Genomic DNA, 57,671 nt, shown 5'->3' on the forward strand with positions numbered 1-57,671 from the left:
GAGACCACCACAGACACCGACATCCCGGCGCTCAGCGCCTAACCAACCAGAGGATCACGCGACACAACCGCTACACCACACGGATGGACTTGACCTGTCGTGGCCGCGTGAGCTGCCGGTGTTGATGACCGAATTCGCTGGCCTGTTCGCAGGGCTGGATGAGCGGCTGGACGGGTTGGGGGTTCCGGAGGGTCAGCCGTTCTTGGTCGGCCCGCGCGGCGAGTACGACCTGAGGCTGAATCGCTACTTCGCGGTGTGGTTGGCGCATTCGCCGGCGAACACGCAGGCCGCGCACGCGCGGGATCTCCGGACTTTTCTGGACTTCTTGTGGTCGGCGCGAGGCGGCAAGGGCTGGCGGGACGCGTCGACGGAGGATCGGGTGGCCTACGAGTGGTGGCGGCGACGCGACGAAACCGGGCCGAGGATCCAGGACTCGACGTGGGATCGAGAGGTTGCCACGGTCAACCAGTTCTACGTCTGGGCGGTCTCGCAAGGTCTGGTGGCGGGCAATCCGATCCGGCAGCGGATCGAGACACGGCAGGGAATTTCGGGCCGGGGCGAGCCGCGGCAGGTGCCGGCTGAGTCGTCGCATGTGGGACCGCGTCGGGATGTGATGTGGCTGCCGCCGCGGTCGTATCGTTTGTGGCGCAACGTCGGGGTGTGTGGCTTCGCATCCGATGACCGGCCGCGGGAGGAGTTCCGGGGTCGGTGGGCGGCCCGCAACGCGGCGTTCGCCGACTTGATGGTGCGCACGGGCCTGCGGCTGTGCGAGCAGGCGTCGTTGACGATGTTCGAGCTTCCGGATGTCCCGTTAGCTGGCTCTGCGGTGGTGAATGCCCGCACGGTGTTGCCGAACTCGATCGCGAAGGGCAGCTCGGGCCGCGCGGTCTACATCCCGGTGACGGTGCTGAAGGACGTGTGGGAGTACGTGCGGTGGGATCGGTCAGAGGCGTTGGCTTATGGCAGGTCGCGGGGTTTCTACGAGCCGACTCGACGCTCGCTGTTGATCGAGGACACCGCTCGGGCGGCGGTGCGGTCGGGCGGGCGGTGGATTCCGGTTGATCGCCTGGACGCTGATGAGCGTCGCCGGTTGCTGGTGTTGGGGCCCGATGGTTGGGAGCCGGCCTGGTTGTGGTTGAACCAGTGGGGGCTGCCGATGTCGATGGCAGGCTGGCGTGAGGTGTTCAACAGCGCGAATGCTCGTTGCCGCAAGCAAGGGCTGAGCCTGCGGGCACGTCCGCATATGCTGCGGCACATTGTCCCCGCTTAGTTCCCGTGTTGCGATTGGCCCGGAAGGGGCGGCTGGCCTGGGGGTTTGGGCGTTGCGTAGCGCGGTGTGGTGTTTCTACTGTGGCCGCTCGTGATCTTGAGCTTCTTCTCGTCGCAGAGCTGGCAGTCCTGGGATGTCGAGCACCGGCCGGTTATCCCCGAGGGGATGCCGTTCCTCGTCGATGACGATCTGCTGTTCGAAGACGGTCCGGCCGCACCGCGGCCAGCGTCGGTGGTGAACCGGTGGTTGCGGGAGCTTCCGGCCAGCGGGGCGCCGGCGCCGAGTTCGTGGGAGAACTACGCGCGGGCGGTCAGGGAGTGGGTGGAGTTCCTCGCCGAGCACGGGGTGGGGTTGTTCGACTCGCGGGAGCGGTTGAAGGCCGGGCTGAGCCGGTACGCCGAGCACCGGGCGGCCGGGCCGGTGCGGGCGCGGTTCGCGGCGACCACGTGGGGCCAGCACATGAGCATCCTGTCGCTATTCTACCGATGGTCGATCGAGGAAGGGTTCGCCGCCGCCGAGCCGTTCACCTACCGGTCGGCGCGGGCGATCTTCGCCGGGACCGGGCGGGACGTGCGGGTGAACCTGGCGGTGCGCCGGACTCCAAAGCCGCACGTGACCATCAAGTATTTGGAGCCGGACTTCGTCGACCTGTTCCGCAACGGGTTGCGGGGCCTGGCACCCGACGGCAGCCCCGACACCGGGTTCTCCGGACGGGAGATGACCCGCAACGCCGCGATCGGCGACCTGGCGCTGGCGACCGGCCTGCGGCTGGGCGAGTTCACCCACCTGCTGCGGTGGGAAATCCCTGCATTGCCGCCCTCGCCGACGGCGATCCCGATCCCTTCCCGGTGCCGGGCGGGATCACCAAGGGCCGCAAGTTCCGCACCACCTGGATCTCCTACGACGCGCTGGCCGGGTTGCACGGCTACCTGCAGTTGGACCGCGCGGCCGTCACCGATGGATCGAGCTGGCGGCCACCACGACGCTGGGGCGAGCCGCTGCAGGTGAGCGAACCGGATGCGCGCGGCGGCCGGATCAATGGCATCCGGCGGTCCTGGGGCTCGCTGACTCCGGCGGAGCGACGGCGGCTGGTGGCGCCCGAGGGCGGGTCGTGCTTGCTGGCAGTCAAGGGTGATGGTGGTCCGTTCACGGCGTGGGCGACGGTGTTCGAGCGCACTGCCGATCGGATCCGCACGCGGTTCGAACCGCGATTCCCGCATGTCCATCCCCACCGGCTTCGCCACTGCTTCTCGATGCGAACCCTGGAATACCTGGTGACCGGCTACTACCGGCAGGCGGCGAAGCTGGTACGCGACACCGACGCCGACGCGGCGCTGGTGTTCTATCTGACCAAGGCCGATCCGCTGCTGGTGCTGCGAGACCTGTTAGGACACTCGACCGTCTTGACCACGGAAAAGTATTTGAAACGTCTGGATATGACCCGGATCTACCGGCATGCCTACGAAACCGCAGGCGTGGCGGCCGGACTCATCGAGGAGGACGCCGCGCAACTCGAAGCCGATGGCGAGTTCGACGACGAGGCAGAGCTCTGATGGCGACGATGGTGGTCGACGATCCGCTGAGCCTCAGGTGTGTGTTCAGCGACGGCAGCCGCGCGGAGTTCGGTCTGGCGGGGTTGCCGAACCCTCGGTTGGCGCGTGATCTGGCCGTCGGGCTGGTGGAGCTGATTCATCCGCATGGCAGTGCCGACTCGGCAGGAACGGTCGATGCCTACGCGGGTGCTCTCCGGGCGATGGTGCGTGCGCTGGCTGAGCAGGGTTTCGCCGGCGGCGCCAGCGAGCTGCGCCGCGGACAGCTGGCGCAGTTCTGGATGGCAGGACCCATACGGTTGGAGGCGTTGACCCGCGCGTTGGTGGAGGGATTCGCCCGATCCGGCGGGAACCTCGGCGATGGGGTGCTGGAGCTGGCGGCGGGCCGGCACTTCAATCTCCAGCCGAACCGTCGGGCGCTGCCGCCTTATCCCGAGGTCGAATGGGAGCGTCTCATCACCGCCTGCCGGGAGGTGGTCAACGAGTCGTATGCGGCGCACCGCCGCGCAATGGCCGCGCTCCCACAGGGCCGCCATCCGGCGGAGTTCGGCTGGACGTGGGAGAACTTCTGCTGGCTGCTGGCACGGCTCGGCCCGGTCGCCACTCCGGTGTTTGCCCGCGCGATCGGCGTGACGCACGGCGTGTTTCACAATCGTCGACCACCGGCGTTCTATGACGCCTTGCGGGCGGTCTTCCCGCACCTGGACGTCGTCATCGCCTACCGGCTGCTGTTCGGCATCTACTCCGGCATCGTCCCGGACGGCATCGCCGATCTGGGGGTCGACGACATCGACTGGGCCGGTGACTCGACGGTCCTGCTGTCCTACGTCAAGCGCCGCACCGCGGCCGAAAGCCTCAACCTGCCGCGTCCGGCGGTCCGGTTGCTCGAGCAGTGGCTCACGCACTCGTCGCTGTTGCGCGGGCTGGTCGCACCTGTCGACCGCGACCGGCTGTGGTTGGGGTTGAGTTACGTCGGCAAACCCTTTCTGATTCGCGAGATCGACCGCGTCGGCATTCAACGATGGGTCCACCGCCACGGCCTGCTCGGCACCGACGGTCAGCCGTTGAAGATCCATCGAGCCCGGATCCGCACCACTCACCATGCGATGCGCGACAAGAAGACGTGGACCGGCAACGCGCGCGCCACGATCGACCCGAACCACACGCCCGCGGTCGAGGGTGACCACTACCTGTCGGCGACGACTGCGACCCAGCGGCACGCCGTTGAGACGGTGATTGAGGATGCCCAGCACGATCTGTTGCGCCGCGCGCACCCGCCCACCGTGATCGCCGAGGAGGACGCTGCCGCGCTGGTCGACGGCTACCCGCAGCTGATCGCGGCGATGAACATCGACGACGACACCATCCGGGACCTGGTCGGCGGCGCGCGGGACGTGTTCACCGCAGCCTGCGCCGATCAACTGTCCGGGATGCACGGCCCGGTGGGCAAGCCGTGTCCGGCCCGGCCTTGGGTCTGCCTGCTCTGCCCGCTGGCGGTGTTCGCGCCACGGCACGCGGTGAATCTGTTGCGGCTCAAGGCGTTCTTCTCACGCCAATGGCAGCAGATGCCTGCGGCGCATTTCATGGCGGTCTTCGGACCCTACGCCGCACGAATCGATCAGATCCTCGGCCGGTTCGCCCCGGCCGAACTTGCCGCCGCCGCTTCCAAGGTCGGCGACACCGACGCCGAAATCCCGCTTCGCCCAGAGGAACTCACCGCATGACTATCTTCGCCGCCGTCAGCGTCCACGAAGACCGGCCGTCACCGTTCACAGGCGACGATGTCTGCCTGCGGGCGGGGCTCTCACTGCCCGAGGGGACTCGCCGCCCCTTGTTCGACGACGACTTGTGGGACTTCACCGAGGTCATCGGGCTGGCGGTCCACATCCCCTTGGCGAACCGCCGCTTCAACTTCGCCGCGATCGGCGACCCGCGATGGCGTCTGGTCGCCAAGGAGCTGATCATGGCCGTGCTCGCCCCGCGGCACCTCGCCGTCGCCGAATTGCCGAGGGCATACCGCACACCGCTTCATCTGCGCAGCTGCATCGGACGGCTCAACGAGCTGACCCGATTCTTCCGCTGGCTCGAACAGCGACACGTCGCGGCGCTGGCCGACGTCGACACCCACACCTGCGAGGCATACCTGGCATTCCGACGCTACATCCTCGACGAGGACGGCAGCGTTGTCGGCTCCCGTCATGAAAGGAATCTTTCCTCTCCGCACCCTAGGAGAATGTATACGCCTTCGAAGCGAACTTATACCAGGACGCTCACTCGTGGTCATTGGAGGAGGGTTTGTCGGTCTTGAAGTTGCTTCAACCGCGGCGCAGTTGGGTCTCTCTGTTACTGTCGTCGAGCCTCAGGCAGTACCGCTTGAGCGACTTTTGGGCCGCGATATCGGAGGTCGGGTTGCGGCGCTGCACGAAAGGAACGGCGTAAGAATCCTCGCGCCCGTATCCGCTCGGCGAGTTCTGGGACGAGGCAAGGTCGAAGCGGTTGAGTTGGCGGACGGTGAGGTCGTCACGGCACACATCGTTGTTGTAGCGATTGGCTCTGTGCCCAACTCGGATTGGCTGGCGATGTCCGCAATTGACGTAACAGACGGAGTTCTCTGCGACGAATACTGTCGAGTGGTTGGCGTCCGGGACGTGTTCGCTGTTGGTGATGTGGCTCGACGCCGCAGGCCTCAGTCTGACGATTTGCAGAGAATTGAGCATTGGACCAATGCGGTGGCACACGCGGACGTTGCTGCAAAGGCAATATTGGGTCTGGGACAGGGCCCGAATTACGCCGCTCTGCCTTATTTCTGGTCAGATCAGTTCGATGTCAAGCTTCAATTTGTCGGCACATTCAACCCGCGCCAGGTCATGACCATCGATGGTTCATCTGCTCAGGGCAGGAATCGTTCCATCACCGTGTTTGGGGATGGGCGGCGTGTGGTCGGCGCCCTTGCCTGGAACTGGCCCGCCGCTATAGGCCGAACGAGGCGGCTCCTTGAGCGCTCAACAGTAACAATGGAGGTGGTTGAAGAAGCCTTTGCGTCTCCCTGGAAATAGTGCCAGCAGCAACGGCGCCTATTCTGATGCCTTGATTTGGCATTCCCGTCGACGAACCGCGACGGTCACCTCTGCTTCCATTCCGACGCCTGCGGACGTCTCTGACAATCAACGGTCGCCGTGATCCGGCAGCGCCACATCGGTGCGGTGCCGAGGAACCAATGCTGCCGCGTCCGCAGCCCGCCAGTGGTCTATGCCCGGGCTACCCCAACAGCCCGTGGCGCAGAGCGACGCTCACCACAGTGTCTGGCCACCGTCGATGATGAGGTTGTGTCCGGTCATGTAGTCGGAGGCCGGGCTCGCCAGGTAGATCACGCCTCCGCGAAGGTCCTCGACATCGCCGAGGCGACCGGCGGGGATCATCGAAAGCCATTCGTCGACGAGCGGCGCGAGATCGGGCGACTGCTCGATCAGCGGCGTGCGGATGATTCCTGGTGACATGCAGTTGACGCGGATGCCGCGGTCAGCCCACTCAGCTGCCAGCGTGCGCGTCAGCGTGACGACGGCGCCTTTCGACGCGTTGTAGGCGACCTGCTTCTGGGGATGCGGAACGATGAGCGATGCCATTGAGGCCGTGTTGATGATCTTGCCGTACCCCTGAGGAAACATGTGTTTGGCCTCGGCCTGGCAGGCAAGGAACACCGCCCGGACGTTCAATCCGAAGACGGTGTCCCAGTCCGCGAGCGTTGTCTCCTCGGCCGACGAGTTGAGGTTGATGCCGGCGTTGTTGATCGCGATGTCCAGACGCCCGAAGCGGCTGACTGTCTCGTCCACGAACTCAGTGATCGCATCCGGATCGGCGACGTCCGCGGCAATGGCAATGGCCTCCTTGCCAGTGCCGACCAGTTCGTCCCTCACTGCCTCGGCCCGCTCCTGCGCGATGTCGATGATCGCGACCCTGGCCCCAGCGTCGGTGAGAGCTTGGGCGAAGGTGCGGCCGATGCCCGATCCGGCGCCCGTGATGAGCGCAGCCTTCCCCGTGAGGTCAAACAGTTTCACGACGTTCATTGTCCCTTCTCAACCAGTCGAACTGCTTGGAGTACAGACCGCGCGCCACTTGTGTAGCTTCTCAACGAGGCCGACACCAGGTCCGGCGACGGTACGAGGAACATGCTTGCTCCGCGCTCTTGCCATCCGCGCACGGCTTCGGTGTGCGCGGCGACTACCGCGAGAGCACAGCCAGGGTGGGTGCCTGCGGCGTCACTCACGATGCTCTCGGCTGCAACGAAGTTTGGGTGATTTGTCGCACCGGGATGTCCGAGGGACATGGACAGGTCACTCGGGCCAAGCCAGACTCCGGTGAGGTTTGGTGTCCTCATGATCGCGTCGATGTTGGCGATCGCGTCGGCATGCTCGATCTGGGCAATGACGACCGTTTCCTCGCTCGATCGGCGCAGGTGCTCTGCCAGCGGGACGGATCCGTAGTGCCCTGCTCGAGTACTGAGTGCCAGACCCCGGGTTCCGCGTGGCGGATAATGCGCTAGCCGCACGGCAGCCTCGGCATCGACCGCGGTGTTCACGTGGGGCACGATAATGCCGTCTGCCCCTGCGTCGAGAGCACGGAGCACCTCGATTGAGGAGGCTGTGCCAACACGTACCAATACCCAGAGACCGACCCCCTGGGCCGCGCGCAGGTGATGTTCGAGTTGGTCGCCGTCACCAAGTCCGTGCTCTGTGTCGATCACGACCAGGTCGAAGTCGCTGTATCCCGCGAGTTCGACCAGGGCCTGGTTCGGCATCTTGACCACAAGCCCGATGAGCGGAGTACCGCGCCGCATGGCCTCGGCCAGCGGCACCCGAGAGATTGTTGTCACGAGGCTTCCTTGCCTTCCAGGATCGACACAACGCTCGCAAGGGCGGTGGGCGACCCGACATTTCCTGGGAACACGACGTACGGGGTTCCCGCGGCAGGGCCGTCCTCAAGCCGCCACACCGGAACTTGCCCGGGGAAGGCTTGCCCGAGGACGGTCGCGCGGCGGCAGCGCAGCGACTTCGCCGCGAGGTCGCTTGAGGTGATGCCCCCCTTGGCGATCACATAGCCCGGAGCTTCCTGCTCGCAGACGTTCCGAACCGCGACGGCAAGCGCGTCGGCGATCCATCGGGTGGTCTCGAGAGCGTTGGCGCTGTGCGGGACATCGTCGCGGCTCGTCTGCAACAGTGTGAGTCCCTGCCGAAGGGCAGTCACGGCCGCGTCGACACTGCGGCGACTTTCGGCCGTCGAGGAGACGGGATCGTCGTCAAGCACCAGGCTGAGGTTCAGTTCGACGACCTGCGGAGCGTGTTGCAGAACGAGTTCCTCGAGTTGTCGATTTGTCAGTGCGGTGTGGCTGCCGGCAACGACAAGCCCATGGCCGGCGATGCCCCTGGACAGGCAAGCATCGCCTGTCGCCGGCTGAGCCTGTCCACTCATTGCCCGTACGGCTGACGGGCCTGTCCGGAAGAGATAGCGAGCCCCCGATTTCTCCCTTTCGTATGCCTCTATCACCTGCTCGATAAGCTCGTGGTAGGTCGTAGCCTCGACAATCGCGACGTCTCGCGACTCTCTCAGCGAGCGCAGGGCGTGAGGCGGCACCGTGAGAACCTGCCCCTGCCGGGTCGCCCAGCGGTGCCGGACCCAGTCACGCAGACTCCGCTCCGAGAAGCCGAACGTGGCGTCGTTGGCGAACTCTGTCTCGGCAGCTGGGCGGGTCCCGCTCTCGTCGGCAACCCACTGCACGTCTCCCTGGGTATACCGCCCCGCCTCGAAGAAGGCCGGCGCGAAGATGATGCCGTCCAGGCTGATGCCAGCCTGAACGAATGCATCCAGCGCGGCGTTGAGCTCGGGTTCGAAGTGTCCGCGCAGGGTGGAGTCGCTTCGGCTGACAACCGTCAGGTGGAGTCCGCTCTGGTCGGCGACCCGCAGCGCGGCCAGCGTCGCCGACTTGACGGCACGCGCCGCGTCTTGGGCGTCCAGGCTGCGGCTGTTCGTCTCGATGAAGCAGAGACCCGACGGATGGCGACCCGCTTCGAGCAGATCGGTGTCCGTCCATTCGCCCAGCAGCACCGGGGCCCCGGCTGTTGTCTGCGTGCCTGTCGGGTCATCGTCGAGTACGACGATCCAGCGCCGCTGGTCCGAGTTGAGGTTTCGGACCACATCGAGCCTCGCCAACTCAGATGCCGCCATCGCGTAGTCCATGCGATCACCCGCGAATCACGTTGTAGCCGCGTCCGCTGTCTCCCGGAGCCTCGTACCCGTCGTGGGTGACGATGAGAGTGTCCTCGAGCTTCACGAAGCCGACGGTCGGGTCTTCGATCCAGGTCTCGATGGAGAGGACGTTCCCGGCCTCGAGGGGAAGGGTCGCGTGGTCCGCAGGGTATGGCACCGGGCCAGTCGCCGTAAGCCGCGGAACCTCGTGGGTGATGAGACCCATGCCGTGGGCGAGGAAGCGCATGTTGGACCGGTGAGCGCACTCTGCGACCGCCGCGCCGGCGACCTCGTAGATGGCGTCGCCCTGTGCACCGGCCTTGACAACAGTTCGTGCTGACTGCTGGACCGACTCGATCTCATCCATCAGTTCTTGCATGTAGTCAGTGGGGTCGCCGTGCACGCCCATGCGCGCGAGATCGCCGATGTAGCCGTGGTACATCCCACCACTGTCGAGGGACAAGACCGCGCCTTCCGCCCAGATCTCGTCCGATGGTGCTCGGTTGAGGCTCGGTCCTGTGGCGATTAGGCAGTAATCGAATACGAGGCCCCGGTTGGTCTGCTCGCGCCGGAACATCTCGACGATCTGCGACCGCGTCATGCCTGGCGAGACCTGTTCGAAGGTGCTCAGCATCGACTCGATGATTCCGGTGGACGCGTCGCGTACCAGCTTCAACTCTTCTTCGCACTTGGCGCCCCGGAGCGACTCAAGGATCGGGTGCGCGTCGACGAAGGTTGCCTCCGGAAGCGCGGCGCGCAGGGCGTCCAGCGCGTCGGCGGGGATGAACGCATACTCGACGGCGATTGTGGAGCGGTCGAGTCCCCGTCTGCGGATGCATTCGGCCGCGACCTCTGCGGCCTGGACACTCGACCAGGAAACGTTGTGCACATCGTCGACCCAGATCGGATGTGCGTCGATACCCCAGTCTTCGTTGCCGGCTCCGACATAGAAGGTGGAGGCGCCGCGATCGCCGGCGTACCCAAGCATGGGCAGGTACCGGCTGACGCCGATGGCGTCCATGTTGGCGAAGAAGAAGTAGCGGTAACCGCCGAGCAGGTATTGGACGTTGTGACGCGTCGTCGCAAGTACGAGCGAGACCCCGCTGTCGTCCATGAGCTGGTCGAGCTTCTGGGTGTTGAACGGTGGCATCACGCACTTCCTTCGTCGGTTGACTGAGCTGTGGTCCCGCCATGCGAATCGTGGAGCAGGGCGAGGTAGGGCTGGACCGCCCTTCGGGTGGCCGCAATGAGTTGGTCGCCGGCGCGCAGCAGGTTCCACCTCGTCGACGCCGAGAAGATGTCGCTCGCCGCGATGAAGTAGGCCCGGCGGAGCTCGGTGTTGACGTTGAACTTCACGGCGCCCAAGCACAACGCGTCCGCTACCTGGTCATCCGGCAACCCGGAGGTCCCGTGGAGCGACAGGGCGACATCCAACGCGCTCAATTCGCGAAGGCGGCCGAAATCAAGTTTGGGAGGGTGTTCATAGACACCATGTACGTTGCCTACCGCAACCGCGAGAACATCCGGTCTGACCTCTTGGAGGAACCGCCTTGTGGTTGCGACGCTCGTCTTCTGCGCAGCCGCCGTGACTGCTGCCGCATCCTCGTCCCCCGGAATCTGCCCGAGCTCGGCTTCAACGGAGGCTTCGTACGACGCGGCTCGAGCCAGCGCCGCCGCAGTCAGGGCAACGTTGTCCTCAAAGCTCATCCGCGACCCGTCCGCCATCACCGCGGTCGCACCGAGGTCCAGCGCCGCCCTGATGGACTCCAGGTTCGTTGAGTGGTCGAGCTGAACGGCAACCGGCACCGCGGCTGTGACCGCCGAATCAACGAGGTAGCGGAGCAACAGCGGCCCGCGCCGGGCGGCGAGGGCGGCTTCTGCCAGGAGCAGGCACACGGGCGAGCCCTGGGCCTCGGCCTCCTCGATGACCGCGTTCGCCTGCTCCTGTGTGTAGCAGGTGAACGCCACGAATCGATGCGGTGCCGGCTCAAGGAGCTCGGTGAAGTTGGCTCTCATGGCGTCGCCTCCGCGCGCATCGATCGTGGATGTGTTGGTCGGTCTGAAGAATCGGGTGCGTGGCGGCCCGGGTAGTCGACGGGTGTCACGCCCAGTCCAGTAGGCGTCGCGGCGTGTTCCTGACGATCTCTTCGATTGCGGACGCATCGACGTCGAACCACTCCAGAAGGGTCGGGGCGATCCGCTTGTGCAGATGGTCGTAGCCAAGGCCACCGAACGAGGTCAGTTGCGTCTTGGTGTACACATCGCAGCCGATCGTCAACTGACGGCCGTAGCCCTCGGCAACCAGCTCGGCGATATGCTGCATACGCTCGTAGTCACTGTTGTTGCGGAGGAATCGTCCAGACTGGACCGAGTAGTTCTCACACCCGAAGTTGTCGAACTCGATCACGATGCCAAGCTCCAACAGCTCACGGTGGTACTCGCGGTCCAGCGCGGTGTTGGAGTCCATGTGGCTGAGGACGACGCGCTCCGGGGGAACCCCTAGCGACGTCAGCCGCCGCGCGATGCCGACTCCCTCACGACCGTACGGCGACACGTGGACATTGACCGGCGCGCCTGTACGGACAGCGGCCTGGCCTGCCGCCTCGAGCACGACCAGCTCGCGCGGTAAGAGCGGGTATCCCGTTCCTATCTCGCCGATGACAGCTGGCCGGATGCCGGTCTCCCGATGCCGGAGTCGAGCTCGTCCACGATGTAGTCGGCGATTTGCTCGGCGGTCATCGCCTGCAGCCACTCAGGGTGGGTTGCGGCGACGTAGAAGCCACACCCGGTCGCGATCATCACCCCAGTGGCGCTGGAGACTGCGGCGAGTCGCCGAGCGGTGTCCGGTCCGCGACCTATGCCGGTTGGGGTGACGTCAACGATCGCGGCGCCCGGCACAGCGCCAAGGGGCACGAGTTCCTTCGTGGTCAGCTGATCATCATCCAGCACGAAGTTGTCCGGGCATGCCTCGTAGTTCCAGCGGATGAAGCCGAGGGTCTCGATGGAGACCCTGTTCGGCGTTGGGGTCTCCTCCCGGGCGGGGAGCACATAGACATCCGAATCCAGGAAGCAGTGCTCGTGCATGCTGACGAACTGGAAGAGGTCGGCGTCCACCTGCCCGAGAACCGTGTTGATCACTGCGTGGCAACCTCTCTTGAGGAGCCCGGCGTGCTGCCGCGCCACCGCTCGGCGAAGGCGATCTCGTCGTCGATGCGCACCTCACCGCTGAGCCACAGAGAGTCGCTGGTCATGAGCGCAGTTACCTTGACGTCGATGGTCTCCCCTGACTGCAGCCGGACGCGTTGGGTGTCGATCGAGGACATGCGAGTTCCTTCGGGGTGTCCGTTCCGCACGGTCGCGGTCTGCTGCCGGGACCGGAATACTTCGTGTCCGCCGTCTGCGGTCAGGTACGTCGACTCTGATCCGACGACAACCTCGATGCCGTCCTGGATGGCATCGCGCGTTATGCGCCACGTCGGTGTAGTGCCGATTGCCAGCGCCAGGGCGATCTCGTCGATTTCATCAAGCATCGGCAAGGCGGCTGGCTCAGACAGCGCGGGACTCGCGGTCGGTATCTCGATCGAGATGCCTTGGATCTCGAGTGGGTCGGTCTCCAGTGCTGGCCACAGCCGCGGAAAGTCGGAGTCGCTCACTGCGACGCGCAGGCGCCGTCCGGACGGGACGCGATGCAGGATCGGGTAGAGGGTGACGTTGTTGGAACCGACGGACGTGCCCATCGCAATCAAGGTCGAGCGGTTGAGTTCGTCGATCTCGGTAAGGCGGACGACGAGGCGCGGAGGCGGGGTGTTGTTTCCCAAAGCGACTTCGACCCGACCGCTGATGGTCAGAGCTTCCTCGAGCGGATCGGTCTCCAGGGTGATCGACCGCACATCGTCGGCCGACTGCTCGATCGGTAGCCCGAACGTTGCGCTCCCGATGCCCCACAGCCCAGAGTGGCTGCCCACGGTGCAATCGCGTCGCGTCGCCCCACGGTAGGGCTGGTCGACGACCCCGGGTACGAGGGTGCCGGCCCTGGTTCCGCTGAGGTGGACCTTCGCGTCAGCTGCCGGCCAGTTGTGGAACCGCTGCCAGCCTTGCTCGTCGCCGGTCTGGTAGAGCACGCAGTCGCCTTGCTCTACGGCCTGTCCGTCCTCGAGGATCGGCCGCAGCCAGTGCTCGGCGATCAGGAGGAAGTCGGTGCGCTCGAACGGGGACCCGTTGGGGACCACGTGCATCCATGGCCCAACGATGAGGGTCTTCGGTCCACTGAGCTGCTCGAAGGCTACCACCTGGGGGTTCCATTGGATGTCTCGCCATCCAGCGATGCTGAGTGTCGGAACACTCACTTTCGAGAGGTCGATCTTCAGCGTTTCGAGCGCGGAGTCGTCTGCTGCCGCCCGGAAGAGCTCGAGCGGTACGAGCGCGGCGGTGTCCAGCCTGCTGCGCCAGCGTTCCTGCTGTCGGGCCGACTGGAAGTCCTGGAGCGGGGGCATCAGCTGGTCAGCGAGTCGTCCGGTCCCCCACCAGACGACTGGCGCGAGGCCGGCGGCGGCGCCGTCTGGCCGGATGAAGTCGCGCCCAGGGTCGGCCATCGCCATCAGCGGCACGATCGCCTTCAAAGCCGGTGGTCGGAGTGCGGCGGTTCGCAGCGCGAGGATCCCTCCGTAGGAGATGCCCCAGAGCGCGACGTTGCCGTTCGACCAGGGCTGCCGGGCCGCCCACTCGACTGCCGAGACACCGTCGTACGCCTCGTCCGGGACGAACGCCGGTCGCGTCGGCCCGTCCGAGACACCCGTGCCGGCGAACTCGACGATCAAGCTGGCGTACCCCTGGGCCGCGAACCACGAGCAGTAAGGCTCGCTCTCGGTCCCCATGCTGAGTTCCTTCCGGTACGGCGTCAGAAGGATCACGGTGGGCAGTGGCCTAGGCGTCTCGCTCGGCAGGTAGAGATCAGCCGAGAGGGTCCAGTCTCCTTCGACCGACGGGATCCGCAGGTCGCGCAGGACGCGCACACCGCGTCGTTGGAGCAAGGCAGTGCTCGGTGAGACCATTGTTGTTCCTCGAGTTCAGGAGGTCGGTGCCGACGGGGTCCTGACAGCCGGTAGGCGGACGTCACGGGACGCCGGTTGCCACCGCTCTGGCTGCTATTGGCTCAGGAATCGCACTTCGTGGTGTAGAAGTACTGAGCGGTCTTCGGATCGTCGACGTTGCTCTTGGTGATGAGGAGCGTGTCCAGGGGCTGGCTTTGCGGAACCGTGGTGCCGTCGAAGAGCTTGTAGGCACTCTGAACGCCGTTGTAGCCCATCAGTTCGGGTGATTGGCCGACGAGCGCGTGGATCTCGCCGTCGCGGACCATCTTGACCTGGTCCTCAGTCGTGTCCCAGGCGATGACGGTGACTTGGCTCAGCTTGTTCGCCCGCTTGAGTGCGTTCACCGCGCCGATCATGTCGTTGTAGCTCGTGGCCCAGATTCCTTTCAGGTCAGGGGTCTTCGCCAGGGCTGCGGCGGTTACGGACGCCGCTGTGGTCGCGTCCTGCTTGGAGTACTGCACTCCGAGGTAGTCGATACCAGGAGAACCCGAAACCGCCTTCTTGAAGCCCTCTTCGCGAGCGGTCAGGGTCTCCTGGCCGGGGAACCCGTTGAGGGTAAGCACCTTGCCCTGACCGCCGAGCGCCTTGACCATCTCCTGGCCTGCTTGCTCGCCCCCGACCTCGTTGTTGGCGCCGATCGCAGTGTCATAGGACTTGGCGTCGGTGAGCGTGTTGTCGACGAGCACCACCTTGATGCCCTTGTCCTTGGCGGCTCGCAGAGCCGGCGAGAACGCCGCTGTGTCGATGGGATCGATCACGATGGCGTCGGGTTTCTTCGCCATGGCCGCGTTGATGATCTGCACCATCCCTGGCACGTCGCCGGGCGTGCTGGGGGCGCTGACCTCGAGCTTGCCGCCCCCGAGTTCACCGAGTGCCTTCTTCGCCCCACACTCCATCGGGCTGAAGAACGGGTTGTTCCGGGCCGCGGTGATCAGCGCGATCTTGTGTTCCGCGGAGCCGGCGGAGGATCCTTCGGCGTTCGAACCACACGCCGATACGTACCCCAACGTGAGTGCACCCAAGGCCATGATGATCGTCACACTTGGGCGCAGACGCCTGCTTGCCATGTTTGTACCTTTCTGAGGATCGCAGCTAGCTCAGCTCTGCATCTCGGCGCGCACGGTCGAGATAGACTGCGAAAATGAGTACGGCGCCCACCGCGACCTGTTGCCAGTACGGCGGCAAACCGGCGATGACGAATCCGTTCTGAAGAACTGCGGGGATCAGAGTCCCGATAACGGTTCCAAAGACTTTGCCAACGCCTCCGTACAGGCTGGTTCCGCCGATGATCACGCCGGTGAGGGCGTTCATGTTGTCCAGGTTGTGGCCGGCGATGCTGGTGGTGCCGAAGCGAGCCAAGGACAAGAAGCCGGCCAGGCCGGCCAGGAGTCCGCCCAGCATGTACACCTTGATCAGGTGACGGTCGACCGCGATGCCGGCCCGCTTCGAGGACTCACTGTTGGAGCCGATCGCGTAGGTGTAACGGCCGAACTTCGTCCACGCCAGTACGACGCCGGCGACAAGGGCGACGAAGGCGGCGACAGTGGCGACCGCCGGGATTCCCGGCAGAATGTTCCCAAGGCCAAACCTGTAGACGAGATTGGGCGGAACACCCTGCAAGTCGTTGCCGCCGGCCCACATCAGCGCGAACCCGAGCGCCATGCCGAGAGTCCCCAACGTCACCACGAGCGGAGCTACGCGCATCCTGGTGATGACGAAACCGTTGATGAACCCCCATCCGGCGCCGGCAACCAATGCGGCGGCCAGGCCCCCGATCACGGCGTCGCCGCCCGCTCCACCGAAGTGCTGCATGACCTTGGCCCCGGCGACAGAAGAGAACACGAGAACCGATCCGATGGACAGGTCGACGCCGCCGGTGATGAGGACGTAAGTCCCCCCAACGGCCAGAACCAGCAGGATAGAGGCGTCGAGGGCAATGTTGGACAAATTGGACGCCGTGCCGAACTCGGCGGGGTTCATGATGATGAAGAGGGCGAGAATCAGGAATAGCGCTGCTGTCACCCAGGTGGCGGAGGAAAGCTCGCCGGCATGGATCTTCGAGACCCGTTTACGTGTGACCTCGGCAAGGTTCGTCATTTCACTCCTTCAGTCACGGGCGCGCCGGTCATGGCGGCTACCAGTCCGTTAAGGGTCGCTTCGGCTGACGTGAAGACCCGGACCCGTTGACCAAGGCGGAGGACCTCGATGCGGTCCGCCACCGCCAGGATGTCGTCCATGTTGTGGCTGACCAGGACCACCGACTTGCCCGAGTCCCGGACCCGCCGGATCGTGTCCAGCACCTGTCTGGTCTGGACGACGCCGAGAGCCGCTGTCGGCTCGTCCATGAACACGACTTTGCTCGACCAGTTGACCGCTCGAGCCACCGCCACACCCTGGCGCTGGCCACCGGAGAGCGCGGAGATGGGCTTACGGATGTCCTTGATCTTCACACCGAGATCGGTGAGAACTGCTTCCGCGTTGGTGCGCATCGCCTTGTGGTCCAGCCATCCGAAGGCGCGGAAGATCCGGTTCCGGGTCTGGAGTTCACGTCCTAGATACAGATTTGCGACCGCGTCGAGTTGCGGAGCCAGGGCGAGGTCCTGGAACACGGTCTCGATTCCGGCCGCGCGGGCATCTGTTGCGCTGCGCAGCTTCGTCTCCACGCCTTCGACAAGAATCTGACCCGACGTCGGCGGCTGCGCTCCCGACAGGATCTTGACCAGCGTGCTCTTGCCGGCGCCGTTGTCCCCGATGAGGGCGACGACCTCGTTCTCGAAGACGGTGAAGTCTGCGCCGCGCAGTGCTTCGACTCCCCCAAAGTGCTTGGTGATGCCACGGGCCTCGAGCAACGGCACGCGGGGCGATGATGCAGTCATTGGTCTGGCTTGCCCTTCTCTGGATGCTTCGCGCTGCCTCCGGTGGGCTAACACTAAGAGAACAAAGGCCAACCGGTCAACCAATTTGGCGAAGAGTGATGCTGCCGACATACCAGGCTGCCGACGTCAGTCGGTGCTCTGGTCCGCGATCGACGCCAGGAGCCGGCGTACCGCACGCTCCATGTGGGCGCGCATCGCATCTTCGGCCTTCGTGACGTCTCCCTCGACGATGGCGTTGACGATCGGGGTGTGCATCGCGAGCGAGGTTTCCGTCTCACCTGCCGTCAGGATCACGCGCGTTGCCCAAACCCGGAGTAACGACTGGACGTTCGACAAGATGTTGGCCATCGCGCTGTTGCCCGATGCACGCGCGATCGCCAGGTGCAGGAGGACGTCGGTCTCGATATAGACCGCGGGGTCCTTCGTGAGCTCCATCTGCGTGACCAGGGTTCGAAGTTCAATGGCCTGCTGCTCGGTCCGGCGCGCCGCCGCGAGGCCTGCGAGTGAGACCTCGAGGGTCGTGCGCAGCTCCAGCAGATCGGTGATCTTGCGTTCTCCCAGCAGGAGGCCCCACTCGATGACGCGAGGGAGAAAGTCGGACTCGCGGCTGGCAAGGTAGGTGCCATCTCCTTGCCGCTGCTCGATCAGTCCCAGCAGGGCGAGGGATTTGATCGAGTTCCGGACCGCCGCCCGACCGACACCGAGAGTCTCAGCCATCGCCCGCTCAGGTGGGATCTTCTGGCCGGGTGCCAGGTCACCCGACAACAGGTACCCCAGCAGCTTCCGTGTGAGTTCGACCTCGGGCGACTCGCGCTCGTCGAGCCTGAAGTCGGGAAGCGGTGCGCTACTCACCGGAACTCCTTTGGTTCACCGGAATACCAATTGTCGCATCAGCAGCATAGTCCCCCGATTGCCCTGCGGCCCCGAGCGGCCAGTCGGACAGTGGTGACGACATGCGACTGAGGGCTGGCGTCGATCGCAAGCAGCACATGTTGTCCGCCCCGCGAGTGATCAGAGCTTCGCAACCGCGGCGATCTCCACTACAGCTCCCGATACAGCGAGGCTGGCAACACCGATCGCCGCGCAGGCCGGAAACGGCGGCTCAGGAAGGAACGAGTCCTTGATCGGGTTGAACCAGTCTTCGTTCTCTGCAACGTCGTCGGTGTGGTACGAGATCAGCGAGACGACGTTCGAGAAGGCGGCGCCGGCCAATGCGAGCACCTCCCCAATGGCCCGGAAAGCATTCTCCGCCTGCTCTGCGCGACTGCTCGGAACACTTCCGTCCGGGGCGAATCCGATGTGTCCCGAGATGTGCAGCCACCCGTCGACCACGAGGCCCGGGGAGTAGCAGAACTCCGCCGCATTGGCGGCCGCGGTGGCTGGAATCAGAGGGGTGAAGGTCGGCATAGGTGTCCTCTCAGGATGATTCGATCGGGAATTGCCGCGAGATCTGCTCGGCTGCGGCGTAGCCGGAGCGCACCGCGCCCTCCATGAACCCGTTGTACACAGTCGAGGTCTCTGTGCCGGCGAAGTACACGCGTCCGGCAGGCGCACGAAGCGCGTCTCCCGTAGTGCTGAGCACGCCCGGCGGCATGTAGGTCACTGGTCCGCCGAGCTGCCACTGCTGCTCGGGCCATGCGGTCTCGTGGTAGAAGACCGGTGTCTTCGCTCGGTCCCCGTAGGCGAGCGTGAGTACGTCGACGAATCGGGCGCGCCGATCCTCGGGCGGCATCGACATGTAGCTGTCGTAGTCGCTTCCTCCGGTGAAGCCGACCACCGTCGCGAGGTCGTCCCCTGGCCGCGTGACGTCGATGACCACACCGACTCCGGTGGTGTCGCAGATTTCGCCGCTGAGGCCGTCCTCGCGCCAGAACGGCTCGTCGAATCGAGCCTGTATCTTCACCATCCGGCCGAGCGGCGAGCGTGCCTGGATCTGGCGCCGGTTGACGGGCAGCAACGGATGGAACCGGATCATCTGGGCAGCACTGGGCGGCATCGCCAGGATCACAGCCCGCGCGGTCAAGACCTGGTCCCCGGAGTAGACCGCCACCCTGTCGCCACTGTCATCGATGCGCGTGACTGGCCAATCCAGCACCACTGGCGCATCGAGGCGCGCGGCGACCCCCTCGCTGATCTGCTGGGAACCGCCGATCCACAGTGAGTCGTTGACATCGAACCGGATCGAGTTCACGCCCTCGCACGTCTTGATGTACCACGCCCAATAGAGCATTGAGACTTCGGCTGCAGAGGCACCCATGAGGCCGTTGACCTCAGTCTCGAAGATCCGGCGGACGTCCGGATCTGTCACGTTACGGTCGAGCCAGGTTGAGATCGTGATGCTGTCCAGCTGCGACGCCTCTGGTGTATCCCACGGTGCTTCTGTGCCGACGCGGTCACAGATGGCATCGACAAGGGAGAACGACGTGTAGAGGTCGGTTGCCTTTGGCCAGACAGAGCTCAGATCACCCTCGGGGGCGCGAATAGTTCGGCCGGGAAACACATAGACCATGTCCCCGTGCCGGCGAGCCGACGAGATCTCAAGCCCAAGTTCCCGGCCGAGCTTCGTCGACTCGTCATGTCGAAGACCGATGAACATGCCGCCATAGTCGAGCGCTCCGCCGGGCTCCACCCCGGTCCACGTCCGGCCGCCGACACGGCCATTGGCCTCGACAACTGCGACACGATGACCGGCAGCCGCGAGCCGCTTCGCTGCTGACAGTCCTGCGAGGCCGGCGCCAACGACTATCGCGTCGAAGTGGCCACCACTCGACACCTCGGAAATCATCAAACCTCCTGCAGAGTTCCTGAAGCGGCCGACACTGTGGCAGTTCGCCACCGTCGCCAACCGATTGATCGGCGGATCTTGGCTCAGCCGAGGCGAAGCAACCGGGCTGACTGTTCGCGCATCTCAACCTTCCTGACCTTGCCAGTAACCGTCATCGGGAAATCGTCAACGACGAGGACGTAGCGAGGAATCTTGTAATGGGCGAGCTTTCCTGACGCGAACTGACGGACAGCGGTCGCGTCCAGCGCCGGTGCGCCGGCCCGTAGTTTGAGCCAAGCGCACAACTCCTCGCCGAACTTCTCATCGGGCACTCCCACGACCTGCACATCCTCGACGTCGGGATGAGCGTGAAGGAACTCCTCGATCTCACGCGGGTAGATGTTCTCGCCGCCGCGGATGACCATGTCCTTGATCCGACCAACGATGGCGCAGTAGCCGTCCTCCCCCATCACAGCCAGGTCGCCGGTATGCATCCAGCCGTCGGCATCGATCGCCTCCGCGGTCTTCTCGGGGTCGTTCCAGTAGCCAAGCATCACTGAGTACCCTCGGGTGCAAAACTCACCTGGCACACACCGCTCAACGGTGACGCCGGTCGCCGGGTCACAGACTCTGATCTCCACCTGCGGATGCGCCCGGCCGATGGTCGCCGTACGTCGGGCAAGGTCATCGTCGACCCGGGTCTGGGTCGACACGGGGGATGTCTCGGTCATGCCATAGCAGATCGCCACCTCTACCATCCCCATCTCGTCGATACAGCGCCTCATCACCTCGACCGGACATGGTGATCCGGCCATGATCCCGGTGCGCAGCGAGGAGACGTCGAACGACTCGAAGTCAGGCGCGTTCAGCATCGCGATGAACATCGTCGGCACGCCATAGACAGCGGTGCACCGCTCGTCGGCGATGGAGCGCAACGTCAGGCTTGGGTCGAACCCAGGCGCGGGGATGACCATGGCGGCTCCGTGGGAGGTGCACCCGAGATTGCCCAGCACCATGCCGAAGCAGTGGTAAAACGGCACCGGAATCGCGAGTCGATCCTCGGCTGTGAGCTTGATCAGCTCAGTGGTGAAGTAGCCGTTGTTGAGGATGTTCCGATGTGACAGCGTCGCGCCCTTCGGGAACCCTGTCGTACCGGAGGTGTACTGGATGTTGATCGGGTCGTTCGGGCCCAGCGCCTGGCTGTGCTCAGCCAGGGCCTGCGCGTCGATCCCCGTACCGCCCTCGATGAGGAGATCCCAGTCCGCCGTGCCCACGTAGACAACCCGTTCGAGCGCCACCAATTGGGGTCGCACTTCGTTCACCATCGCTCTGTAGTCGCTGGTTTTGAACGATGTCGCCGCAACGAGCAGCTTCACCCCAGCCTGCTTGAGCACATACGCCAGCTCGTGGGTCTGGTAAGCGGGGTTGATGTTGACCAGGATCGCGCCAATCCTCGCGGTTGCGTACTGCGTGATCGTCCACTCAGCACAGTTGGGGGCCCACATGCCGACCCGCTCGCCCTTTTCGATGCCGGCAGCGATCAACCCACGCGCCAACGCATCGACGTCCCGGCCGAGCTCGCCGTAGGTCCAGCGCCGGCCGGTGGCCATCTCGACAAGTGCCTCCCTGCTGCCATACCGCCGCACCGCCATCTCGAGGTTCGCCCCGATCGTCTGCTCCAACAGCGGTGTACTGACCTCACCCCTGGCATATGACTCCACGCCGCCTCCACAGATCTGGGTTGAGAGTCACGTTAGCCACAATCGGTCGACCGGTCAACCAATTCACTGGTGGACGATCCGCGGGAGATGTTCGCCGATGTCCTCGGCCCGGACGAGAGCTCCATGAGTCGATGGCCTCCGCACTCGGCATCGGACCCGGAATTCGTGGTTGGCCCGCCGCCCTGCCGGATGTGGTCTACCTCGTCGATGACGAGTGCTTGATCCTCACCGCCCACGGCAGCCAGCACACGGGCAGGCCATGACACGGTGTAGCAGGCAAGGTCAGGGGCACACGTCGTTGTCGACGTCGACCAAGCAACTTCAGTCGCGACCGGAGATCGTACCCGTCGCTGTCGTTACGCGTCCTTACGCACATCATTCAACGAGCGCCATTGCGCGACCGTGAGAAGCAGTGCGCGTCTTGGTGTGGCAGACCTGCAGGTCACGAGCTATTTCGCGCGTCATCGGCAACCGATCCGAGCTGGAAATCAGCGGGTTCGGAGTTCGAGATAGCCCCTCCCCCGCGCTCAGACGTGCAGCAGAGGTTCAGGTCAGACTGAGACAGGCTCGGTGGCGGCTGCGGCGTGCTCGGCGTCCTCCACGGCGGCCAGGTAGCGCTCGGCGTCCAGGGCGGCGGCACAGCCGGTGCCGGCCGCGGTGATCGCCTGCCGGTAGGTGTGGTCCACCAGGTCGCCGGCCGCGAACACGCCGCGCAGGTTGGTCTCGGTGCTGTCCTGCTTGACCAGCACGTAGCCCTCGTCGTCCAGGTCGACCTGGCCCTTGACCAGCTCCGATCGCGGGTCGTGGCCGATCGCGATGAACAGGCCGGTGGCCGGCAGCTCGCGGGTCTCGCCGGTGACGGTGTCCTTCAGGGTCAGGTGGGTGAGTTTGTCCTCACCGTGGATCTTGTCGACCGCGGAGTTCCACTGGAACTCGATCTTGTCGTTGGCGTACGCCCGGTCGGCCATGATCTTCGAGGCCCGCAGCTCGTCGCGGCGGTGCACCAGGTGCACCTTCTTCGCGAACTTGGTCAGGAAGGTGGCCTCCTCGACGGCGGAGTCGCCACCGCCGACGACCGCGATCTCGTGGTCGCGGAAGAAGAAGCCATCGCAGGTCGCACACCAGGACACACCGTGCCCGGACATCCGGTCCTCGTCGGACAGGCCCAGCTTGCTGTAGCCCGAACCCATCGCCAGGATGACGGCCTTGGCGCGGTGCTCGGTGCCGGCCGAGTCGGTGACCACCTTGATATCGCCGGTCAGGTCGAACTTGGTGACGTCGTCCGCCACCAGCTCAGCGCCGAAGCGCTCGGCCTGGGTGCGCATCTCGTCCATCAGCGCCGGGCCCATGATGCCCTGCGAGAAGCCGGGGAAGTTCTCCACCTCGGTGGTGTTCATCAGCGCGCCACCGGCGGTGACGGAGCCCTCGAACACCAACGGCTGCAGCGCCGCGCGTGCGGCGTACACCGCGGCGGTGTAACCGGCCGGGCCGGAGCCGACGATGATGAGGTTGCGGACTGCGGTGGAGTCGCTCACCGAGGAAACCCGTTCGCCGAACGTGCAGAACGCAACGCCCGCGCCCACCAGCCGAGCTCGGTCAGGAGTGTCGCGGCCGCGGTCTCGAGAGGCTCTCGCTCGAGTGGGACACCATTCGCGTCGAAGGCGAGGCGTGCCATCGGTATGCACACCGTGTTCCTGACAGTCACGGTGTGCAGTTCGGCGAAGACCAGTCGCAGCTGCTCGATCGCCCGCATGCCACCGCCTACACCGCCGTACGACACGAACGAGACGGGTTTTCCCTTCCACTCGTGGTAGACCGAGTCGATCGCATGCTTCAGCGACGCGGGATAGCCGTGGTTGTACTCGGGCGTGATGACGACGTAGGCGTCCGCCGCCTCGATGCGCTCCGCGAACGCTTCCACCAGGGGCGAGTCGTATGCGCCGAGGAAGGCCGGCTTCTGCGCCTGTGTCTCCGGCAGCTTCACCTCTGCGAGATCCAGCAGGTCCAAGACGTAGCTCGGGTGCGCCTCGACCAGGCCGAGGAACCAGTTGGCAACCACGGGTGCCAAGCGGCCTTCGCGGTTGCTCCCGATGATCACCGCCAGACGCAGTGGATTGTCGCTCACGAGCCATCTCCGTACGGTTGACAGAATGCTATTCTGTAGAACAGATTACCCCGGTTCTTGCCCACCCGCCAAGAGAGCAGCCACACACCATGAACCGTGACGAACGGGACTACCTGGCCGATCTTCGGCGTCGACAGCTGTCGAGCTGGCCGCCGGACGTGCCGACAGCGCCCACCTACCCACTGGGCGAGCAGACCTTGAGCGAGTCCCTCCGTGGCTGGGCGCGCACTCAGCCGGAGCGCGTGGCAGTCGTCTATTACGGCACCGAGCTCACGTACGCCGCGTTCGACGCCGCGGTGGACAGTATCGGCGGCCATCTCGTCGGCGCCGGCGTCCGGCCTGGCGACCGGATCGCCGTGATGCTGCCGAACTGTCCGCAGTTCCTGATCGCCTTCCACGCGATCCTGAGGATCGGTGCGGTGCACGTTCCGGTGAGCCCGATGTCCAAGGAGGCCGAGATCATTCACGAGCTGGACGAGAGCGGCGCCGACGTCCTGATCGCCTGGGACGCGCTGCTGCCCGCAGTCGAAGAAGTGCGCGCCAAGTCGCCGCTGCGGCATGTGATCGTCACCAGCCTGAGCAGCTACCTTCCCGACTCGCCGACCCTGCCGGTGCCGGACCTGGTCCGTACGCCGGTCACGGCACCTCCGCCCGGCATGGTCGGCTGGGACGACGCCCTCACCGCGTCCGCACCGGATCAGCTGCCGACCGTCGGCCTCGACGATCTCGCAGCCCTCAACTTCACTGGCGGGACTACCGGACTACCGAAGGGCTGCGAGCACACCCACCGGCACATGGTCTACACCGCCGCCTGCCTGACCAGCGCCTGGAAGCTCGGTCACGGCGAACGCTCCGGGACCGCGTTGGTGTTCCTTCCTGCGTTCTGGATCGCCGGTGAGGTGCTCGCCGCGATCCTGCCGGTCTTCGTCGGCGGCACGTGCGTGTTGCTGGCCCGCTGGTCCCCGGACGCGGTCCTCACCGGCGTCGAGCGGTACCGCGTCACCGAACTCGCTGGGACCGTGGACAGCTACCTGGACCTGATGGACCACCCGGACGTCGGCGAACACGATCTCTCCAGCCTGGCGACGACCGTCGCGGCGTCGTTCGTGCACAGACTGACGATCGAGGTCCGCCAGCGCTGGCGTGAGGTGTCCGGCAGCACCGCCGTCCTGCGCGAGGCGGCGTACGGGATGACCGAGACGCACACCTTCGACACCTTCGTCACCGGGCTGAACGACGGCGACCAAGATCTGCACAGCCGGCCGGTCTTCTGCGGGCTTCCCATGCCCGGCACGGAGTTCAAGATCGTCGACTTCGAGACCCGGACGCTGTGCGCCCTCGGTGCGGAAGGCGAGATCTGTGTCCGCAGCCCTGCTGTCATGCGCGGCTACTGGAACGCCGACGACGACGATCACGACGGATGGCTCGCCACTGGAGACATCGGCATGATCGACGAACACGGGTTCCTGCATTTCCTCGGCCGCCGCAAGGAGATGCTCAAGGTCAACGGGATGAGCGTCTTCCCGGCCGAGATCGAGGCAGTGCTCGGCGGCCATCCGGATGTCGTCGGTTGCGGGGTGGTCGGGACCTCGAACCCGCGCAGCGGCGAACGTCCGGTCGCGTTCGTCGAGATCACACCGATCGCCGCCGGCACGATCGACGCCGAGGCGCTCCGGCAGTGGTGCGCGGAGCGGCTGGCCGACTACAAGGTGCCCGAGGTGCGGATCAGCGCCGAGCTGCCACGCACCGCCTCGGGCAAGATCCGCAAGAACCTGCTCGTCCTATGACGATCGCGGCTGTGGACCTGACCGGGCGCACCGCGCTGGTCACCGGTGCCACGGGCGGCCTCGGACGCGCGATCGCCCACGCACTGGCCAAGGCAGGTGCACGCTTGCTGATCAGCGGGCGGACCGCGGAGGCGTGCCAGACCGCAGCGGCCGAGCTTGGAGCTATCGGCCGATGCAGCCCGCTGGCTGCGGACATCGCGAGCCCGGATGGCGTACGTGCGCTGGCCGACCAGGTGAGCGAGGAGGCAGAGCAGCTCGACATCCTGGTGAACAACGCCGGTACCGCCTGGGCCGCACCATTCGAAGCGTTCCCGGTCCGGGGCTGGGACAAGGTCATGGACCTCAACCTGCGCGCGCCGTTCCTGCTGACCCAGGCACTGGTCCCGCTGCTCGAGTCCACCGGCTCGGCCGACGCCCCGGCCCGGGTCGTCAACATCGGCTCGATGGAAGGCCTTCGGGTCGCGGACCGGGATAACTACTCCTACGCGGCCAGCAAAGCTGGTCTGCACCATCTGACCAGGGTCTTGGCTCGTGAGCTCGGGCCGCGCCACGTGACCGTGAACGCGGTGGCGCCAGGCATCGTCGAGACCCGCATGACCAGCGGGCTCCTGGCCGCCGATGCCGCCGACTTCCGTGCGCGCACCCCGCTCGGCCGGCTTGGCCGCCCGGAGGAGATCGCCGCCGCTGTCTGCTACCTCGCCGGACCTGGTGGCGCCTTCGTCACCGGGGCCGTGCTGCCGGTGGACGGCGGCCTCAGCATGACTCTGTAGCCCCGGCGCGGGTCTGCGCCATCCGCAGCCCGGCCACCAGCCTCGACCGGGTCTCTGCGGGGTCGATCACATCGTCGATCTCGAAGTAGGTGGCCGCATTTATCGCGCTACCGTGCCGATGCGCCTCCTGGACCAATTGATCGAACAACGCTCGCCGTTCGTTGTCGTCGGCGATCGCCTCCAGCTCACGCCGATAACCGAGACGCACCGACCCCTCGACCCCCATACCGCCGAGCTCACCGGTCGGCCACGCCGCGGTGAGAACCGGCGTCCGCCATCCGCCGCCGGCCATCGCGATCGCGCCCAGGCCGTAAGCCTTGCGCAGGATGATCGTGAACGTCGGCACGGTGAGGTTCGCCCCGCAGAGAAAAAGCTGCGCGAAGCGGCGTACCTGCGCCTGCTTCTCGGCCTCCAGCCCGACCATGAAGCCGGGGGTATCGCACAATGTGACCAGAGGCAGCCCGTGGTCCTGACAAAGCCTCACGAACCTGGCCGCCTTATCGGCGCCGTCCGCATCGATCGCACCACCACGTTGCGCGGGGTTGTTGGCCAGGATGCCGACCGGGCGACCCTCGATGCGAGCCAGGCAAGCCACCATCGCTGGGGCGAACGCGGACCGCAACTCCAGCACCGACCCGATGTCAGCCAGACCGTCGATCACCGCATGCACGTCGTAGCTGCGTCGGCGGTTCTCCGGGACGGCGTGCCGCAGCAGCCGCTGGTCGGGCGCCTCCCACACGGCGACAGATCCTTGGAAATAAGACAGGTACTGCCGCGCCACCGCCACCGCCGCCGCATCGTCGTCGACGAGGACGTCGACGACGCCGCTGGCAGTGTGGACATCGACAGGGCCGACGTCCGCGGCAGCGAACCGGCCAAGGCCTCCACCCTCGATCATGGCCGGACCGCCCATCCCGATCGACGCGTCCCGGGTCGCGATGATGACATCGCAGCAGCCGAGCAGTGCGGCATTCCCAGCAAAACAGTGCCCCGACGCGACCCCCACCAGCGGCACCCGGCCGCTCAGTCGCGCGAACAGCGAGAACGTCGGCATGTCGCCGTACCCGACGCCTGGATAGTCGGTCTCGCCTGGTCGGCCGCCACCACCTTCGGTGAAGAAGACCAGCGGAAGCGACAGCCGGTCGATCAGCTCGAAGAGCCGGTCCTTCTTGCGGTGGCCCTGATGCCCCTGGGTGCCGGCGAGCACCGTGTAGTCGTACGACATCACCGCGCACTGCGCTCGCTCCGGTCCGACCAGAACCCCGTTGACGCTGCCGATCCCAGCGACCAGCCCGTCCGCCGGCGTTCGGACGATCAGCTCGTCCACATCCCGCCGGGCCCGTAGCGATCCGATCGCCAAGGCGCCGTACTCGATGAACCCGGTCGGGTCGCAGAGGTCGGCGACGTTCTCTCTGGCCGTACGGCGTCCCTGGCTGTGCCGCGCCTGGACCGCCTCCGGGCGCGCCTCGTCCAGGGTGAGTCGCCGCCGCAACAACAGCTCGGCAAGGTCCGGGCGGATCTCGTCGAGGTCGATCTCGACGAGATCCGCGTCGTCGCCCGCGGCGGCTCCCTCGTCCAGCAGAAGAAGCGGCCGGCCCTCCTGAACCTGCTCCCCCGGCTCCACCAGGACACCGGCAAGAGTCGCGGCGTACGGCGCTCGGACCACGGTCTCCATCTTCATCGCCTCGAGCACCAGCAGCGGCGCGCCAGCAGTGACCGTGTCACCTTCGCCGACCGCAAGCGACAGCACCACGCCGCTCATCGGCGCCCGCAGAGCGCGGTCGTCCGCGAGGTCGGGTACGTCGGCCGCGACCCGCTCGTCCGTGACGGCGGGAGGCGTTGGGTCCGGCGGCGCGGCGGCGACCAGCTCGGCGAGCCGAGTCTCCACGAAGGTCGTGCCCGCCGTTCCCTTGACCAGCTCCGGCCGGGCAAGGATCGCGCGCAGCAGGCCGGTGTTGGTGCGGACGCCGAGCGTGCGCAGGTCGGCCAGCGCACGATCGGCCTTCCGGGCGAGCACATCCATGTCGGCGGAGGCAGCGTGCACGATCACCTTGGCGAGTAGTGAGTCGTAGGCCGGGTTGATTCCGTAGCCCGAGTAGCAATGCGTGTCCACCCGGATTCCAGGACCGGTCGGCGGTTGGAAGACCGCGACCGTACCCGACGAGGCCCGGGCGACCCCGTCCGCTGCGATCGACTCCGCCGCCACCCGCACTTGGATCGCGCGCCCGTGCGGCGCCGGCACCCGTTCCTGGTTGAGCCCCAACTCGGCGAGCGTAGTGCCACCCGCGACGGCCAGTTGGGCTCCGACGAGGTCGACACCGGTGACCTCCTCAGTGACGGTGTGCTCGACCTGGAGCCGCGGGTTGGCCTCGATGAAGACGCAGGAACCGGTCGACCCGACCAGGAACTCGAACGTGCCCAGCCCGCGGTACGAGACCGCCTGGGCAAGCGTGACCGCATGATCGATCAGCGCCTGGCGAACCTCGTCAGCCAAGCCGACCGCCGGCGCGATCTCGATCAGCTTCTGGTGCCGACGCTGGATGCTGCACTCGCGCTCGCCGAAATGAGTGACCGCGCCGGTACCGTCGCCGAGCACTTGGATCTCCACGTGCCGGGCATTCTCGACGATCTGCTCGAGGTACACCTCCGACCGGCCGAACGCGGACCGGCTTTCCGAGCGAGCCCGCTCCAGCGCTTCCTCCAGCTCGGCCAGCGAGCGGACCTCGCGCATCCCGCGGCCGCCGCCACCCGAGACCGCTTTCACCAGCACAGCGGCGTCTTCACCAAGACCTTGGAAGAACGTCCGCGCCAGCTCGACGTCGATGGCCCCGTCCGTCGCGGCGGCGACCGGAACCCCGTGCTCGACGGCGAGGCGGCGCGCCGCGACCTTGTCCCCGAACAGGGCCAGCGTCTGCGCCGGCGGCCCCACGAACACCAGTCCGGCTTGTTCGCACCGGCTCGCGAAATCCGCATCCTCGCTCAGAAAGCCGTACCCCGGATGAACCGCGGCACAGCCGCTGCCCCGCGCCGCACCCAGCACCGCTTCCATGTCCAGGTAGGCGGCCGCTCCACGACCCGGAATCAGCACAGCCTCGTCCGCGTACCCGACGTGCAGGCTGTCGGCGTCGTCCGCCGGGTGGATCGCGACCGTCCGGATGCCGGCGTCCGTGGCTGCCCGGATGATCCGGATCGCGATCTCGCCGCGGTTCGCGACGAGCAGTCCGGCGGCGAGAGGATGTGTCGATGGCATGGGTGGCGTCGATTCTTCCTACGCTGAGGGGATCAGTTGAGGGCCCAGCCGCCGTCGACGTTCAGCACCTGTCCGGTGACGAAGTCGGCAGCATCGGAGACGAGGAACTCAACGACACCGGCCAGGTCCCCGGGTTCCTCGACACGCGGGATCGCCTGCTGACCGACGACGGTGTCGATCATCCGGGCGATGCCCGCGGCACGGTCCGGGTCCACCGCGGCCTTGTCCATCGGCACCAGCCCGGGCGCGACCGCGTTCACCGTGATCCCGAACGGGCCGAGCTCGCGAGCGAGCGTGCGGGTGAGACCGACGATGCCCGCCTTCGCCGCGACGTACGGCGCCGCGCCGGTCGGGTGCCCGAGGGAAACCATCGTCGTGGAGACATTGACGATCTTCCCCTTCCCGGCTCGTTTCATCGACGGCACCACCGCCTGGGTGCACAGCCACGTGCTGGTTAGGTTGACCGCGATCGCCGCCGACCAGGCGTCGAAGGCGATGTCCTCCATCGGTCCCCAGACCGACCGCCCGACGTTGTTGATCAGGCAGTCGATCTGGCCGGACGTCGCGAGCAGGCCGTCGAACACTTCCTTCACTTCATCCGGCACTGTCAGGTCGACGCCGTATGCGTCCGCGGCGCCATCAGCAGCACGGATACGTTCGGCGGCAGCAGTCGCGCCTTCGGAATCGACATCCAGCAAGGCGACCCGGAACCCTGCCCGGGCCAATCTCTCGGCATAGCTCAGGCCGAGGCCGCGAGCGGCGCCGGTAACAACGACGGTCCGTGCCCCGGTCTCAGTCGTCAGGGGCATCTCAACTGGCCGTGATCGTCTCGGTCTCGGGAATGTCGCAACTGGCGGTGCCGTCGTCGCTGAGGACGCAGACCGCACAGTCCTCGATGTCGACCAGTTCGATGCTTGCCGCCTTGACCAGCGCCGAGAACACGCTCGCTCGTTCCGAGACCGGAGGCAGGGCCGGGTCCTTGGCGTGCTTGAGTCCTAGCCCGACAAGCATCTCCAGGAAGCGGTAGCCGGTAGCGCTCGGGTCGACCACGGGCACGCTGGCGCGCTCCGCGAGGATCGGTGCGACCGGGGTCATGCAGTTGCAGCCGAGGATGACGGCCTGTGCGCCGTCCTCGGCAACGGCCGCCTCGATCCCCTGCAGGATGCGCTCGATCATGTGCTGCTTACCTGCCCGCATCTCGGTGTAGAAGTTGTTCTCTTCCGCCAGAGTCGCCTGCTCCGCCGCCGAGGTGACATACCGCACCGACACGCACTGGTCCCCGGCGTGGTTCTCGCTCAGGAGCCGGTCGTAGAGGAACGACTGCGTCTCCGGCCAGATCGTTACGATGCTGTACCGCTCAGAGAGCCCTGCCGCGGTCAGCAGGCTGGCCTGGCCGCAACCGACCACCGGGATGTCCACGGCGGCCCGCGCCGCAGCCAGTCCGTAGTCCGCAAGGGCACCGATCAGCACGCCGTCGTACCCCTCCTGCTGAGCCCGCATCGCCGCCTCGACCGTGGAGATCTCGGTGAGCAGCAGATTGACCGGATCCCCCGGGAAAGGTGCCGCGACCGACTGCACGAAGCCGGTTTCGAAGCCCGGCGAGATCGCCGTCGCGGGGATGCCGCGGCCCTCGGTGGGGCCTTCGGAGATGATGTGCGCAATGCGCTTGCTCATGGTGTAGCTCCGTCCTCTGTGCGGTAAGGAGATTGCCGTTCAGCGCGACGAGCCGAGGCCGCGTTCATTGATCCAGGTGTCGATGACATCGAGAACCGCTTCCTGGTGCCCGGGCTGCCCGGCGAAGAAGTGGAGTCCGCCATCTGACCAGTGCAACTGCTTGTCCGTGGTGCCGGCCGCCTCGTAGAGCGCTATCGCGGCCGAGCGGAAGACACCCTGATCCGCGGTGCCCTGGACGACGAGCACCGGCACCTGGGCGCGGGCCAGGTTCGGTTCGGCGAGGGCATTGGTCGAGCTCAGACCGAACTGCGATAGCCACGATCGCAAGGTCGCAAACCGGCCGAGTCCGATCGCCGCACGGTTGAACCACTGCACGTTGGGGCCGCCGTACCAGCCGAGCGGACGGTCGGAAGGGTCGACGGACGGGTCGAGGAACTCGAGAGCGGCGGTAGTCCGGTGGATCACGAAGCTCTCGTCGTCGTACCCGAGCTCGGCGAGTTCGGCGAGCCGTCGCCGTGCCCAGGCCGTGATCCGCTCGTTCCGCGCGACCTGGGCTGCTTTGTAGCGACGTACGAACTCCTCCGAATACGGCGGACCGTTGCGGGGATCGAACATGTCCAGCTCCGGATCGGTTTCCACCAGGTCCTTCTCGTCGACGACCGACGGATCGAGGTAGCTGGTCAGCACCTGGGCCCGACCGAGGTGCGCGTTGAGCAGCACCAGCGCGTCGGCCGGCGGCAGGTCTGCCTGACGCAGGTCGGGAGGATCCCCCGCTGGGGTGGACGCGACCGATGGGTCCTCTGCTTCGGCCTGGTAGAAGCAGGCGAGCCCACCGCCTCCGCTGTTGCCCAGCAACACCACGCGCTCGCAGCCCTGCTCGCGCAGGTAGCGGACACCAGAGGCGAGGTCGAGCACAGCCTGCTCGACCACCGCGTTGCTGTCGTCGGAGAAGCGCGACCGGACACCCAGCGCGAGGTAACCGCGCTCGGCCAGCGGCGCGAGGGCGTAGTGCTGAGTGAAATCCGCGACCGGGTGCATCAAGATCACGCCGGTCCGCGGCGCCTGAGTGGCACGGTAGGCCAGAGCGGAATGAACAGCCCCGTCCTCGGAGGTCAGCGACAACAGCTCGCGCTCAACACCGGGCGGGAGCGGCGCCTTGAGCTGCGATCCACCGAAGTGACGTCCGCCCGTGGCGGCGGTGTCGGACGGCGAGGCCAGATCCGCCCTCGAGATCAGCTCGCCCTCCGCGTCTGCATGGTTGGATGCAGTCACTGCCCGTCCCTTCGGTTGTGCCGCGTCCACGCGCGGGAGTACAGTCACGATAACAGAATCATGCTCTCCAGAACAGAATAATCTTGAGAAGGGCGCCGACCATGTTCGCGAAGTACTCCCAAGGCACGATCCCCCGCCAGGGCCAGACCCGCTGGCCGGAGCAGTTGATCGAGGAGCACCACGGCCGTGACGGCTTCGCGGGAGACTGCACGGTGCTGCACCGCGAGCACCCGACCACGAAGTGGACCCGAGTCACCGGCCCGCTCCGGCCCCGTGGCCTGCAGACGACCGGACTCACCGTCGCCGACGCCGACGACCCGCGGGCACTGCCGACCGTGCTGCTGTTCAACGACGACGTCAGCGTGGCCGTCTCCCGCCGCCGGACGCCGGCGCCGTACTACCTGCGCAACCTGGACGGCGACACGATCATCCTCGTGCTGCTCGGCTCCGGGCGAATGGTCAGCGACTTCGGCAGCCTGCCGTACGGCCCACGCGAGTACCTGGTGATCCCGAAGGGCACGAACTATCGCCTGATCCCCGACGACGTCGAGCATCTCGCGTACTTCATCGAGACCACCGAGCCGGTCGAGGTCGCCGACCGGACGATGCTGGGCCACTTCCTGCCGTTCGACACCGCGGTGCTCGAGGTGCCCGTCCTGGACGGCCCGTCCGGCACCCCGGCCGAGCAGGACGGCGAGTGGGAGGTTGTGCTCAAGCGCGACGGCGAGCTCACCTCGATCTTCTACGACTTCGACCCGCTCGACGTCGTCGGATGGCAGGGCAACGTCGTCCCGTTCCGGCTCAAGCTGTCCGACATCCGGCCGCTCACCGCTGAGCGTCTCGATGTCCCGCCGGTGACCCACGCGACCTTCCAGACCCCGGGCGCCTGGGTCTGCACCTTCGCCCCGCGCCCGTGGCAGAGCGCCGACGACGCGGCTCGGGTGCAGCCGTTCCATCGCAACGTCGACTACGACGAGGTGATCATCCATCTGGGCGGCGACGAGGGAGTTCCGGGTCCGCCGCCCGGACTGCTGACCGTCACGCCCGGCGGCATGAACCATGGCCCCTCGGCCGCACTGGTCGCCACCCCGCTGGCGCGGCTGCCCTTCTACATACTCAACCTCGACACCCGCCGGGCGCTGCGGGTCACCTCGGACTTCGAGAGCGCCGAGATCCCGGACTTCGCCGGCAAGGTGGCGTACGGCGCCGCGCCGCCTCCGGGCCCGAAAGGCCACTGAGCCACGGAAACAGTGAAGCGGCTCGGCGCCGGACGAGGTCCGGTGCCGAGCCGCTTTCATACGCACGCACCCAGCCAGGCTGCGCAGTCAGGCCAGGAACTCGTCCAGGGCGGTCTGTTGGTCGACCAATCCCCAGTGCTCGGCTACTGCGCCGTCGCGGAACCGCCAGAGCCCGAAGGCGTGCACTCGCAACTGCCGACCATCCCGCTCCACCTCGAGTTCGGACGGAACCAGGCCCCAGTGATCGTCAGCGAGGAAGGTCGTGGTCAGCGTCTTGCGCATCGTGTCGCCGGTCCACCGACCCATCGCGCGCACATGCTCGGCGTGGCCTTCGGCGCCGTGATAGCTGCCTGCGGCCCGCCCGGCCCCGGGCACGTGAACCACGTAGCCGGGCGCGAGACGGTCGTACAGCGCCTGGCGGTCCCCGGCGTACAGGCGGCGTAGCAGTTCGGCATTGGGGTGATCGGTCATCGGCTCGGCCCATCTCCTCGGTAGCGGTGGAACTTCAGCGGACAGTTGTGCCGGACAGCTCCTCACCCAAGGACTTGGCTGCGGCCCCGATCGCCTCGACCATCTCGACGATGCGATCGTCGCTGATCCTGGTCATCGGCGCCCCGACCGCCAGGGACGCCAGCGGCCGGCCGCCCTTGCTACGGACGGCGACAGCGACGGACCCGATACCGTCCTCCAGTTCACCGAAATTCGCGGCGTACCCGCGCCGGCGTGTATCGCCGAGATCGATGAGGAGCTGACTCCGGCTCCGGATCGACCGGTCGGTCACCTGCAGCAAGTGCTCGTCTGGGTAGATCTCGAGCACCTCCTCGCGGGTGAGCTCAGCGAGCAGCGCCTTCCCTGCCGACGTGCAGTGCGCGGGACGCAGCGTGCCCGCGCGGGACGCCACCCGCAGCGCCTGCGTCGGCTCCCTACCGTCGAGGTAGAAGACCTGCGCGCCCTGGAGCGTCGCCAGATGAATCGTCTCGCTGAGTGTTGCGCCGAGCTCGTCCAGGTACTTCGCGGCCGCTTGGCGCAGTCCGGAGTGCTGCACGGTGCGCAAACCAATCGAGAGCAGAACAACGCCGGGGACGTAGAGCTTCGAGACGGTGTCCTGGGCGACGTATCCACGGTAGACGAGCATCGCCAGTAGTCGATGCGCCGTCCCGGTGGACACCCCCAGCAATTCGGCCACGTCCTTGACTCGGATCCGTTCCTCGTGACTGAAGATCGCCAGCAGTCTGAGTGCGTTGTCGACCGACTCCAAGGGGTACTTGGGTCCGTCTCCAAAGGTCTGGGCCTCGGGAATGTTTCTCACGGTGCCAGTATCAGATTCCACGATGCAGAATCTATCACTCAGCGCTTTCCGGGCTCCATTCACAGTGACCGGATCCCGGCGACGCCTCCGTCGAGCACGAAGTCGGTCGCGGTCACCCAGGCCGACTCGTCGGACGCCAGGTAGAGTGCCAGGCTGGCGACATCCTCCGGCCGCCCGAACCGGCCGAGCGGGACCGGGATCGCGGTGCTGCCACCCTGAGCGGCGAATGCCCGTAGCGCGGCGGCGGTCGCTGGGGTCTCGATGGCGCCGGGAGAGATCGTGTTGCACCGAATCTGGTGCTTCGCACCCTCGGCCGCGAGTTGCCTGGACATAGCCAGGACGCCACCCTTCGCGGCAGCGTGCGCGAGCATGCCGCCGCTGGCCCGGTGAGCGACAACCGACGCTGTGTTGATGATGCTGCCGCCGCCGCGCTCAACCAGGAGCGGCCAGGCCGCCCGGGTGACTGTGAAGATCAGGTCCAGTTCGTTGCGCAGGGTGAATGACCAGTCGTCGGGCGTGGTCGATTCGATCGATCCGGGCCGCATCGCGCCGGCGTTGTTGTACAGCACGTCAGGTGGGCCGGCCTGCTCGGCGGCAGCAGCGACCCACTGTGCGGCTTCGTCTGCGTCGGCCAGGTCGACCCCGGCGAACGAGTGCATGTCAGCGCCGACCTCGCGAACCAGCGACGCGGTCTGCTCGTTGGCCTCCGCAATGCCGTCGACGCCGACGACGACCGCACCCTCGCGGGCGAACAGGACCGCTGAGGCGCGGCCGTGGGCGCCGCCGGTCCCGGTGATGTACACGGTCTTTCCGGCCAGACGGCCCATCGCACGCCTCCTCGGACACAAGTCCATTTAACGGAATCTTCCTCTGGATAGCCGAATTCTAGGACAGATCTCCTTGCGACGCCACCGCACACCCCGCAGAATGGACAAGCTTGATCTGTTGTGCAGATTTCGATTCTGCTCGCCATTGCACCGCTCCGGGAGGAACCGAATGTCACTGAACGAACGCGAGCTTGTCGCCACGTCCTCGCAGGTACTGGCCCACCAGGGCCACGGCGACCTCATCTGGGGCCACGCGTCGACGCGCGACGCGCAGGGCAGGGGCGTCTGGATCAAGCAGGCCGGCTGCGGCATGGAGGAGGTCGTCGCGGACCGCGTCCACCTGGTCGGCTGGGACGGCGATGTGGCCGACGGCACCGGCACACCGCACAGCGAATACCCGATCCACACCGAGATCATGCGCGCACGTCCGGAGATCCACGGCGTCGTGCACACGCACAGCAGCCACGCCGTGGCGTTGGCCGCGAGCGGCACGCAGCTACTCCCGGTCAGCCACGCGGCCAACTACTTCGTACCGCCCGAACTGCCGCGCTTCACCCACACGGCCGACCTCATCCTGACACCCGAACTCGGCAAGCAGGTGGCGCTCGAGCTCGGTGACGCCGCCGCGATGTTCCTGGTCAACCACGGCATCGTCACCGTCGGCCGGACGCTGCAGCAGGCAACCGTGGCCGCGGTCCTCCTCGAGCAGGCCTGTCTACAGCAGCTACGCACCCATCAGTTCGGCGGCTGGCCGCAATGGTCGAACGAGAGCGAAGGACTCTCCAAGCGCGAGCACATCTACTCCGACGGCGCCTTGACGGACGTTTGGAGCTACCTGGTGCGGCAGCTCGCCTCCGATTGAGCATCGTACGACGAAGGCGAGCATCCGATCCGGATGCTCGCCTTCGTCGCTCTCAGCGCCCGTAGAGCCAGTCGATCCTGCTGAAATCGTCGACCGATCGCTCCCGCAGCAACGCGTTCCGCTGCTCCCGCTCTTCGCCGTGGCAGTGCCAGAACTCCCCCCACGCGCGCGCCGTACGCTGAACCTCCGCGGTCCGTCCGGCCCGCGCTGCGGCGTAGTTCGTGAGCACGTGATCCCAGTCCACTGCCGCTTGGCCGGTCGCACGGTCCTCCACCAGATCCGCCAGCGCAACCGCATCCTCAAGCGCCTGGCAGGCACCTTGGGCGAGGTACTGCAACATCGGATGCGCAGCGTCGCCGACCAGTGCGAGACGGCCGTCCACCCAGGTGCCGATCGGCTCGCGGTCGAACATAGGCCACCGCCGGTCGCGCCACAGGTGTCGCAGCGCAGCCTGGACCTGCGGTGCGGTGTCCGCGAAGGCGCCGTCCAGCTCCTCTGGCGTGCCCCACGTGTCGGCGCCGGCCAAGGCCGCTGCCGACTGAAAAACTGCGACCTGGTTGAACATCGTGCCGCCGCGCAAGGGGTACTGCACGAGATGGCAGCGCGGCCCGACGTACACAACCACGTCGGTGAGATCGAGGTCGTCGCGGTCGTCGAACTCCTCGAGTGGCCTGGCACCGCGATAGGCGACGTACGTCGAGTTCACCGGGCGATCGGCGCTGAGCCGCTGCCGTAGGCGTGAGTCGAGCCCGTCGGCGGCCAGCACAGCCGCTGTCCGTACGGGGTTGTCGACGGAGCGAACCGTGGCTTCGCCATCCGCGAGGTCGACCGCCTCCACATCGGCGCCGGTGACCAGCTCCACACCCAGCCGGACGCATTCGGCGAGCAGGATCCGATGCAGGTCGCTGCGATGGATCACCACGTACGGCGCCCCGTAGCGTCGGCCCACCTCGGCCAGGTCCAGGTGCGTCAGCTCGGCGCCATCCAGCGCATCCTTCATCACCAGCCGGCGAGGCAGGACGCCCTGGTCGATCACCTCGTCGAGGAGCCCCCAACGATCCAGGATCCGGGTCGCGTTCGGCGCCATCTGCAGGCCGGCGCCGACCTCGCCGAACGCCTGCGCTCGCTCCAGCACCCGGACGCGTACGCCCACGCGGGCCAGGCCGAGCGCGCTGCCCAGCCCGGCGATCCCACCACCCACCACGACCACCTCAGGGTCGCGGACCAAGGCACGTGCGGCTGCCATCTCCTTCTCCTTCGCTGTACGAGCTGTCACGCCGGACGAGCCACGCTAACGAGAGCAATCTCCAATGTGCAATCTTGTTCTGCTCATCAGAACTCAGAGCGCTCACGCGCGTGGCTACCCGGCTCCGCTGCCGATCTATTGACAGTCTCAAGCTTCGTATCTAGCGTGCAGAATTACTTTCTGGACAGCCGAAGGAGCCTGGTGACTTCTACTCGAACGTCTCCCTCACCGACGCAGCCTGTGTTGGCTGTCGCGGGAGTGTCCAAATGCTTCGGTGCCCACCGGGCCCTGGACTCGCTGACCTTCGACGTCAAGCCAGGCGAGGTACATGCGCTCGTCGGCCACAACGGCTCCGGCAAGTCCACGTTCGTGAAGGTCCTGTCCGGATTCCACACGCCCGAGCCGGGCTACCGGGCGGCGGTCGCCGGCGTACCGATGACCCTCGGCAGTGCACGGGCGGCACACGACACCGGCCTGCGGTTCGTTCACCAGGAGCTCGGCCTGGTGGACAACCTCAGCGTGGCCGACAACGTACTGCTCGGCTCGGCCTTCCCGACCCGCCGCCTAGGCCGGATCGACTGGACGCGGGCCCGGCGACAGGCGGCCGACCTCCTCGACCGACTCGGCTACTCCCTGGACGTATGCCAACCGGTAGCCGGCCTCAGCCCCATCCATCGCACGGCCGTCGGGATCGCCAGAGCAATGCACGGCGATACCCCGCCACACGTCCTGGTGCTGGACGAACCCACCGCGGCCCTCCCCACCTCCGGGGTTGCCGGGCTGTTCGACGTCGTACGCCGGCTCCAGGCCGACGGGATCGGCGTCATCTACATCTCGCACCACCTGGACGAGGTCTTCGAGATTGCCGACCGCGTGACAGTGCTCCGTGACGGACAGCACGTAGCGACAGTGCCGATCGACGAGCTCGACACCGATCGACTGATTGAGCTCATCGTCGGTAAGACCGTCGACCTCGGGCGGACCGCGGCCAAGGTCGGCGTCGATCAGGCCCCTGTGCTCGAGGTGCGCGACCTGTACGCAGCGGGACTGGCCGGCGTCGACTTCGGGGTATCGGCCGGCGAAGTCGTCGGCATCGCGGGCATCGCCGGATCCGGGAGGGAAACGGTCGCCGGGGCCGTCTTCGGATCGCTGCCGCGCACCGGGACGGTGTCCGTCGACGGTGCCGAGATCCGGCCGGAGCGACCCGAGCGCGCGATCGAGGCCGGTCTGGGCTACATCGGCGCGGACCGGGCCGTCACCGGGCTCATCCCGTTCCTCTCGATCCGGGAGAACCTCACCCTGCCACGCCTCGACGCAGTCCTCCGCGGCTTCTTCCTCAGCCCGCAGCGCGAGGCGCGAGACGTCCGGCAGTGGCTGCAGCGTGTCGACATCCGGCCCGCCGACCCCGAGAAGCGCGCCGACCAACTCAGCGGCGGCAACCAGCAGAAGGTGCTGCTCGCGCGCTGGCTGCGTTCACTGCCGCGTGTCCTGCTGATCGACGAGCCGACCCAAGGGGTCGACGTCGGTGCGGTGGAGCGCATCTACCAGGTGATCCGCCAAGCCGCCGCGCGCGAGGTGTCGTTCGTGGTGTCCTCGTCGAACTCGGACGAGCTCGTTGCTCTCTGCAACCGTGTGCTGGTTCTCAGCCGCGGATGCGTCGTCGGCGAGCTGTCCGGGACCGCGCTCACCCGTGAGGCAATCGATCGCGCCTGTCTCACCGGCGCCCTCACCGACCCGATGGAGAACCTCCGATGACCATATCCCGGATCAGCCCGACCGACCTTGCCGATGCTCGGCCACCCGAACCCGACGCCCGCTCCCGAAATTGGCGCCAGCTGTTCGCTCGGCGGTTCGGCGGCTTCTGGGTGCTGGCGGCGATGGTGGTTGTGTTCAGCATCGTCATCCCGGACATCTTCCTGACCCCGCTGACGCTGCAGACGACCCTCGGAGACAGCGCTATCACCGGGCTGCTGGCTCTCGGCGTGATGCTGCCGCTCGTTGCGGGCATCTTCGACCTGTCCATCGCACAGGTGGCCGGATTCGCGATGGTGTTCGCCTCCTGGCTCCAGGAGCGTCACGCGATGGGGACCGTCGAGATCTTCGTGATCACCTTGTCGGCGTCGGCACTGTTCGGCGTGGTCTCGGCCCTGCTCGTAACCAAGCTCTCCGTGAACAGCCTGGTCGCCACCCTCGGAGTGAGCACAGTCGCTCTGGGCGTCACCGAGATCATCGCCAACGGCAACGCGATCCAGCCGGACTTCGATCCCTCGTTCGTCGAGTTCGGCCGCGGCGTGATCGGCAACATCCCGCTGCCGTTCATCTATGTGCTGCTGATCGCGTCCGTGACGTACTACGTCCTCGAGTACACGACCCTAGGGCGGCGGTTGCAGGCAACGGGCTGTAACCCGGTGGCCGCACGACTCGCCGGCATCAACACTCAACGCCTCCAGGTGCTCGTGCTGCTGATCTCGTCGATCATGGCGGCCTTCGCCGGGCTCGTCCTCGCCACCAAGGTCGGCGTCGCCACCGACTCGACCGCCGGCGCGTTTCTGTTCCCGGCGGTGGCGGCACTGTTCCTCGGCGCCACCCAGATCAAGGACGGCCCCAACCCCTGGGGCACCGTCCTCGGCGTGATCATCCTCGCCGTCGGCATGAAGGGCCTGCAACTGATGGGCGTCAGTCCCGGCGTCGGGAACTTCTTCAGCGGGGCAGTCCTGCTGATCGCGGTCGCCATCTCCGGACGCGGCCTCGAGCGACTCCACTGATCCGCCCCGCACCCGTCTCGCATCGAACCGAAGGAGTAGTCATGCCCAGAACATCCCGTTGCGCAGCAGGGCTGGTCGCTGTACTCGCTACGGCTCTGCTCGTCGCCTGCGGCGCCCCGGCCTCCGGCGACGCCGGCGGAGGCGCGACCGGACAGAACGCGGCTGCCGCCGCGGCGCTCGCGCCGTACCTGAAGAAGCCGAGCGTGCTACCCAACCTGAAGCCGCTCCCTCAGCGGCCTCCGACCGGGAAGACGGTCTACTACGTCAACACCGGTAGCGGCAGCGCCGCCGAGATCGCCCACGGCGTCGAGGCGGCTGCGAAGGCGCTCGGCTGGTCGTACAAGCAGCTGACCTACAACGTCGCGAACCCGGCCACCGGCAACTCGGCGTACCTCGCCGCCATGAACGCGGGCGCGGACGGCATCATCTCGACGGGTCTCCCGCAGGCCGCGATCCGAGACGCCCTGGACAAGGCGAAGGCAAAGGGCGTCAAGGTCGTCCTGATCAACCCGACCGAGTCCCCGGAGGGCACCGACATCGGGCACGTGGGCAACGTGCAGGTGCTCGCCACGGCGTACGGCAAGGTGAACGCACTCGCTATCGCCGCGGACTCCGAGAAATCCGGCAAGAAGGCCAAGGTCGCCGTGGTGTCGAGCTCCGGTATCCCGATCCTCACCACGCTGACCGACGCGATGATCGACGGCCTCAAGGAGAACTGCCAGGGCTGCGAGGTCGACAACGTCGACGTCTCCGCCGCGGCCATCACCAGCGGCCAGGCCTCGACGGAAGTCATCTCGTACATCCAGCGGCACCCCGGCACCAACTACGTCAACCTGGCCGTCGGCGCTTTCGAAGGCGGCATGCGGTCGGCCCTCGATGCCGCCGGGCTCAAGGACGTCAAGATCGCGGGTACGCAGCCGACGGTGGCACAGAACAAGGAGATCCAGTCCGGTGACTCGCTCTTCTGGCTGCAGGTCCCGTACGGATACGAGGCGTGGGAAGCAGTCGATGCGCTGGCTCGGTCCTTCACCGGCGGCGAACTGACCACCCACAACACCGAGGAGATCCCGATCTGGGTGGTCGACAAGACGAACCTCGACTTCGACCCGAAGAAGCTCCCCGAGTTCCCCACCGACTACCAGTCGCAGTTCGCCAAGCTGTGGAAAGTCTCGCCGACGTCATGATCGGAACCATCAACCTCCAGGGAGCAAGTTGTGCGTGATGCAGTCATCGTCGAAGCAGTCCGAACCCCTGTCGGCAAGAGGAACGGGGAACTGTCAGAAGTCCATCCCGCGGACCTGTCGGCGGTCGTGCTCGATGGTCTCGTTGCCCGCGCGGGTCTCGATCCCGCGATGGTTGACGACGTCGTCTGGGGATGCGTATCGCAGGTCAGCGAGCAAACCTTCGACATCGCTCGCACCGCCGTACTGTCGGCCGGCTGGCCCGAGTCGGTCCCCGGCACCACCGTCGACCGGCAGTGCGGCTCGTCCCAACAGGCCATCCACTTTGCGGCGGCAGGCCTGATCGCCGGCCAGTACGACGTTGTCGTGGCCGGCGGTGTCGAGTCGATGAGCCGCGTTCCCATGGGCTCGGCCAACCAGCCCGGCACCCCCTGGGGACCGCGCTACCGGGCGCGTTTCGGGCCCGAGGACCCCAATCAAGGCATCGGCGCAGAGCAGATCGCTGCGCAGTGGGGGCTGAGCCGCACCGAGCTCGACCAGTTCGCCCTCGAGTCGCATGTCCGGGCCCAGCGCGCGGTCGATACAGGCCTCTTCGCCTCCGAATACCTCCCCGTGACCACCGACGGCGGCACGCTGAAGGAGGACGAGGGCATCCGGCGCGACAGCTCCCTCGAGACGCTGGCGACCCTGCGGACCCCGTTCCTCGAGGACGGCGTCGTCACCGCCGGCAACGCGTCACAGATCTCCGACGGCGCCGCCGCGCTGCTGATGACCACCAGCGAGCGGGCCACGGAGCTCGGCCTCACACCGCTCGCACGCGTGCACACCGCGACCGTCATCGGCTCCGCCCCGATGCCCATGCTGACCGGGCCGATCCCCGCCACCAAGAAGGTGCTGGCCAAGGCAGGACTGGCACTTGCCGACATCGGCGTATTCGAGGTCAACGAAGCCTTCGCAAGCGTCGTCCTGGCCTGGGCCGACGAACTGGGCGCCGATCTCGCCAAGGTCAATCCCCGAGGTGGCGCGATCGCACTCGGCCACCCACTCGGCGGTTCCGGCGCCCGCCTGATGACCACGATGGTCCACCACATGCGCGACGAGGGCATCCGCTACGGCCTGCAAACCATGTGCGAGGGCGGCGGCCAGGCCAACGCGACCATCATCGAGCTCCTTTGAGAGGAGGAACCATGGGAACCTGACGTTCGACTTCACCGGCCGGACGGTCATCGTGACCGGCGCCGGCCAGCGCATCGGACGCGAACTCGGCCGACGATTCTCCGCCGACGGCGCCACCACCTACCTCATCGACCTCGACAGAGATCTCCTCGAGGAGGCGGCCGGCCATACCGCCGGCCACCCCCTCCTGTGCGATGTCAGCAGCACTGCCGACGTCGAGCGCGTCGTCGAGACCGTCGTGAACGAGACCGGCCGCCTGGACGTCGTGTCAACAACGCGGGCATCCTGCGCGACCGAGTGGTCTGGAAGCTCACCGACGACGATTGGGACGCCGTCATGACAGTCCACGCCGGCGGCACCTTCCGCTTCATTCGTGCAGCGGTCCGTCAGTTCCGCGCCCAGTCCTACGGCCGCATCATCAATGTGACCTCCTACAGCGGACTTCACGGCAACACCGGCCAGGCCAACTACGCCACCCGCCAAAGCCGGCATCGTGGGCCTCACCAAGACGACGGCCAAGGAACTCGCCGGCTTCGGCGTCACCGTCAACGCCATCTCCCCGAACGCCGAACCCCGGACGGTCGCCGCGATCCCCGAGGACTCGGCTTCCTTGCCTCCGAGGACGCCGGCTACGTCACCGGAGCGATCCTTCCGGTCGACGGCGGCCTGGCCATGTGATCGGCGCCGGCCCGCCACGCCACCATCGACGGCGAACCAGCGGTGCTGGCCTGGTCACCTCAGGCCGGCCGGCGGCCTCGACCAGCCGCGAGGTCAGAAGCGGCCGGGGGCGCGGCCCAGGACCGCGGTGGGGTCGCCGGGGTCGGCGCCGGTGACCGGGCCTACGTACAGTTCAAGCTGGGAGCGGAAGCGGTCGACCGCGGCTTGGTCGCTCATGAATCGGGGGAAGGCGAAATCCTCGCCCGACTCAGCGGCGCCCCACGGCGCGAGCTACGTATGACAGAGCTCGCCGAGTCCGTCTACAGCTCCCAAAGCGGCATCACCTACCAGATCACCCAGCTGGAAAAGCACGACCTGGTCCAACGCCGCCATGGCGACACCGGACCCCGCGCCGTGTACGCCGTCCTCACCGACGCCGGCTCGAAGACACTGAAGCGAGCGGCCCGGGCCACCTAGCCGAAGTTCGCCACCTTCTCATCGACGTACTGAGCGCCGACGAACTCACAGCCCTCGCCAACGGCCTCGGCCGCGTCCGCGATCACATCCTCGACCGAAACGACTGACGCACCCCCGCAGCCCTGCTCTGACCCGGAGGCGCGCAAGATGTAGGCGATCATGTCGTCGATTTCATCCAGCCGCGGCGGGGCTGGGAGATAGCCGCTCCCCCCGGCTCAGCCGTTGAGCACCACGCGTGTGGTTAAGGTGCGTGTTCCTCCTCGGACACGCATGTTGGCCACATGTGCCGTGATCGGCGGAGACGACCACCGCAAAGCGCCAGCCGCATCAGCGAGAAGTACGAGCAGCTCACCACTCATCGGATGCTCCCTCTCCGCTGGCCGGACCGTGCTCACAGTCCTCGATGGATTGGCTTCGGAGCTTGACCCGTAGAGCAGTTGAAACGCCCTTCGTTTCCAACGAGAGTTGACCCTGTGACCGAAGCTGCGCACCTCTTTACGCACCTTTATCAACGAGCATCGTCGAACAAGGATGACAAGCATTGCGAGACTCGCACCGGCAAACGTGCAGGTCACGGTGCAAATCGCCAACTGACGCCAAGTGTCGACCAACGTGGGCCGATAATCCGCGGGTTGTGGGTTCGAGTCCCACGGGCCCTACCAGCACAGGCTGTTTGAGTCCGGGTCATCCTTGAGGGGTTGGCTCGGGCTCTTGCTTTACGCAGCCGCCTACAACCACGGGGATCGTGCCGCTGTGTAGGCGATCGGAAGCGCTGTGGAATCAGCCGTCCGAAAAGCGGAGATTATTCGTCGGATCACGTTGAGACGGACTGTCACGGAAGGGTGGGCGCAGCGTTCGGTTATCGGCGCCGCGCGACGGACAGTGATGAGTTCAGCGGCGGTGGGCCGTCGTGGTTGTCACGCTGTGCCGACCGCCCGCTCCGGTTGTCGCGTTACGTAGTCATCCTGTGTCGTCGTTACCGATTTGAGACCTCGTGGCGGGTATGCGTATGCTCACCGGCGCCTGCCCTCGGTACTGGGGACCGGATGCAGGCAGCAACGAACACCCGCCGACCCGAAACGCCGAGTTCCGCCCTCCGAGTCGGTGGCCCCTCCCACCTAGCACCCGAGGGCGGAAGTGGGGAACCCAAGGTTCCCGGACTCGCTGTCGCGCCTGCGCGCGCTTCGGCGCGGTCCTTGGGGCGAAGTCGCGCCAGCGACCGGGCAAACTTCCCGCCCGAGCCCGACAGCTAACCTCACAGGCGTGCAGGAAGGACTGTCCCCATGCGGGATGAATTCTCCCGTAGGCATGCACAACACCGTGCTGCCGTTCCCTCCGACAAATTGAAAGAACCGGCCGCCAAGGCCGGCCGCCGGGCGCTGATCCCGATCATCGCCGGCACCTCCCTGCTCCTCACCAGCGCCGGGCTCGGCGTGGCGGCGCTGACCTCTGACAGCGTCCCGGCCCCGGTCAGCCTCACGGCCACAGCCGACGCCTACGTGCACACCAAATCGCCCTATCAGAAGCATGGCTGGTCCACCCGGCTGGTGGCGAAGCTGAACGAGTCGACCAGCCTCATCCGCTACTCCGTGCCCCCGGTGGCGGACGGCTACGACCGCAAGGCCACGCTGGTACTGAACCGGCTGACCACCAGCAACCCGGCCAAGATCGCGGTGTCGAAGGCACCGGGCAGCTGGACCGAGGCCGTCACCTACTCGACCGCTCCGAAGCCGGGCACTCCGTACGTGACCGTGGCCGACGACGGCAAGTCGGCGCAGCTGCGGATCGACGTCTCCCAGGGCATCACCCAGGCAGGCGAACTGAACCTGGCGGTGACGCAGCCGGTCGGTGCCGGTGGCACCGTCTTCGGTTCGCGCGAGTCCGGGCTGAAGCAGTCGAAGCTCGAGATCAGCTATGTCCGCGAGGGCACAACCGGCCCGGTGCCGTCGATACCCACGTCGGCCCCCACCTCGGCGCCGACGACGGCAACGCCCAAGCCGACCGTGACGCCGACGACCACCACACCGACGGCGACCCCCACCACGACCAAGCCGACGGCGACGCCGACGACCGCGTCACCCACGCCCACCGCCACTGCCTCGTCGAGTACGACGCCGACGGCCTCGCCCACCACGGCGAGTCCGACGTCTACTCCTTCGACGACTGGCCGTGCGCCGTCATGGAGCCCGACGGGTTCGTACCGAATGACGTTCCAAGACGAGTTCAATGACACCGCGGTCGACACGACCAAGTGGGAGCGCGGCTGGTTCAAGGAAGGCATCTCGGACGGTGTCAACAGCGACAACCTCCAGTGCTACGACACTCGACAGGTCACCGAGTCAGGCGGATTCCTCAATCTGTCTCTCGCTCAGCGCCAGGCGTCCTGCCGAGGTGGCACCAAGCAGTACGTGTCCGGCTTGGTGAACACTCGTAACTCGTTCAACCAGCGGTACGGCTCGTTCGAGGCCAGAGTCTGCCTGCCTGACGGTAACGGCGACGGCAGGGTCGACGGCTTCCCGGCCTGGTGGACCAATGGACCTTCGTCGGTGCCGTGGCCGGAACACGGTGAGATCGACATCGTCGAAGGCATCGGCGGCGGCACCAAGGCTTCGCTGCACTATGCCAACCCGGAATATCACGGCGGTGTCTACTCGTCCGCGCCGCTGGCCGGCTGCCACAACTTCGGCTCGCAGTGGACAAGCAGCGGAGTCACGTTCTACTACGACGGCAAGCCGATGTGGACTCGCGCCTTCAACGGTCCGGATCCGCAGTTCCTCATCTTCAACTACGCGGTTCGTCCGCACTCGGGCGAGGCGATCACTCCCGGCACTGCTGTTCGAGTCGACTGGGTCCGTGTGTGGGCGTGATGCGCACACTGATTGCATTCCTTGCGGCCTCGCTCCATCGGCTGCACGGAGTGAGCTCCTGAGGTAGCAACACCGCGCGGGTGCACTCCCACGGCTCAACCTGGGGAGTGCACCCGCCGGCCGCAGACGCTGCCGGCGACGCTCCAAGTCAACACAGTGCGGTGTCGGCGCAGTACTCCGCCCGTCCGCCGACAATCGTTGCGAGCACCTGGATGTCCAGCAACGAGTCCACCGCGACGGTCGTCGGATCGTCGGAGAGGATCACGACGTCGGCGTACCTGCCACGGGCCAGGCTGCCCTTCACGTCCTCCTCGAAGGTGCCGTACGCAGCGTCGACGGTGAACAATCGCAACGCCTGATCGACCGTCAGGCGCTGCGCCAGCTGCCAGTCCTCCGGAGGACGGCCGCGGTAGCTCTGCCGGGTCACCGCCTGGTGGATCGCCTCAAGGGGTGATCCGTGGGGCAGCTGGGGGCCCACGGCAAGCACCAGCCACGGCATGTCGGTGCTGCCGATGGTGCGAACATCGCTTTCCACCAGATCACGCCATCGGGCGATCCAACGGGTCTGACCGCGAGCCACCAGTTCCGGGAATCCCGCCTCCGCCGCCAGATCCCCCGGGATCCCGGGCTGGATGGATGCGATCATCCTCAGCTCGCCCATCCTGGTGAGTTGATCGTCGCGGAGCTGGATGACGTGCTCGGCGCGGTGGCGTTCGTCCGGGCTGGGGTGCGCGGCCTGTGCCCGCGCCACCGCCGTCAGATACTGGTCGTGCGCCTCGGCACTGATCGTGTGCGCCGACACCTGCCAGCCGAGGCGATGCGCTGAGAGCACATACTCGTCCAGCTCGGCCTGGTCCCAGTGGAACTTGGTGCCCCAGTCGTGGTCAAGGAACAGCTTGATACCACCCAGCCGAAGGTGCGGGCTGTACGCGTGGCGCGGCTCGAACCCGCGGAACCAGTGGCCGAACTTCTCGTCCTCGAAGTTGACCGCAAGGTAGGCATTGACCCGCAAGCGGAGCCGACCGGCCGCGTCAAGCGCACGCAGCTCCTCTAATCGCTCCCCGTTGACGAACTGCTCGTTGATGCTGGTCCAGCCCCGGCTCAAGGCCGCATCGACTGCCAGATCGGCGTTGTAGCCGACCATGCTCCCGTCGCCGATCCAATGCGCGTGCGAGTCGATGAAGCCCGGCAACAACGTCCGCCCACCGAGATCCACCACGCGCGTACGACGTTCCCGCAACGCCAACACATCTTCGTCGTCGCCGACCGCCAGAATCCGTCCATTCCGGACCGCAACCGCCTCGGCCCGCGGCAGCCCGTCCTCCATGGTGACCACAACGCCGTTGTGGTAGATCACCTCAGGCGGAGTGGGAAGCGTTGCGGGAAGCGGCAGCAGCAGAATCGCCACACCCTCGACCAAAACCACCCCAAGGCGCCAAGACATCCGCACGCCCCATCGTCCCACCCCGGCCCTCGTTCTCAGGGGATTCCTAGCGAGTTCTTACCGTTGTGCGGCCTGATTTCGGAACATCGTCTGGCGGCGGTGCGTTGGTGGACGAAAGCTGGATTTCGTTGACTAGAGGATGGGGACGCTGCCGTGGCTGGCCTGGGGATTGCCGAAGCGCCGGACATCCGCTGGGGCCGGCGCGGGTTTTACAGCGATGAGTTGCGGTATCCGGCAGACTCGGTGGTTGTGTTGGGTGGGATCCCGGGGGCTGGGAAGAGCACCTTGCTTCGGCGTTTGTTTCCTGGAGGCACCGAGGACGGCGGGGTGCGGGTGTTTGACTCCGGGTGGGTTCGGGATCGGTGGAGGCCGGTGCTTGGGGGTGTGCCGTATTCGTGGTGGCGGCCGGTGTTGCATCTGACGTACTACGGGTTGGTGCTGCGGGCGATGAGGGCGGGTGGGCCGTTGGTGGTTCACGACTGCGCCACGAGGCCTTGGGTTAGGCGGCTGATTGGATGGCGGGCTCGGCGGTCGGGGTTGGCGGTGCATCTCGTTCTGCTGGACGTACCGGAGGACGTCGCGCGGTCCGGGCAGCATGCGCGCGGGCGGGTGGTGCGTTCGGGGAGCATGGACAAGCACAGTCGGCGGTGGCCGCGGTTGCTTGAGCGGGCGGCTGAGGAGCCTGGACGGGTCGTGCCTGGTGCGGCGTCCGCGGTGGTTCTGGATCGGCGCGGAGCTGACCAGCTGGAGAAGATCTCCTTCGAACCGAACTGAGGGCCGCGGAGGCGTTGATGTCGGCGGTGTCGGTTGTAATGGGGTTATGGAGATCGATCTGTTTGCTGGGGTGCCGGTTCGGGAGTATGCGGCGGCGGTGGCGTGGTACGAGCGGTTCTTCGGTGGGCCGCCGGCGTTCTTGCCTAATGAGGTCGAGGCGGTTTGGGAGATCGCTGAGCATCGGTACATCTACATTGAGGAGTTGCCGGAGCAGGCCGGCCACGCGCGGCACACGATCTTCGTCGGCGACCTGGACGCGGTGGTCGAGGGGATCGCGGCGCGCGGCATCGAGCCGGTGGAGCGGGAGACGTACGAGAACGGCGTCCGGAAGATCATCTATCGCGACCCCGACGGCAACGAAATCGGCTACGGCGGCGGTCCGGTCGGATCGGAGGCCTGACCACCGGATCCCGGCCGGCTTGCTGTCAGCCTGGGGAGAGCAGGCTCCGTAGGTGCGGAAGGCCATGGAGGTAGCCCTCGGCTTCGGCCAGCTGAATGGCTTCCGCCACGAGAGCTGTGGCGTTGCCGTCACCACGGGCCGCGGCCAGCTCGCAGCGCGCCAGGCGGGCGTCGAAGTGGTCTATCGGCGGCCCCGTCTCCAGCGCCTCCTGAACATGGGCGGCCGCCGGTACCAGCGTCCCCTGGGCGATCTCGGCCATGGCGAGACCGGACAGGGCCCACGAATGGAACAGGGGCAGGTGCGCCGACCTGTCGAGGGCCGCGACGAACGCCTGGTGGGCGCCGTCGAGATCGCCGCGGGCCTGACAGACGATGCCGAGACCCCGTTCAACCTGGTCCTCGAAGCCAGACCGTGACGAGCCGGTGGAGTCGCCGCTGTGAGGGGGGTACTGCGATTACATGTATTGCCAGTGACTCCCACCGCTCGCCGGGTCTGGCTAGCGTCGGCGCTATGGACAAGCGAACCCTTGGTACCAATGGCCTGGAGGTCTCCGCGATCGGGCTCGGTTGTATGAGCATGACCGGCGGTTACAGCGACAAGCCCGATCGGCAGGAGATGATCGCGCTGATCCGGAACGCTGTGGATCGCGGCGTCACCTTCTTCGACACTGCTGAGATCTACGGTCCGTACGCGAACGAGGAGCTCGTCGGCGAGGCACTCGCGCCGTACAAGGACCAGGTTGTGATCGCCACCAAGTTCGGGTGGGACATCGATCCGGTCGAACGGAAGCCGCGGGGGCCGGTCACCAGTCGTCCCGAGGTGATCAAGCACGTCGTCGAAGGTTCGCTCCAGCGGCTTGGCGTCGACACGATCGACCTCTATTACCAGCACAGGGTCGACCCGCAGGTCCCGATCGAGGACGTCGCGGGTGCGGTCAAGGAGCTGACCGAGGCCGGCAAGGTGAAGTACTTCGGCATGTCCGAGGCGGCCGCCGGGACGATCCGCCGGGCGCATGCGGTCCAGCCCGTGACGGCGGTGCAGAGCGAGTACTCGCTGTGGTGGCGGCGTCCCGAGGAAGAGGTACTGGCCGCGTGCGAGGAACTGGGGATCGGGTTCGTCCCGTACAGCCCGCTCGGCAAGGGGTTCCTGACGGGCACCATCACCGCGTCGACGAGTTTCGATGCGGGCAACGACATCCGCAGTACGATCCCTCGCTTCGAGCCGGAGGCGCTCAAGCACAATCAGGCCGTCGTCGATCTGCTCGCGAGCATCGCCGAGCGCAAGGGCGCCACTCCGGCCCAGATCGCGCTCGCCTGGCTGCTGGCCCAGAAGCCCTGGATCGTCCCGATCCCCGGTACGCGCAAGCCGCACCGTCTGGAGGAGAACCTCGGCGCCGCCGATGTCGAGCTGACGGAGGCCGAGCTCACCGAAATCGAGGACGCCGCCGCCAAGATCCAGGTACAGGGCGGCCGGTACGCCGAGGCCGCGGAGCAGATGACCAACCTCTAGCCCGCAACCGACTTCAAGCAGGGCTGAAACGGTTGCCAGTACGGGTGATGCGTGCCAGCGTGAGCGGCTGATGGGTGCTCACAAGCGCTGGGAGGGTTGGCATGAGTCTGTCGGATGGAGTTTCGGTCGAGGACCTGGTGATCAACCGGGCCGACGGACGGGACGACGGCGAGGACTGGACCGAGAACTACGAGGAGCTGCCCGGTGCCGCCGGGATCTCCATCATTCTCGAGTCGACGTCGAAGGAGGGTGTCGGGCCGCGGTTGCACAAGCATCCGTACGCCGAGACGTTCATCATCCGTCGTGGGTCGGCGACCTTCACGATCGGCTCGAACCAAGTGGTCGGCCGCGCGGGGCAGGTCCTCGTCGTACCGGCTGATACGCCGCACAAGTTCGCGACCGGTCCGGGTGGATACGAGGCCGTGCACATCCACGCGAACTCGCGCTTCGAGACCGAGTGGCTGGAGTAGGCCGTAGTCAGCCCAGTTCCTCGAACAGGGTCAACTGGATGCCGCCGGGGGTTTCCAGTCGGGCGTTGAGGGAGTTCCATGGCGTACGGGTTGGCTCGGCGATCACCGTCGCGCCGGCGCCCTCGAGCGTCCGGGTGAGGCCGGTCGCGTCGGTGACCTGCAGGGCGACGCGGAACTGGCCGGCCACCCGGCGGCCGACCTCCGTCTGATCGATGTAGGCGGCGTGGTTCGGATCGGTGATCTCCAGCGTGGCGCGACCCGCCTCCAGGATGGTGACGTTCCCGTCCTCGGAGGAGAAGGCGGCTTGCTCGGGCAGACCGAGGACGTCGCGGTAGAAGGTGACGGCCTCGGCGTAGTCGGGTGCGGTGACGACCAGGCGCAGTTCGGTGACTTCGTGACTCATCTCCGGATTCTCTCAAGGCCGTGTGTCGAGATCGGGATCGCCCGCTCGACGCATGGGCAAGAGAGAGGAGCTGGACATGTCGTTTCAGGCGTATCTGGACAAGATCGAGGAGAAGACCGGGCTGACGCCGCGGGAGTTGGTCGCGCGGGCGGCCGATCGCGGGTTCGCGGGGCCGGGGGTGAAGGCCGGTGAGGTCGCGGACTGGCTGAAGGACGAGTACGGGCTCGGCCGCGGGCATGCGATGGCGCTCGTCCACGTGATCAAGAACGGGCCGAAGATCAGCTCGAAACACGTCGGCTCGACCGGCGTACACCGGGACGAGTCCGACACTCTCTGGCTGGACGGCAAGGCCACCAAGCCAAGCTGACCCGGCTGCGCAGTACTGATCCGGCATCATGGGTGCTGTGAGCAATGACCTGACGCCGGAGCTGGCCGCGACGATCGAGGCTGCGTTCGCCCGGAGGGACCGGGCGAACATGCAGCCGACCATCGACTTCTTCGTGGATCTGCTGCGGCAACACCCGGGCAACCCGTACGTGCTGTACGAGGTCGGCGGCTCGTACGACACCGACGGCCAAGAGGACAAGGCCATCTTGTACTACGAACGCGCGCTGCCCGGGCTCGCGGGCGACACCAAGCGCCGGTGCCTCCTCCAGTACGGGAGCACCCTGCGCAACCTCGGCCGGTACGACGAGTCGCTGGCAGTCTTCACCAAGGCGTGCCAGGAGTTCCCCGAATCCGACTCACTCCGCGTGTTCAAGGCCCTGACCCTGCACGCCGCCGGCCGCAAGGACAAGGCCCTAGCCACCCTCCTCCTGGTCATCGCCGACCGCGTAGACACCCCCGACCTCCGCCGCTACGAAGCCGCCCTCCGAGGCAACGCCGACCACCTAGCCAACCTCTGACACTGTCCTCGTTCGAAGACAATCTCGTATTGTCCTCGTTCGAAGACAGTGGGGTCAGGGTTTGCGTGCTACGGCGCCGTAGAGGAGGTGGGCGGCCGCGGGGCGGAGGTCTGGGAGGTCTTCGTCGGTTTGGTGGCGCCAGTCGAAGAGGCGGACGAGGCCGGGGTCGACCAAGTCGAGGCCGTCGAACAGGGTGGCGATCTCGGCGGGGGTGCGCGGGGTGAGGGTCGGGAAGAACGGCTTGAAGCGGGCCTCGATCGCGGTCGCGAGTCCGTCGGCCTCGCTGCCGTCGCGCGGGTTCACCGCGTGGCTGATCGCCAGGTAGGAGCCGGACGGGAGGGCATCGGCGTACTCCGCGACGATGCGGCGGGCGTCCTGGATGTCCTCGATGTGGTGCAGGACCATCGCGAGCAGCACGGCGACCGGCCGGTCGAAGTCGATCAACTTGGTGACGGCCGGCTCGGTCAGCACCTGGCAGACATCGGTCAGGTCGGCCGCGGCGAACTGGGTGCTCTCGTTGTCGACCAGCAACGCCTGACCGTGGGTGATCACGGACGGGTCGTTGTCGACGTACACCACCTTGACCTCGGGATCGTGGCGCTGGGCGATCTGGTGGGTGTTCTCGGCGGTCGGCAGACCGGATCCGGCGTCGAGGAACTGGGAGATCCGGGCCTGGCGGGCCAGGTACGCGATCACGCGGCCCAGCCAGCGGCGGTTCTCCCGGGCCCAGACCGGTGTCTCCGGCGCGATCTCGACGATCTGCCGGTACAGCGCCCGGTCGCTCTCGTAGTTGTCCTTGCCACCGAGAAAGAGGTCGTACACCCGCGCGATGCTCGGTCGGGTCGTATCGATCCCGGGCGCGATCAGTCCGCCGCCGTCGGACCCGCGCTCCGCCACCACCAGTCGACCTCCTCAGGAGTTTCGCCTTCACAGTGAGGCTATCCGACCGTTGCCCAAGGCTCCCAAACGACCTGTGTTTCTTTGCGATCCTCGAAGAGTGCACCCTCGGTGACACGACGACTTCACCCCGGTGACACCAGGATGGTCGCCGACTCTCAGCAGGCGCAGGCGACGTCGCGTGGCGCGACCAGGGTGTCGATCGCGCGCCGCGTGGTCCCCGCCGACGTCTCGACCGGGAGTCCTTCGCGGGCCCAGTACTCGAACCCGCCGATCATCTCCTTGACCGGATACCCGAGCTTGGCGAACTCGAGCGCCGCCCGCGTCCCCCCGTTGCACCCCGGCCCCCAGCAGTACGTCACCACCGACGTCCCGGCCGGTACGACGTCCGCCGCGCGCGCCGCGATCTCCCGGGTCGGGAGGTGGATCGCACCCGGCACATGACCCTGATCCCAGCTCTCCTTGCTCCGGCTGTCGACCAGGACCCAGCCGGTCAGGCCGGCCCCGATGTCGGCGGCCACGTCGGACGGGTCGGTCTCGTACGCCAGCCGGCCGGCGAAATGTGCGATCGCCAGCTCAGCGGCGGCGGGCGGGACCTGCAGCACCGAGGACATCATCGAACTCCTTCACGAATCGGGAGCCCTCAGGTTGCAGGAGGCGGCAGACCCAGCAACAGTGGCAGAAATGACGTACTACTACAAGATTCTGCCGCTACGCGTTGCGGCCGATCCGAGCCCGGGCCCGAGCGACCTTGATCGCCGCGGTCAGCGTCTCCACGTCGTACGCGCCGTAGTGCCGTTGCCCGTTGACGAAGAACGTCGGCGTCCCGGACACCCCGCTCAGGTCGGCCGTCTCCACATCGCGCGCGACCCGAGCCGCGGCGACATGCCGTTTCACGTCATCGTGCAGGCGTTGCGTGTCCAGCCCGAGCTCCTCGGCGTACCGCAGCAGGTCCGCGGGCTGCAGGTTCTCCTGGTTCGCGAGCAACACATCGTGCATCTCCCAGAACGCCCCCTGCGCCGCCGCGGCCTCCGCCACCTCCGCCGCGATCTGCGCCCGCGGGTGCACATCAGACAACGGCAGGTGCCGCCACACGTACCGAAGATCGTCGTCCTTGAGCAGATCCCGTACGACGGTCTCCGCCCGACCGCAGTACGGGCACTCGAAATCGCCGTACTCGACCAGCGTCACCGACGCGGTCTCCGGTCCTCGGATGTGGTCGTACTCCGGGTCGACAGGCTCGACGAGATCGACCAGCTGCTCCGCATCCCCGAGCATCGCGACCGCCTTCTTCGGCGGCGACAACAACGCGGCCACGCGGAACACGAGCCAGGTCAGCACCGACGACACCACCACCGCCGACAGCAGACCCAGTTTCGCCTCGACCAGCTGCGGACCCTCGAACGCGATGGTTGCGATCAGCAACGAGACGGTGAACCCGATCCCGGCGATCGTGCCGCTGCCGGCCACCCCGGCCCAGCCGACCAGGGGACGCAACCGGCCGCGGGTGGACCGGGCGATCAGCCAGGACGCCCCGATCACGGCGACCGGTTTGCCGATCGAGAACCCGAACAGGATGCCAAGCGTGATCGGCGACGTGTACGCCTCGGCCAGGAAGTCCAGGTGGATCGGGAAACCCGCGTTCGCCAGGCCGAAGAGCGGCACGATCAGGTAGCTCGTCCACGGGTGGAAGACGTGCTGGAGCCGGTCGTTCGGCGACAGGGTCGAGGTCAGGCCGACAGTCGCCGTACGGGCCAGCTCGGGCGTCGGCTGCTCGCGGAACAACCGGAACAACCCGGTCGCCTGCTCCAACTCGTCGCGCCCGGGTGAGTACGCCGGCGCCGTCAGGCCGATCGCGAGGCCGGCCACCACCGGATCGACGCCACTGGTCATCAGCGCGGCCCAGGTGAGGATGCCCAGGACGACGTAGACGAACGGTTTGCGGACGCCGAGGATCGACGCGGCGAGCAAGGCGCCGAAGGCAACGACCGCCATCAGCAACGGCATGATCGCGATGTCCTCGCTGTACACGACCGCGATCACCACCAGCGCGATGATGTCGTCCACCACGAACACCGACAGCAGGAACACCCGGACCCGATCCGGGACTCCGCGGCCGACCAGCGCCAGCAGACCGAGCGCCAGCGCGGTGTCGGTCGACATCGCAGCGCCCCAGCCGTGCGCGCCGTCGCCGCCGAAGTTGAAGGCGAGGTAGACGAGCGCTGGCAGCACCATCCCGGCGACCCCCGCGATCAGCGGCAACACGAACCGACTCCGCTCGCGCAGATCGCCGAGATCGAACTCGCGGCGCGCCTCCAGCCCGACCACCAGGAAGAACAGCGTCATCAGGCCGCCGTTGATCCACTCGCGCAGGCTCAGGCCGAACTCGTCGGACCCGAGCCGCAGCGAGAACTCGGCGTGCCAGAGTCTTTCGTACGACTCCGGTGCGACGTTCGCCCACAGCAACGCGGCCACGATCGCCCCGGCCAGCACACCGGAACTGCCCGCCTCGGTCCGCAGGAACGACCGCATCGGCGCCGCGAAATCCCTGGTCCAGGCGGTCCGCTGACTCAGCCGCCCGCTGAACTCCGACACCTCACCCAACCCGTACTACGGACGCCAGGCTCACGGGTCCAACCGTAGCCCTCGTTGCAAGCCGACTGCCGGAGGTGCCCAGCAAGTGATCGATTGACGCGAGCTGCCGCATTGATTTTTCGTGCTGAGGGGCGCATACCTGAAAAAGAAGTGGGTACCGCCTCCTCGTTGGATTTCGACGCCGGGGTGAGTGCGGCCAGTGGCGCGGGCCGGGTCTCGCCCCGGCGGCCCACGTCTCAAGCTCCTTTCCCGCACTTGCGTACTGCGCCCGGCGCACACTCGAACCCTTGGCGAACCGGTTAACCTCGGCATCGCGGTGTCCGGGTCCTCCGGTGTGTCGGCGTACGGATTGCGTATCCTGCGGGTGGCGGCGTGGGTTAGGAGAGATGTCTTGGTGGCTGGTGCTTGGCAACCGTTGACGGGAGCGTCGCACCAGGTCGCGCTGGAGATCCTGCTCGACGGCCCCCTCTCCCGGGCGGAACTGTCCAAACGGGTGCGCCTCTCGCCGGGCAGCCTGACCCGGTTGACCAAACCGATGCTCGAGTCCGGTCTGCTGGTCGAGGTCACCGCCGGCCAGTCCGATCCCCGCGTCGGCCGCCCGTCCCAACCACTCGACATCGTCCCGACCGCCCACCACTTCGTCGGCATCAAGCTCACCGGCGACACCGCGGTCGGCGTACTGACCACCCTCCGCGCCGAAGTCATCGCCACCGAGGAACGCAAACTCCCCGACCACGCACCCGAATCCGTGGCCAGCACGATCACCACGCTCGCCGAGTCGCTTGCCCAGGGCGCCTCGATCGACGGGATCTCCGGGATCGGGATCTCGCTCGGCGGGCAGGTCGTGGAGCGGGCCACGGTGCGATGGGGGATGTTCCTGGATTGGGAAGAGGTGCCGCTCGGGGACCTGTTGCGCGCGCGGACCGACGTACCGGCGGTGGTGGCGAACGACATCACGGCGTTGACCGAGGCGACGCACTGGTTCGGGGCCGGCCGGGGCGTGAGCCGGTTCTGCCTGCTGACGATCGGGGCGGGGATCGGGTACGGGCTGGTGGTCCACGACAAGCTGGTGGACAGCGGGGACGCGAGTCTGGGGTTGATCGGGCATCATCCGCTGATTGCGGGTGGGCCGCGGTGCGATCGGGGGCACGAAGGGTGTGCGAGTGCGCTGCTCACCACGGACGCGGTGGTCACGCAGGTGGGCGAGGTCCTCGGGCGGGCGGTGGGGTATGAGGAAGCCCTTGATCTGGCGGCCCAGGGAGACGACGGCGCCAAGCGGG

General features: G+C 66.7%; 56 protein-coding genes, 1 pseudogene and 1 riboswitch (1 of these 58 running past the window's edge). Of the genes and pseudogenes, 25 read left to right on the forward strand and 32 right to left on the reverse strand.

Translation table 11 applies throughout. The annotated features are described in order from the left end of the window. Positions 1–124: 124 nt before the first annotated feature. The 6 genes from EV643_RS09960 to EV643_RS09980 all read left to right on the forward strand — a co-directional run bounded on the left by EV643_RS09960 (position 125) and on the right by EV643_RS09980 (position 5,876). On the forward strand, positions 125–1,270 hold the full coding sequence (locus EV643_RS09960; RefSeq protein ID WP_133799720.1) for a site-specific integrase: 1,146 nt from the start codon (positions 125–127) through the stop codon (positions 1,268–1,270). 90 nt (positions 1,271–1,360) lie between these two features. After that, positions 1,361–2,278 (forward strand): site-specific integrase, encoded by a 918-nt coding sequence (locus EV643_RS44800; protein WP_202869495.1) that lies wholly within the window; start codon positions 1,361–1,363, stop codon positions 2,276–2,278. Then, on the forward strand, positions 2,275–2,823 hold the full coding sequence (locus tag EV643_RS44805) for a site-specific integrase (protein WP_202869496.1): 549 nt from the start codon (positions 2,275–2,277) through the stop codon (positions 2,821–2,823). Before EV643_RS44800 ends, EV643_RS44805 begins: the two co-directional genes overlap by 4 nt. Further along, complete coding sequence (locus EV643_RS09970; RefSeq protein WP_133799721.1) at positions 2,823–4,544, forward strand: hypothetical protein; 1,722 nt, start codon at positions 2,823–2,825, stop codon at positions 4,542–4,544. The genes EV643_RS44805 and EV643_RS09970 overlap by 1 nt, the downstream gene beginning before the upstream one ends. Then, on the forward strand, positions 4,541–5,128 hold the full coding sequence (locus EV643_RS09975) for a hypothetical protein (RefSeq protein ID WP_133799722.1): 588 nt from the start codon (positions 4,541–4,543) through the stop codon (positions 5,126–5,128). Before EV643_RS09970 ends, EV643_RS09975 begins: the two co-directional genes overlap by 4 nt. Next, a complete protein-coding gene (locus EV643_RS09980) occupies positions 5,019–5,876 on the forward strand; it encodes an NAD(P)/FAD-dependent oxidoreductase (protein WP_133799723.1) in 858 nt (285 codons plus the stop codon). Before EV643_RS09975 ends, EV643_RS09980 begins: the two co-directional genes overlap by 110 nt. 234 nt (positions 5,877–6,110) lie before the next feature. Here EV643_RS09980 and EV643_RS09985 read toward each other — a convergent pair whose 3' ends face one another. The 17 genes from EV643_RS09985 to EV643_RS10065 form a co-directional block, all read right to left on the reverse strand. After that, the gene (locus tag EV643_RS09985) at positions 6,111–6,884 is read right to left on the reverse strand and encodes an SDR family NAD(P)-dependent oxidoreductase (protein WP_133799724.1); all 774 of its coding nucleotides are present in this window, start codon (positions 6,882–6,884) and stop codon (positions 6,111–6,113) included. Continuing rightward, positions 6,881–7,672, reverse strand: coding sequence for an HpcH/HpaI aldolase family protein (locus EV643_RS09990; protein ID WP_133799725.1), 792 nt, complete (start codon positions 7,670–7,672; stop codon positions 6,881–6,883). Before EV643_RS09990 ends, EV643_RS09985 begins: the two co-directional genes overlap by 4 nt. A 14-nt stretch (positions 7,673–7,686) precedes the next feature. Beyond that, entirely contained in the window at positions 7,687–9,051 is a 1,365-nt protein-coding gene (locus EV643_RS09995) for a four-carbon acid sugar kinase family protein (RefSeq protein ID WP_133799726.1), read from the reverse strand. 4 nt (positions 9,052–9,055) lie between these two features. Then, on the reverse strand, positions 9,056–10,210 hold the full coding sequence (locus EV643_RS10000) for a M24 family metallopeptidase (protein WP_133799727.1): 1,155 nt from the start codon (positions 10,208–10,210) through the stop codon (positions 9,056–9,058). Then, positions 10,210–11,076, reverse strand: coding sequence for a class II fructose-bisphosphate aldolase (locus tag EV643_RS10005; RefSeq protein WP_166665390.1), 867 nt, complete (start codon positions 11,074–11,076; stop codon positions 10,210–10,212). Before EV643_RS10005 ends, EV643_RS10000 begins: the two co-directional genes overlap by 1 nt. An 85-nt stretch (positions 11,077–11,161) precedes the next feature. Next, complete coding sequence (locus EV643_RS10010) at positions 11,162–11,812, reverse strand: phosphotriesterase family protein (RefSeq protein WP_133799729.1); 651 nt, start codon at positions 11,810–11,812, stop codon at positions 11,162–11,164. Next, complete coding sequence (locus tag EV643_RS46405; protein WP_133799730.1) at positions 11,707–12,198, reverse strand: phosphotriesterase family protein; 492 nt, start codon at positions 12,196–12,198, stop codon at positions 11,707–11,709. The genes EV643_RS10010 and EV643_RS46405 overlap by 106 nt, the downstream gene beginning before the upstream one ends. After that, positions 12,195–14,111 (reverse strand): CocE/NonD family hydrolase, encoded by a 1,917-nt coding sequence (locus tag EV643_RS10020; RefSeq protein ID WP_133799731.1) that lies wholly within the window; start codon positions 14,109–14,111, stop codon positions 12,195–12,197. Before EV643_RS10020 ends, EV643_RS46405 begins: the two co-directional genes overlap by 4 nt. Positions 14,112–14,212: 101 nt before the next feature. Next, positions 14,213–15,217 (reverse strand): sugar ABC transporter substrate-binding protein, encoded by a 1,005-nt coding sequence (locus tag EV643_RS10025; RefSeq protein ID WP_133799732.1) that lies wholly within the window; start codon positions 15,215–15,217, stop codon positions 14,213–14,215. 25 nt (positions 15,218–15,242) lie between these two features. Beyond that, positions 15,243–16,247 (reverse strand): ABC transporter permease, encoded by a 1,005-nt coding sequence (locus tag EV643_RS10030; protein WP_133799733.1) that lies wholly within the window; start codon positions 16,245–16,247, stop codon positions 15,243–15,245. Next, positions 16,244–17,005 (reverse strand): ATP-binding cassette domain-containing protein, encoded by a 762-nt coding sequence (locus EV643_RS10035; RefSeq protein ID WP_238165481.1) that lies wholly within the window; start codon positions 17,003–17,005, stop codon positions 16,244–16,246. Before EV643_RS10035 ends, EV643_RS10030 begins: the two co-directional genes overlap by 4 nt. A 147-nt stretch (positions 17,006–17,152) precedes the next feature. Further along, positions 17,153–17,878: a FadR/GntR family transcriptional regulator gene (locus EV643_RS10040; protein ID WP_133799735.1), complete on the reverse strand. Its 726-nt coding sequence runs from the start codon at positions 17,876–17,878 to the stop codon at positions 17,153–17,155. A gap of 159 nt (positions 17,879–18,037) precedes the next feature. After that, the gene (locus tag EV643_RS10045) at positions 18,038–18,433 is read right to left on the reverse strand and encodes a Rid family hydrolase (RefSeq protein WP_133799736.1); all 396 of its coding nucleotides are present in this window, start codon (positions 18,431–18,433) and stop codon (positions 18,038–18,040) included. Positions 18,434–18,443: 10 nt separating this feature from the next. Further along, the gene (locus EV643_RS10050; protein WP_238165518.1) at positions 18,444–19,862 is read right to left on the reverse strand and encodes a flavin monoamine oxidase family protein; all 1,419 of its coding nucleotides are present in this window, start codon (positions 19,860–19,862) and stop codon (positions 18,444–18,446) included. A 32-nt stretch (positions 19,863–19,894) separates the two neighbouring features. After that, positions 19,895–21,511: an AMP-binding protein gene (locus EV643_RS10055; RefSeq protein WP_133799738.1), complete on the reverse strand. Its 1,617-nt coding sequence runs from the start codon at positions 21,509–21,511 to the stop codon at positions 19,895–19,897. A 551-nt stretch (positions 21,512–22,062) separates the two neighbouring features. Then, on the reverse strand, positions 22,063–23,046 hold the full coding sequence (trxB, locus tag EV643_RS10060) for a thioredoxin-disulfide reductase (protein ID WP_133799739.1): 984 nt from the start codon (positions 23,044–23,046) through the stop codon (positions 22,063–22,065). After that, on the reverse strand, positions 23,043–23,636 hold the full coding sequence (locus EV643_RS10065) for an NADPH-dependent FMN reductase (RefSeq protein ID WP_133799740.1): 594 nt from the start codon (positions 23,634–23,636) through the stop codon (positions 23,043–23,045). The genes trxB and EV643_RS10065 overlap by 4 nt, the downstream gene beginning before the upstream one ends. A gap of 89 nt (positions 23,637–23,725) precedes the next feature. On the opposite strand from EV643_RS10065, the gene EV643_RS10070 reads away from it, so the two are divergent. Next, positions 23,726–25,423 (forward strand): AMP-binding protein, encoded by a 1,698-nt coding sequence (locus tag EV643_RS10070; protein ID WP_133799741.1) that lies wholly within the window; start codon positions 23,726–23,728, stop codon positions 25,421–25,423. Then, positions 25,420–26,193, forward strand: a complete 774-nt coding sequence (locus tag EV643_RS10075; protein ID WP_133799742.1) for an SDR family oxidoreductase — start codon at positions 25,420–25,422, stop codon at positions 26,191–26,193. Before EV643_RS10070 ends, EV643_RS10075 begins: the two co-directional genes overlap by 4 nt. Here EV643_RS10075 and EV643_RS10080 read toward each other — a convergent pair. From EV643_RS10080 to EV643_RS10095, 4 genes are read right to left on the reverse strand one after another with little or no spacing between them, the layout of a single operon-like run. Further along, positions 26,177–29,443, reverse strand: coding sequence for a carboxyl transferase domain-containing protein (locus tag EV643_RS10080; protein WP_133799743.1), 3,267 nt, complete (start codon positions 29,441–29,443; stop codon positions 26,177–26,179). The two genes, EV643_RS10075 and EV643_RS10080, sit on opposite strands and share 17 nt — an antisense overlap. Before the next feature lie 32 nt (positions 29,444–29,475). Continuing rightward, positions 29,476–30,252 (reverse strand): SDR family NAD(P)-dependent oxidoreductase, encoded by a 777-nt coding sequence (locus EV643_RS10085; protein WP_133799744.1) that lies wholly within the window; start codon positions 30,250–30,252, stop codon positions 29,476–29,478. 1 nt (position 30,253) lies between these two features. Further along, positions 30,254–31,117 carry an aspartate/glutamate racemase family protein gene (locus EV643_RS10090; protein ID WP_133799745.1) on the reverse strand — a complete coding sequence of 288 codons (864 nt, stop codon included), beginning with the start codon at positions 31,115–31,117 and terminating at the stop codon, positions 30,254–30,256. A gap of 39 nt (positions 31,118–31,156) precedes the next feature. Beyond that, positions 31,157–32,389, reverse strand: coding sequence for a serine aminopeptidase domain-containing protein (locus EV643_RS10095; RefSeq protein ID WP_133799746.1), 1,233 nt, complete (start codon positions 32,387–32,389; stop codon positions 31,157–31,159). A gap of 101 nt (positions 32,390–32,490) precedes the next feature. Between EV643_RS10095 and EV643_RS10100 the strand changes: the two genes are divergently transcribed. Next, positions 32,491–33,627, forward strand: a complete 1,137-nt coding sequence (locus EV643_RS10100) for a homogentisate 1,2-dioxygenase (RefSeq protein WP_133799747.1) — start codon at positions 32,491–32,493, stop codon at positions 33,625–33,627. Between the two features lie 87 nt (positions 33,628–33,714). Here the strand turns inward: EV643_RS10100 and EV643_RS10105 are convergent, their stop codons facing one another. From EV643_RS10105 to EV643_RS10115, 3 genes are read right to left on the reverse strand one after another with little or no spacing between them, the layout of a single operon-like run. After that, positions 33,715–34,098, reverse strand: a complete 384-nt coding sequence (locus EV643_RS10105) for a nuclear transport factor 2 family protein (RefSeq protein WP_133799748.1) — start codon at positions 34,096–34,098, stop codon at positions 33,715–33,717. 34 nt (positions 34,099–34,132) lie between these two features. Beyond that, on the reverse strand, positions 34,133–34,936 hold the full coding sequence (locus EV643_RS10110) for an IclR family transcriptional regulator (protein WP_166665391.1): 804 nt from the start codon (positions 34,934–34,936) through the stop codon (positions 34,133–34,135). 59 nt (positions 34,937–34,995) lie between these two features. Then, positions 34,996–35,763: an SDR family NAD(P)-dependent oxidoreductase gene (locus EV643_RS10115; protein WP_133799750.1), complete on the reverse strand. Its 768-nt coding sequence runs from the start codon at positions 35,761–35,763 to the stop codon at positions 34,996–34,998. Positions 35,764–35,932: 169 nt separating this feature from the next. Here EV643_RS10115 and EV643_RS10120 point away from each other — a divergent pair, with 169 nt between their 5' ends. Continuing rightward, a complete protein-coding gene (locus EV643_RS10120; protein WP_133799751.1) occupies positions 35,933–36,625 on the forward strand; it encodes a class II aldolase/adducin family protein in 693 nt (230 codons plus the stop codon). Positions 36,626–36,677: 52 nt separating this feature from the next. On the opposite strand, the gene EV643_RS10125 is transcribed toward EV643_RS10120, so the two are convergent. Continuing rightward, on the reverse strand, positions 36,678–37,871 hold the full coding sequence (locus EV643_RS10125) for an FAD-dependent monooxygenase (protein WP_133799752.1): 1,194 nt from the start codon (positions 37,869–37,871) through the stop codon (positions 36,678–36,680). A gap of 243 nt (positions 37,872–38,114) precedes the next feature. Here EV643_RS10125 and EV643_RS10130 point away from each other — a divergent pair, with 243 nt between their 5' ends. The 5 genes and pseudogenes from EV643_RS10130 to EV643_RS10150 all read left to right on the forward strand — a co-directional run bounded on the left by EV643_RS10130 (position 38,115) and on the right by EV643_RS10150 (position 43,671). After that, positions 38,115–39,626: a sugar ABC transporter ATP-binding protein gene (locus EV643_RS10130; RefSeq protein WP_166665392.1), complete on the forward strand. Its 1,512-nt coding sequence runs from the start codon at positions 38,115–38,117 to the stop codon at positions 39,624–39,626. Beyond that, positions 39,623–40,636 (forward strand): ABC transporter permease, encoded by a 1,014-nt coding sequence (locus EV643_RS10135; protein ID WP_133799754.1) that lies wholly within the window; start codon positions 39,623–39,625, stop codon positions 40,634–40,636. Before EV643_RS10130 ends, EV643_RS10135 begins: the two co-directional genes overlap by 4 nt. A 41-nt stretch (positions 40,637–40,677) precedes the next feature. Next, positions 40,678–41,820, forward strand: a complete 1,143-nt coding sequence (locus tag EV643_RS10140; protein ID WP_133799755.1) for a substrate-binding domain-containing protein — start codon at positions 40,678–40,680, stop codon at positions 41,818–41,820. Between the two features lie 30 nt (positions 41,821–41,850). Next, the gene (locus tag EV643_RS10145; RefSeq protein ID WP_133799756.1) at positions 41,851–42,993 is read left to right on the forward strand and encodes a thiolase family protein; all 1,143 of its coding nucleotides are present in this window, start codon (positions 41,851–41,853) and stop codon (positions 42,991–42,993) included. A 52-nt stretch (positions 42,994–43,045) separates the two neighbouring features. Further along, positions 43,046–43,671 (forward strand): annotated as a pseudogene (locus EV643_RS10150) (SDR family NAD(P)-dependent oxidoreductase). Positions 43,672–43,764: 93 nt separating this feature from the next. Here the strand turns inward: EV643_RS10150 and EV643_RS46410 are convergent. Continuing rightward, positions 43,765–43,887, reverse strand: a complete 123-nt coding sequence (locus EV643_RS46410) for a hypothetical protein (protein WP_255512955.1) — start codon at positions 43,885–43,887, stop codon at positions 43,765–43,767. On the opposite strand from EV643_RS46410, the gene EV643_RS44810 reads away from it, so the two are divergent. Next, positions 43,876–44,127 carry a MarR family transcriptional regulator gene (locus EV643_RS44810; protein WP_502255080.1) on the forward strand — a complete coding sequence of 84 codons (252 nt, stop codon included), beginning with the start codon at positions 43,876–43,878 and terminating at the stop codon, positions 44,125–44,127. The genes EV643_RS46410 and EV643_RS44810 overlap by 12 nt on opposite strands. Here EV643_RS44810 and EV643_RS44815 read toward each other — a convergent pair. After that, positions 44,124–44,288 (reverse strand): hypothetical protein, encoded by a 165-nt coding sequence (locus tag EV643_RS44815; RefSeq protein ID WP_202869499.1) that lies wholly within the window; start codon positions 44,286–44,288, stop codon positions 44,124–44,126. The two genes, EV643_RS44810 and EV643_RS44815, sit on opposite strands and share 4 nt — an antisense overlap. A 909-nt stretch (positions 44,289–45,197) precedes the next feature. Continuing rightward, a riboswitch (cyclic di-AMP (ydaO/yuaA leader) is annotated at positions 45,198–45,406 on the forward strand. 64 nt (positions 45,407–45,470) lie between these two features. Between EV643_RS44815 and EV643_RS10160 the strand changes: the two genes are divergently transcribed. Continuing rightward, positions 45,471–46,994, forward strand: coding sequence for a glycoside hydrolase family 16 protein (locus tag EV643_RS10160; protein WP_133799757.1), 1,524 nt, complete (start codon positions 45,471–45,473; stop codon positions 46,992–46,994). 148 nt (positions 46,995–47,142) lie between these two features. Here EV643_RS10160 and EV643_RS10165 read toward each other — a convergent pair whose 3' ends face one another. Further along, entirely contained in the window at positions 47,143–48,402 is a 1,260-nt protein-coding gene (locus EV643_RS10165; RefSeq protein ID WP_202869500.1) for an amidohydrolase, read from the reverse strand. 285 nt (positions 48,403–48,687) lie between these two features. Here EV643_RS10165 and EV643_RS10170 point away from each other — a divergent pair, with 285 nt between their 5' ends. The 5 genes from EV643_RS10170 (at position 48,688) to EV643_RS10190 (ending at position 51,591) form a co-directional block, all read left to right on the forward strand. Beyond that, entirely contained in the window at positions 48,688–49,212 is a 525-nt protein-coding gene (locus tag EV643_RS10170) for an AAA family ATPase (RefSeq protein ID WP_238165519.1), read from the forward strand. A 46-nt stretch (positions 49,213–49,258) separates the two neighbouring features. After that, a complete protein-coding gene (locus tag EV643_RS10175; RefSeq protein ID WP_133799758.1) occupies positions 49,259–49,612 on the forward strand; it encodes a VOC family protein in 354 nt (117 codons plus the stop codon). A gap of 52 nt (positions 49,613–49,664) precedes the next feature. Next, positions 49,665–50,027: a hypothetical protein gene (locus EV643_RS10180; RefSeq protein ID WP_133799759.1), complete on the forward strand. Its 363-nt coding sequence runs from the start codon at positions 49,665–49,667 to the stop codon at positions 50,025–50,027. A gap of 95 nt (positions 50,028–50,122) precedes the next feature. Further along, complete coding sequence (locus EV643_RS10185; protein ID WP_133799760.1) at positions 50,123–51,121, forward strand: aldo/keto reductase; 999 nt, start codon at positions 50,123–50,125, stop codon at positions 51,119–51,121. 101 nt (positions 51,122–51,222) lie between these two features. Next, entirely contained in the window at positions 51,223–51,591 is a 369-nt protein-coding gene (locus tag EV643_RS10190; RefSeq protein WP_133799761.1) for a cupin domain-containing protein, read from the forward strand. A gap of 7 nt (positions 51,592–51,598) precedes the next feature. Here EV643_RS10190 and EV643_RS10195 read toward each other — a convergent pair whose 3' ends face one another. After that, the gene (locus tag EV643_RS10195) at positions 51,599–51,994 is read right to left on the reverse strand and encodes a VOC family protein (protein ID WP_133799762.1); all 396 of its coding nucleotides are present in this window, start codon (positions 51,992–51,994) and stop codon (positions 51,599–51,601) included. A 76-nt stretch (positions 51,995–52,070) separates the two neighbouring features. On the opposite strand from EV643_RS10195, the gene EV643_RS10200 reads away from it, so the two are divergent. Beyond that, positions 52,071–52,361 (forward strand): DUF4287 domain-containing protein, encoded by a 291-nt coding sequence (locus EV643_RS10200; protein ID WP_133799763.1) that lies wholly within the window; start codon positions 52,071–52,073, stop codon positions 52,359–52,361. Positions 52,362–52,389: 28 nt separating this feature from the next. Then, the gene (locus tag EV643_RS10205) at positions 52,390–52,899 is read left to right on the forward strand and encodes a tetratricopeptide repeat protein (protein ID WP_133799764.1); all 510 of its coding nucleotides are present in this window, start codon (positions 52,390–52,392) and stop codon (positions 52,897–52,899) included. Between the two features lie 54 nt (positions 52,900–52,953). Here EV643_RS10205 and EV643_RS10210 read toward each other — a convergent pair whose 3' ends face one another. From EV643_RS10210 to nhaA, 3 genes are all read right to left on the reverse strand, one after another. Next, positions 52,954–53,796 (reverse strand): SAM-dependent methyltransferase, encoded by an 843-nt coding sequence (locus EV643_RS10210; RefSeq protein WP_202869501.1) that lies wholly within the window; start codon positions 53,794–53,796, stop codon positions 52,954–52,956. 158 nt (positions 53,797–53,954) lie between these two features. Then, positions 53,955–54,410, reverse strand: coding sequence for a rhodanese-like domain-containing protein (locus tag EV643_RS10215; protein WP_133799766.1), 456 nt, complete (start codon positions 54,408–54,410; stop codon positions 53,955–53,957). Between the two features lie 97 nt (positions 54,411–54,507). Beyond that, complete coding sequence (gene nhaA / locus EV643_RS10220) at positions 54,508–56,391, reverse strand: Na+/H+ antiporter NhaA (RefSeq protein ID WP_202869502.1); 1,884 nt, start codon at positions 56,389–56,391, stop codon at positions 54,508–54,510. A gap of 394 nt (positions 56,392–56,785) precedes the next feature. On the opposite strand from nhaA, the gene EV643_RS10225 reads away from it, so the two are divergent. Next, positions 56,786–57,671, forward strand: the 5' portion of a protein-coding gene (locus EV643_RS10225; protein ID WP_133799767.1) for an ROK family transcriptional regulator. It continues 257 nt past the right edge of the window; only the first 886 of its 1,143 coding nucleotides appear in the window; the start codon lies at positions 56,786–56,788; the stop codon falls past the right edge of the window.

Source organism: Kribbella caucasensis (assembly GCF_004361855.1).
Taxonomy (GTDB): domain Bacteria; phylum Actinomycetota; class Actinomycetes; order Propionibacteriales; family Kribbellaceae; genus Kribbella; species Kribbella caucasensis.

Coding starts and splice junctions, on each gene's coding strand:
- EV643_RS10195 (WP_133799762.1), bottom strand. CDS start 51,994: ATGAGTCACGAAGTCACCGAACTGCGCCTGGTCGTCACCGCACCCGAC.
- EV643_RS09995 (WP_133799726.1), bottom strand. CDS start 9,051: ATGGACTACGCGATGGCGGCATCTGAGTTGGCGAGGCTCGATGTGGTC.
- EV643_RS10105 (WP_133799748.1), bottom strand. CDS start 34,098: ATGACCGATCACCCCAATGCCGAACTGCTACGCCGCCTGTACGCCGGG.
- EV643_RS10085 (WP_133799744.1), bottom strand. CDS start 30,252: ATGCCCCTGACGACTGAGACCGGGGCACGGACCGTCGTTGTTACCGGC.
- EV643_RS09980 (WP_133799723.1), top strand. CDS start 5,019: ATGAAAGGAATCTTTCCTCTCCGCACCCTAGGAGAATGTATACGCCTT.
- EV643_RS10000 (WP_133799727.1), bottom strand. CDS start 10,210: ATGCCACCGTTCAACACCCAGAAGCTCGACCAGCTCATGGACGACAGC.
- EV643_RS10025 (WP_133799732.1), bottom strand. CDS start 15,217: ATGGCAAGCAGGCGTCTGCGCCCAAGTGTGACGATCATCATGGCCTTG.
- EV643_RS10215 (WP_133799766.1), bottom strand. CDS start 54,410: ATGTCCTCGGTGCTGCAGGTCCCGCCCGCCGCCGCTGAGCTGGCGATC.
- EV643_RS09985 (WP_133799724.1), bottom strand. CDS start 6,884: ATGAACGTCGTGAAACTGTTTGACCTCACGGGGAAGGCTGCGCTCATC.
- EV643_RS09960 (WP_133799720.1), top strand. CDS start 125: ATGACCGAATTCGCTGGCCTGTTCGCAGGGCTGGATGAGCGGCTGGAC.
- EV643_RS10185 (WP_133799760.1), top strand. CDS start 50,123: ATGGACAAGCGAACCCTTGGTACCAATGGCCTGGAGGTCTCCGCGATC.
- EV643_RS10190 (WP_133799761.1), top strand. CDS start 51,223: ATGAGTCTGTCGGATGGAGTTTCGGTCGAGGACCTGGTGATCAACCGG.
- EV643_RS10090 (WP_133799745.1), bottom strand. CDS start 31,117: ATGAGCAAGCGCATTGCGCACATCATCTCCGAAGGCCCCACCGAGGGC.
- EV643_RS10205 (WP_133799764.1), top strand. CDS start 52,390: ATGGGTGCTGTGAGCAATGACCTGACGCCGGAGCTGGCCGCGACGATC.
- EV643_RS10125 (WP_133799752.1), bottom strand. CDS start 37,871: ATGGCAGCCGCACGTGCCTTGGTCCGCGACCCTGAGGTGGTCGTGGTG.
- EV643_RS10140 (WP_133799755.1), top strand. CDS start 40,678: ATGCCCAGAACATCCCGTTGCGCAGCAGGGCTGGTCGCTGTACTCGCT.
- EV643_RS10020 (WP_133799731.1), bottom strand. CDS start 14,111: ATGGTCTCACCGAGCACTGCCTTGCTCCAACGACGCGGTGTGCGCGTC.
- EV643_RS10115 (WP_133799750.1), bottom strand. CDS start 35,763: ATGGGCCGTCTGGCCGGAAAGACCGTGTACATCACCGGGACCGGCGGC.
- EV643_RS10045 (WP_133799736.1), bottom strand. CDS start 18,433: ATGCCGACCTTCACCCCTCTGATTCCAGCCACCGCGGCCGCCAATGCG.
- EV643_RS09975 (WP_133799722.1), top strand. CDS start 4,541: ATGACTATCTTCGCCGCCGTCAGCGTCCACGAAGACCGGCCGTCACCG.
- EV643_RS10005 (WP_166665390.1), bottom strand. CDS start 11,076: ATGAGAGCCAACTTCACCGAGCTCCTTGAGCCGGCACCGCATCGATTC.
- EV643_RS10175 (WP_133799758.1), top strand. CDS start 49,259: ATGGAGATCGATCTGTTTGCTGGGGTGCCGGTTCGGGAGTATGCGGCG.
- EV643_RS10200 (WP_133799763.1), top strand. CDS start 52,071: ATGTCGTTTCAGGCGTATCTGGACAAGATCGAGGAGAAGACCGGGCTG.
- EV643_RS10070 (WP_133799741.1), top strand. CDS start 23,726: ATGAACCGTGACGAACGGGACTACCTGGCCGATCTTCGGCGTCGACAG.
- EV643_RS44815 (WP_202869499.1), bottom strand. CDS start 44,288: ATGATCGCCTACATCTTGCGCGCCTCCGGGTCAGAGCAGGGCTGCGGG.
- EV643_RS10100 (WP_133799747.1), top strand. CDS start 32,491: ATGTTCGCGAAGTACTCCCAAGGCACGATCCCCCGCCAGGGCCAGACC.
- EV643_RS10075 (WP_133799742.1), top strand. CDS start 25,420: ATGACGATCGCGGCTGTGGACCTGACCGGGCGCACCGCGCTGGTCACC.
- EV643_RS10080 (WP_133799743.1), bottom strand. CDS start 29,443: ATGCCATCGACACATCCTCTCGCCGCCGGACTGCTCGTCGCGAACCGC.
- EV643_RS10135 (WP_133799754.1), top strand. CDS start 39,623: ATGACCATATCCCGGATCAGCCCGACCGACCTTGCCGATGCTCGGCCA.
- EV643_RS46410 (WP_255512955.1), bottom strand. CDS start 43,887: ATGAGCGACCAAGCCGCGGTCGACCGCTTCCGCTCCCAGCTTGAACTG.
- EV643_RS09970 (WP_133799721.1), top strand. CDS start 2,823: ATGGCGACGATGGTGGTCGACGATCCGCTGAGCCTCAGGTGTGTGTTC.
- EV643_RS10030 (WP_133799733.1), bottom strand. CDS start 16,247: ATGACGAACCTTGCCGAGGTCACACGTAAACGGGTCTCGAAGATCCAT.
- EV643_RS10120 (WP_133799751.1), top strand. CDS start 35,933: ATGTCACTGAACGAACGCGAGCTTGTCGCCACGTCCTCGCAGGTACTG.